A 54,473-nucleotide genomic window follows, 5' to 3' on the forward strand; every position below is an offset into this window, starting at 1 on the left:
CGCGCACCATCGACGGCGAGGCCGGGTCGATCGGTGCGGTCGACGACGTGCTCGCAGAATTAGACGCGCTCGGCGCCGACGCGGCGGTCGAGACCGACCTCCCGATCGGCGCGGGCTTCGGCGTCTCCGGCGCCGCGGCGCTGGGGGCCGCCCTCGCCGCGAACGACGCGCTCGACCGCGGCCGGTCCGAGAACGACCTCGTCCGAGTCGCCCACGCCGCGGAGGTCGGTCGCGGGACCGGGCTCGGCGACGTGGTCGCGCAGGCGCGCGGCGGGCTCCCGGTCCGGTTGGAACCGGGCGCGCCGGGGGTCGGCGAACTCGACGGCGTGCCGGCGACCGCGCGCGTCGAGTACGTCACGTTCGGCGAACTGTCGACCGAGGCGGTCCTCGGCGGCGACACCGACGCGCTCACGGCGGCCGGGGAGGACGCGCTCGACCGGCTCCGCGCCGATCCGCGCCTCCCGACGCTGATGGACGCGGCCCGCGGGTTCGCCCGCGAGGCGGACCTCCTCGTCCCCGAGGCCGCCGAGGCGATCGACGCGGTCGACGCGGCCGGCGGCGAGGCCGCGATGGCGATGCTCGGCCGCACCGCCTTCGCGCTCGGCACCGGGCTCTCCGACGCGGGCTACGACCCCGAGGCCTGCCGGATCGACGCCGCGGGCGCGCGGCTCGTCGACGACTGAGGGCGCCTCGGAACCGGTACCCCCTGAACCACTGAGTAATACTTATACTGTAATACTCACAAAGTATAACAGTAGCATGCCTCGCGTCACCACGAAGGGACAGGTCACGATCCCGAAGGAGATCCGCGACGCGCTCGGAATAGAGCCCGGGGACGAGGTCGACTTCGAGCGCGTCGGATCCGAGTATCGGCTCCAGAAGCGGGCGCCGACCACAGAAGACGGCGACGACCCCTTCGAGAAGCATCGCGGAAGCGCCGACAGCGACGAGACGATGCCGGAGCGGATGCGTCGACTCCGCGGCGAGTACCCGCGAGAGGTCGATGATTTGCCAGAAACCAACGAGGGTTCCGACGACGAGACGACGGGTGCCGACTCGTGACGACGGCGATCGACACGAACGCGTTCCTCGCGCTGCTGTACGACGACGAACACGCTGACGCAAGCGAGGCGGCGCTCAGGCGCGCGTATCGAGACGGAGCGGTCGTTGCCGCGCCCGTCGTCTACGCCGAGCTCGCGGCCGACGGTCGCTTCGAGTCGCCGGCTGACCTCGATCGGTTCCTCGCGGACTTCAGCGTCGACGTGGTCGAGCCCTCGCGCGAGGCGCGCTTCGCCGCGGGCGAGCGGTTCCGGGAATACGTGGACCGTCGCCCGGACGGAATCCAGTGTCCCGCGTGCGGCGAGAAGCGGTCGGTTGACTGCGAGGCGTGCGGCGAGTCGCTCTCGCCGCGTCAGCACGTCGCGGCCGACTTCCTCATCGGTGCGCACGCCGACCTCGACTGCGACGGGCTGGTCAGCTTCGACGAGGGGTTCTACTCGACGTACTTCTCGTCGCTGACCGTATATTCCGCGTGACCGGTTATCGGGTTCTGTCCCGCGAGAGCCCGCGTAAGTCCGGGTGATCGCGGGGATCGATCGGCGGCTCCCGGTCCTGTGCCGCGGACGAATCGGAAGCGATCCGATCACGAACCTCTTGCCACTCCTCGTGGCGGCACAGGACGTTCACCGGCATTTCGTCTATTTCGAGCACGGATGCGACTGCCGCCCGATGGAACCCCTCGCACAGCTGGACTTCCCCGTTCCACCCGATCGCGACGACCGGCTCGAGCCGGTGGACGTACGCATTCTCGAAGTCGTTCTCGGCCGATGCGGGTTCGTGCTCGGCCTCGGCGTTCGGTCGATACCCCTCCGCTTCGATCGACCGGATCAGGTCGTCCAGGTACGCGAGGCGGACCCGACGGTACTCGTCGGCGCTCTCGTATCCGCGGACGCGCTCGCCGGCCTCGAACCGCTCCTCCGCGCGGCGGTACAAGGGGGTCTCCTCCCACGGATCCCCGTCCTCGTACCGCCGTCGAATCGACCGGTAGACGGCCGTCTCGCGGAGCGACTCTCGCCCGTCGATGTCCCAGCTACCGCCCTCGACGCGGCCGATCCCTCGGTCGAGGCGAAGCCGCTGGTTGTGGTCTCGCAGGTCCGTCGGGTCGACTCGTATCACCACCCACGGGTCCGCCGGCGCCCGGTACCGTCGCTCGTTCGCGAACGCGTGCCACCGAGTGTAGTAGCGGAGTCGGTCGAGGTCCATCGGCGCGAACGATCCGTGGTCGCGGGGGGCGCCACTAAGCCGTTCGCCTCGCGACCGGCGACGTCCCCCGCCACCGCCGACGAACAAAGCTTTACCGCGTCGCCCGCCTATCTCCGGCAAATGGTACTCGACGACCTCGGCACGTCCCTGCGGAGCAGCCTCGACAAGCTCCAGGGGAAGTCCCGACTCTCCGAGAGCGACGTCGAGGAGATCGTCAAGGAGATCCAGCGCTCCCTGCTGTCCGCCGACGTCGACGTCTCTCTCGTGATGGAGCTGTCGGACTCGATCAAGTCCCGCGCGCTCGAAGAGGAGCCGCCGGGCGGCACCACGGCGAAGGACCACGTCCTCAAGATCGTCTACGAGGAGATGGTCGAGCTGGTCGGCGACTCCACCGAGCTCCCCTTAGAGAACCAGACGATCCTCCTCGCCGGCCTCCAGGGGTCGGGGAAGACCACCTCCGCGGCGAAGATGGCCTGGTGGTTCTCGAAGAAGGGCCTCCGCCCCGCGGTGATCCAGACGGACACCTTCCGGCCGGGCGCGTACGACCAGGCGAAGCAGATGTGCGAGCGCGCCGAGGTCGACTTCTACGGGAACCCCGACAACGACGACCCGGTCGACATCGCGCGGACGGGCCTCGAAGAGACCGCGGACGCCGACGTTCACATCGTCGACACGGCGGGCCGCCACGCGCTCGAAGACGACCTGATCGCGGAGATCGAAGAGATCGAGGGCGTCGTCGACCCCGACCGCTCGCTGCTCGTCTTAGACGCCGCGATCGGCCAGGGCGCGAAGGAGCAGGCCCGGCAGTTCGAGGAGTCGATCGGCATCGAGGGCGTCGTGATCACCAAGCTCGACGGGACCGCGAAGGGCGGCGGGGCGCTCACCGCGGTCAACGAGACCGACTCCTCTATCGCCTTCCTCGGCACCGGGGAGACGGTCCAGGACATCGAGCGCTTCGAGCCCTCCGGGTTCATCTCGCGGCTGCTCGGGATGGGCGACCTCAAGCAGCTCTCCGAGCGCGTCGAGCGCGCGATGCAGGAGACCCAGGAGGAGGACGAGGACTGGGACCCAGAGGACATGCTGAAGGGGGAATTCACCCTGAAAGACATGAAGCGGCAGATGGACGCGATGAACAAGATGGGGCCGCTCGACCAGGTGATGGACATGATCCCCGGGCTCGGCGGCGGGATGATGGACGAGCTGCCGGACGACGCGATGGACGTCACCCAAGACCGGATGCGCCGCTTCGAGCGCATCATGGACTCGATGACCGAGGAGGAGCTGGAGAACCCCCGCGTCGTCGGCCAGTCGCGCACGGAGCGGATCGCCCGCGGCTCCGGCACCGACGAGGAGACGGTCCGACAGCTCTTGGAACAGCACTCGATGATGGAGGAGACCATCGGCCAGTTCCAAGGGATGGGCGAGGGCGACATGCAGCGCATGATGAAGAAGATGGGCGGCGAGGGCGGCGGCCTCGGCGACATGATGGGCGGCGGCAAGGGGCCGTTCTGATCGGGTCGGCCGTCGCCACCGGTCGCGTCGCGACCGGTCCTCTGCCTCCTTCCGGCCTTTTAATTCGGTGACCGGTCAACGACGACTCGATGAACCGAGACCGGATCGGCGAGTACGACGCCCTGATCCTCGTCTCGCTCGTCTGGTTCCTCGGGAAGTTCGTCCGCTACCTCTTCCCCCCGCTGTTCGAGTCGATCCAAGGCGCCTACGGCGTGAGCAACGCCGTCGTCGGGACCGCGTTCACGGGGTTCATGATCGTGTACGCCCTCCTCCAGTTCCCGAGCGGCGCGGTCGCCGACCGGCTCGGACCGGTCCGGGTGATCGTCGCGGGCGCGCTCGTCGCCGGCGCGGGCTCCCTCGCGGTCGTCGTCGACGCCCCCTTCGCCGCGCTGGTCGCCGCGATGCTCGTCATCGGGGCGGGCACCGGCGTCCACAAGACCGTCTCGGTGCGGCTGATCGCCCGCGTCTACCCCGCGCGCACCGGGCGGATGCTCGGCGCGCACGACACGCTCGGCGCGATGGGCGGCGTCGCCGCGCCCGCCGTCGTCGTCGCCGTCCTCTCGGCGCCGCCCGCGTTGGCGGCGGTCCTCGCGCGGCTCCCCGGCGCGGACTGGCGGGCGCCGTTCCTGCTCACCGGCGTCCTCGCGGTCGGGCTCGCGGCCGCGACCGCGGTCCGGCTCTCGGGGTCGGCGGCCGCCGACGGCGCGACCGACGGCGACGACGACCCCGGCGCCGCGGCGTACCTGCGCCTGTTCCGGAACCCGCGGTTCGCGGCGTTCGTGCTGGTGACCGTCGCCTTCTCGTTCGCGTACAACGGGACGGTCGCGTTCCTCCCGCTGTACCTCTCCGAGGCGGCCGCGCTCCCCGCGACGACCGCGAGCCTGCTGTACTCCGCCCTGTTCGCGGTCACGTTCGTCCAACTCGCCTCCGGCGACCTCTCGGACCGCCTCGGACGCCTCCCGGTGATGGTCGCCGCCCTCGGGCTCGCGACGGCCGCGCTCGGCGGCCTCGTCGCGCTCGCGGGCGCCGGCGCCGTCCCGCTCGGCGCGCTCGTCGTCGCGCTGGGGCTCGGGTCCCACGGCTTCCGCCCGGTCCGCGGCGCCTACCTCGTGGAGGCGCTGCCCGACCGGCTCGCCGGCGGCGGGCTCGGCGTCGTCCGGACGCTGCTCATGGGCGGCGGCGCGCTCGCGCCGAGCGCGGTCGGCATCGTCGCCGACGCGGTCGGCTTCCGACCCGCCTTCGGACTGCTCGCCGGGTCGATGGGGCTCGCCGCGGTCGTCGCCGCCGGGCTCTGGGCGACGGAGTGACCGGTCGGCGGCCCGTCGAGCCCGCGGCGCCCGCGCTCAGTCGAGGCTCCCGGGCTCGAACGTCTCCGGGTCGAACTCGTGTTCGCGGAGGCGGTCGGCGTCGACCGCGCGCAGCACGGACTCGTTCGTGGCCTCGAGGACGACCGGCGGCGCGACCCCCGCCTCGGCCGCCTCCGTCCAGCGGCCGACGCAGAGGCACCAGCGGTCGCCCGGCTCCAGCCCGGGGAAGTCGAACTCTGGGCGCGGCGTGATCAGGTCGTTGCCGCGGTCGCGGCTGTACCGCAGGAACTCGGCCGTCACGACCGCACAGAGCGTGTGTTCCCCCACGTCGCCGTCGAGGTCGCGGCAGTACCCGTCGCGGAGGTACCCGGTCGTCGGCTCGCCGCCGCAGGGGGCCAGTTCGCCGCCGAAGACGTTGCGTTCGCCGGGCTCCCCGTCGGAGTCGTCGGTCGACATACAACGGGGTTCGGCCGCCGCCGACATAAGCGACCGGCGGGTCGCCGTCCGGCGGCCGTCGAGCGTTCGGCCGGCCGTATAAGTGCCGCGCCGTCGAACGGTCGCGTCATGAGCCGGAACGACGAGGTCGCGACCCGCCTCGAGGAGTTCGCCGACCTCCTCGAGGCGACGGGCGTCGAGTACAAGCCGACCGCCTACCGACGGGCGGCCGAGAACGTCCGCGACCACCCCGCGCCGATCGAGGGGCTCGCGGCGGAGGGCGAGGACGCGGTCGCCGAGATCGACCGGGTCGGTGACGCCATCGCCGCGAAGGTCGTCGAGTACGTCGAGACCGGCGAGATCGAGGAGCTGACGGATCTCCGCGAGGAGCTGCCGGTCGACATGGCCGGGCTGACCGCGGTCGAGGGCGTCGGCCCCAAGACGGTCGGCTCGCTGTACGACGCGCTCGGAGTCACCGACCTCGACGAGCTGGAGGCCGCGGCCGAGGCGGGCGAGATCCGGGAGGTGTCCGGGTTCGGCGCCAAGACGGAGGAGAACATCCTCGAGAACGTCCCGTTCGCCCGCGAGGCCCGCGAGCGTACCCGCCTCGGCGACGCCCGGCCGCTCGCGGACGACGCGCTCGCGTACCTCGCCGCCCTCGACGCCGTCGAGTCGGTCGAGGTGTGCGGGTCGATCCGGCGGTGGAGGTCCACCATCGGCGACGTCGACCTGCTCGTCGCCAGCGAGGCGCGCGAGCCGATAGTCGAGGCGTTCACCGACTGGGACGCCGCGGACGCGACGATCGAGGCGGGCACCGGGAAGGCGAGCGTGCGCGCCGACGGCACCCGCGTCGACCTCCGGATCGTCGACCCCGACGAGTTCGGCGCCGCGCTCCAGTACTTCACCGGGTCGCGGGCGCACAACGTCGCCGTCCGCAACCGGGCGATCGACCGCGGGCTCAAGCTGAACGAGTACGGGCTCTTCGACGTGAGCGACCTCGACGAGGAGCCCTCCGCCGACGCGGACGACGACGGCGGAGACGCCGCCGAGGCGGACTCGACGCGCGCCGGCGAGCGCGTCGCCGGCGAGAGCGAGGACGGGGTGTACCGCGCGCTCGACATGGAGCCGGTCCCGCCCGAGCTGCGCGAGGACCGCGGCGAGGTCGACGCGGCCGCCGAGAACCGGCTCCCGCCGCTCATCGGCGAGGGCGAACTCCGCGGCGACCTCCACACCCACACCGACTGGTCCGACGGCGGCTTCTCGATCGCGGAGATGGCGCGGGCGGCCGACGAGCGCGGGTACGACTACCACGTCGTCACCGACCACGCGACCGGGCCGGGGATGGTCGGCGGGGTCGGCCTCGACGAGTCCGACATCGAGGAGCAGGCGGCGGCGGTCGCCGAGGCGGCCGACGAGGTCGGGATCCCGATCTTCCACGGGATCGAGGCCAACATCGACGCCGACGGCGGGCTCTCGACGGACGACGAGACCCTCGCCGCGCTCGACCTGGTGGTCGCGTCGCCGCACGCCGCCCTCGGACAGGACCGCGAGGCGGCCACCGAGCGGCTGGTCCGGGCGGTCGAACACCCCCACGTCGACGTGCTGGGCCACCCGACCGGCCGCCTCATCAACGAGCGGCCGGGGCTCGACCCCGACGTGGAGGCGATCGCGGCGGCCGCGTCGGCGGCCGGCACCGCGATCGAGGTGAACGCGAACCCCGCTCGGCTCGACGCCGACGGGGAGTTCGTCCGGGCCGCGATCGAGGCGGGCGCGACGATCGCCGTCAACACCGACGCGCACGCCCCGCGCGAGCTCGACAACGCGCGCTACGGGGTTCACACCGCGCGGCGGGGGTGGGCGCGGGCCGCCGACGTGCTCAACGCGCGCTCGCTCAACGGGGTCCGCTCGTTCCTGCTCGAATGACGAGCGGCGACGGCGGCGACGCGCCCGACGGTCCGGGCCCCACAACCGGGGGGAACCCCCCGGTCCTGCTCGACGTCATGTGCGGGAAACTGGCGACCTACCTGCGCCTGTGCGGCTACGACGCCGCCTACGCGCTCGACCGCGGCGTCGAGGCCGACGACCGGCTCCTCGACCTCGCGGCCGACGAGGGGCGGACCCTGGTCACCCGCGACCGCGACCTCGCGGCGCGGGCCGACGCGACGGACGGCTCCCCCGAGGCCGTCCTCCTCACCGAGCGCGACGTGCTCGACCAGCTCCGCGAGTTCGACGCGACGGGGTTCACCGTCGAACTCGCCGCCGAGCCCTCCCGGTGCGGCTCGTGTAACGGTCCCGTCGAGCGCGTCGCGGTCGACGAGGCGAATCCCGCTCCGGCCGACCGCCCCGACTACGTTCCGGACGACGTGGGGACCGACCGGCCCGGATGGCGCTGTGCCGAGTGCGGGCAGTGGTTCTGGAAGGGGGGCCACTGGGACGACGTGGCGGCGCGGCTCGACGGGCTCTGACCCGCCCGGCGGCCGAGCGTAACCGGTTTGCCCGCCCGCCGCGTACCGGTCGGTAATGGAACGCGAACGGGCCGTCGACCGCCTGGAGTCGCTCGTCGACCGCGTCGAGCGCGAGCCGATGCCGGTGCCAGTCCGCGAGGTGTGGGCGTTCGGCGACGTGGCGCTCGGGCTCGATCCGGTCGACCGGCTCGACGTCTACCTCACGAAGGACGTGATCATGGGCGGCGACGGCGACGCGGCCGCCGCCTTCGAGGCCGAGTACGGCGTGAAGGGCGTCGGCACCACGGTCGACGCCGACTGGGCCGAGGCGAACCCCGACCGCGTCCGGACGAGCGACAACGGCTACGCGGCGCCCGAGAAGTGCCTCGCGGCCGAACTCGTAGAGGACGACGAGCCCATCCACCTCGAAGTGTGTAACGCGGGCTTCGAGGACAACGTCCGCCAGCGGCTGAAGGGGGCGCTCGCCCGCGACGCCTACGAGGAGGTGCTCGACCCCCGCGGGGTCTGCCTGTGGGTCGACGGCGAGCGCGACGACGAGGCGTTCGACCGCCTCCGCGAGGCCTCGCTCGCGATGCCGACGCTGCCCGCCGCGCTCGGGATGCTCGGCGCCGACGAGGACGCGGTCAACGCGGCCGCCGACGTGCTCAAACGACGGCGCGCCGAGCAGGAGGGCGCCTCCGTCCGCGGCGACATGGTCTGACCCGGCGCCCGGGGCAACGGGGGTCAGCCGCTCGACGCCACCCGTCCGACGGTCACGTCGAAGGGGACGTACTCGACGCGCTCGTACTCCTCGGCGCCGATGGCGTCGACGACCTCGCGGCCCATCTCGCGCCAGCGCCCCCGGAGGTCGTCGTAGGCCGCCTCGGAGGTCGCGGCGACCAACTCCTCGCGGTGGTCGGCTAGGCCCGCGCCGGAGGCCTTCCGGGCCGCCGACCGCAGCGCGGCCTCCGCGTACGGCGGCTCGGTCCGCTTCTCGTGGACGTAGCGTCGCGTCCGCACGTCGACCAGCCCGGCCGCGCCGAACGCCTCGCGCACCCGGTCGCCGAGCGCCACGTCGGTGTCGACGCCGGCGACGTACGCCTCGCGCGCCTCGCGCTCTAAGCGCTCCTCGGCGTCGACCGTCGAGGCCACCCGCACGTCGGCGTTGTCCGGCTCGACCGCGGCGACGAGGTCCCCGGAGACCCGGGCGAGCTCACGCACCGCCGCGGTCGGGGCCGGCAGGTTGATCAGGAGCGCCTGACAGACCGCCAGGTCGACCGCGTCGTCGGCGACCGGCAGCCGGGTCGCGTCCCCAGCCAGGTAGCCGATCCGCCCGTCGCTCTCCTCGCGGGCGACCCCGAGGAGGTCGCGGTCGGCGTCGACGCCGATCACGGTCGCGTCCGCGTCGCCCGCAGCGTCCGCCTCCGCGGCCAGCACGCGGGTCAGCTCCCCCGTGCCGCAGCCGACGTCGAGGACGCGCTCGCGGCTCGGCAGGTCCAGGTCCGCGAGCGCGTCGCGGCCGTCGTCCCACATCCCGCGGCGGGTGTGTTCGAGGTACTCGGCGGAGAAGCGTCGCACGGGCCCGCTTCGCGGCGGGCGGAAATAAACGTCAGGAGATCGGTCGCGGGCGGCTCCGCGTCCTCACTCGTCGCCGCGTTCGCCGTCCCTGCTACCGGACCCGACCCCGAGCAGGTCGGCGGCGAGGACGGCGGTCACGCCGGCGCAGTAGCCGACGAACGCGCTGGTCACCCCGACCGCGGCGAAGCTCACCGTCACGTCGCCGATCGCCGGGTTCCCCCCGTTGATCCCGGGGACGCCGACCACCGTTCCGAGGAGGACGAACCCGCCGAGGACGGCCGCCGGCACGACGCCGACGGCCAGGCACGCCGGGCCGCCGCAACGCGCGTAGGCACCGGCCGCGGCCAGCGGTCCGGGCGCGTAGAACACGAGCAGCGGCAGGAGCCGGTCGGTCAGCGCGCTCGCCGTCGGCACGCCCGCCGACTCGGCGAGGAACGCGGCGACGAGCGCGAGCGCCACGGCGCCGGCGAACCCGACCACTAACACGACCGCGCGCTCGCGACGGCGTCCGAGCAGCAGCGCCTTCGTGGTGGGCATATCCGTGGATCGCTCGCGAGGTCACTTAAAACCGCGTCGGACGGACGGCGTCCTCGGGGCCGACGGCGTTCGGCGCCGCGGAGCTCGTCTCAGTCGTGACGCAGCTCCCGCACCCGGTCGATGTTCCACGCGAAGCTCTTCCCGTCCTCGGTCGGCGTCTCCAGGGCCAGCGGCACGTCGACCAGATCGGGGTGGTTGAGGATCCGCTCCATCCCCGCCTCGCCGATGTGCCCCTCGCCGATGTGGGCGTGCTCGTCCTTGTTGGTGCCGCACTCGTGTTTCGAGTCGTTGAGGTGGATGTACTCCAGGTGTTCTAACCCGACCACGTCGTCGAACTCCGCGACCGTCTCGTCGACCGCCTCGGGCGTCGAGAGGTCGTAGCCCGCCGCGAACGCGTGGGCCGTGTCGACGCAGACGTCGATGTCAGTCTCCGTGCGGTCGACGATCCCCGCGAGGTGTTCGAACTCGCCGCCGAGCTTCGTCCCCGCGCCCGCGTCGCTCTCGATCAGGACCGTCACGCCGTCGGGCACGTCGAGGTCGTCGATCACCGACACGGCGTTGTCGAGCCCGCCCTCGACCCCGGCGCCCGTGTGCGCGCCGAGGTGGACGTTGACGTACGGGATACCCAGCTTGTCGGCGGCGTCCACCTCCTTTTGCATCGAGTCGAGCGACTTCTCCCGGAGCGCCTCCTTCGGCGTACAGAGGTTCACGAGGTAGGAGGTGTGGATCACCCACGGTCCCTCCAGGTCGCGCTCGGTCCCCTCGCGGAACCGCTCGGCCTCGTCGTCGCCGATGTCCGGGTCCTGCCACACCTGCGGCGAGTGGGTGAATATCTGCCCGCAGTTGCCGCCGACCTCGACCTGGTTCGCCACGGCGTTGTCCACGCCGCCCGCGATGGAGACGTGCGCGCCGACCTTGAGGCTCATACCGGGTACACGGAGGCGGTCGAAAAAGCCCCTTCGGAACCGGGAATCCCCGCCCCGCCCGCCGAGGCCGCTACGCCCCGCCGCTGCCGGGGCGCGTTCGGACCCACGCCTCGTCGCGGTACTTCTCCGCGACGAGCTCTTCGGCTCGTTCCAGCTCCGCCTCCGTCCACGAACCGTCCGTCTCCACGGTCGCGTCCGGCGCCGCTCCCGCCCAGTCGGCCAGCGCCGCCTCGACGGCCGCGACCGCGTCCGCCCGGTTGACGTCGACCAGCTCGTCCATCCCGACGACGCGGTCGCGGAACGCTCCGGGTGTCACCGGGGGGTCGGCGAAGACGCCCAGATCGCGGTCCGCTTCCACGGAGAACGTCAGCGACCCGTGCTGAATCACCGCCTCCCGCTTGCGGTACTGCGCGTTGCCGGCGATCTTGCGCGGTCCATTTCGGCCGTCGTCGGCAACCACGTCGTGCGCCGCGTGAAGCTCGCGGAGGTAACACGCCGGGTGGTACAGCTCCGGCAGCGGCTCCTCGACGTAGTCGGCGTCGATCCCGAGCCGGTCGAACGCGTCGAGGACGGGCTCGCAGAGCAGGTGATAGCAGTCGAGCAGCTCGCTCGGCACTTCGTCCGCGGGGACCGCGATGGAGTACGCCACGTCCCCGCGACCGTCGTGGTAGATCCCGCCCCCGCCCGTCTGCCGGCGAGTCACGTCGACCCCCTCGCGCTCGCAGAACTCCCAGTCGACCGTCTCCGGCTCCTGATGGCGCCCGAGGGTGAGACAGCTCGGCTCCCAGCGGTAAGTGCGGAGCGTGGCGGGCCCGCCCGCCGCGGCGGTCTCGGCGGCGACCTCGTCTAACGCCATCTGCATCGGGCCGGGGCGGGCCTCCTCGCGGATCAGCCGCCAGTCGACGGCGGGCGCGGTCATACCGCTCCCGTGGGGCGCCGCTCCGAAAGCGGTTGCGCTCGACGTCGCGAACGGCGAGATTCGGATTTGTTATCGCAGTATGCGATTTATCGGCCACCGATCCCGAACGCGCGTCCCTTTTACGAATCGCCGGAGTAGGGGCGCGCATGGTGCGAAACGTCGCCGGCGACATGGCGGAGCTCGACCCCGAGGACTTCTACCTCCTCTCGGGCGTCGAGCAGGGGATGCGCTTCTCGGAGTGGGTCCGCCGCGACAAGCTCCCCGACTACGCCGACCTGACGCGCGAGGAGGTCGACTACCGGATCGACCGGTGTCTCGACCGGGAGCTGATCGAGCGGAAGACGATCCAGTACGAGGGGTACCAGCTCACCTTCGAGGGGTACGACGCGCTGGCGCTCCGGACGTTCGCCGAGCGCGAGACCATCGACGGCGTGGGGTCGCCCCTGGGGCTCGGCAAGGAGGGCGACGTGTACGAGGCGCAGTCGTTCCGGCCGCTCGCCCTGAAGTACCACCGCGAGGGGTACACCAACTTCCGCGAGGTGAACCGCGAGCGCGAGTACACCGCCGACCGCGACCACGTCTCGTGGCTCTACACCGCGCGCAAGGCGGCCGAACGCGAGTACGAGGCGATGGAGGAACTGTACCCCGACGTGAGCGTCCCGCGGCCGGTCGATCACAACCGGCACGCCATCGTGATGGAGAAGTTCCCGGGCGTGGAACTGTCGCGCGCGAAGCTTGACCCGGAGCAGGCGGTCGGGGTCCTCGATCTGATCCTCCGGGAGCTGACGACCGCACACGACCTGGGCTGGATCCACGCCGACGCGTCCGAGCACAACGTCGCCGTCGCGGAGAGCGGCGTGACGGTCTTCGACTGGCCGCAGGCCGTGCCCGTCGACCACGAGAACGCGCGCGACTTCCTGAAACGCGACGTCGAGAACCTCACGCGGTACTTCGCTCGCAAGTATCCCCACGAAGTGCCCCGAGAGGCCGATATCGACGGCATCGCCGCCGCTATCGCCGACGGCTCGTTCGACAGCGTTCGAGCGTTCGACGACCGATAAACCAGATAGCGCGATATACAATTCTTATCGGGCAGTACGCTGCCCGACGCGGAACCACCGCGTTGAAACCGGTCGCTCGCGAGACTCCCGAACAGATCATGGAGGACTCGGACCCCGACCGCCTCGCCGCCCGGATTACCGAGGGAGACGCTGAGGCGGTCGTCGCGACTGTCGCGGACCTCACGGCGGTCGACGCCGACACTCGTAAGCGCGCGCTGCGCGCCGTCGGAGACGCGGTCGACGACGGGACCCGCCTCGACGGGGCGGCCGTCGGGTCGCTGACGTCGTTCCTGACCGACGACGACCGGGCGGTTCGGCTGACGGCCGCGAAACTGTTCGTCGCGCTCGCGCGGACGGCACCGGAGGCCGTGACCCCCGCCGTCGATTCGCTCGGGGAGCGGCTGGCGGACGACGCGGAGTTCTACTACGTCCGGGCCCGCTGCGCCGAGGCGCTCGGATACGTCGCCGTCGAGTCGCCCGAGGCGGTCGCGGACCCGGCGACGCTGGCCGACCTCCGCGTCGGACTGGAGTTCGACGAACCGGAGGTGAAAGAGAAGCTCGCGAAGGCGCTGGCGCACGTCGCGCTCGGCGATCCGAGCCGACTCCGCCACCACGTCGACTCGCTCGCCGAGCACCTCGACGCCGGCGACGAACTCGTGAGGTATCACCTCTGTACCGCGCTGGTCGCGATAGGCTGTGAGCACCCCGAGCGACTGACGGCCGCCGAGGCCGCCCTCGGCGAGCGCCTCCGCGACGAGAGCCCGTACGTCCGGGGACGCGCCGCCGAGGCGCTCGGCCTGCTCGCCGGAACCGAGCCGCCGAAAGAGCGCGCCGACGCGGGCGAGGCGCTTGACGAGGTCGACGCCGACGCGGCGCCGTCCTTCCTTCTCGACCGCGCGGAGTTCTGCCGGCGCCGACTGGCCGATCCCGCGTCAGATCCGGTGTCCGGCGTCGGCACCGTCGAGTCGGTCCGCGAGGGGACGGCCGACGCGGTCGCGGCGATGACGGTCCCCGACGACGGCGTCTGCCCGCACTGCGGCCTCGACTTCGCCGACGGCGGCCCCCCGATGTGTCCCCGCTGCGGGACGCCTCGCTGACAATTTTGGCCGGCCTAAAGATTCGGAACTCTTTTGAAGAGTTAGGCGAGCCTAAAACATATGGCAAACGAACGGCCCGACCGGCCGGAACCGTCTCGGCGGGACTACGTCAAGTACGGCGCCGCCGTCGGTGTCGGCGGCCCGCTCGCCGGCTGTACGTCCGACGCCGGCAGTTCGTCGAGGGCGACGGACGACGACCCGGCAGCCGAAAACGAGACGACGGATGGGGACGACGGCGGGACGACGAGCGACGAGGAGTCGACCGGGGACACCGGGTACTCGGTGACGATGTCCCCTGTCGGGACGGTCGAGTTCGACGCCGTGCCGGAGACGGCCGTGACGTTCGACGACGTGTGGATCGACCATCTCGTCTCGCTCGGGCAGGGGGACAAGCTCGTCGCCAAGGCGCGCGACGGCGAGTTCTTCGGGAAGTACTACGACCAGCTCGACGGCGTCTCCTTCGACGGGGACGAGGTGAAGGCGATCTGGGGCGGGGAGGCCATCGACAAGGAGGTCCTCTACGAGGCGGACGCCGATGTCCACCACATCGACCCCATCCGGGCGATTGAGTACCTCGGCTTCGACGACGCGGACGTCGAGGAGGTCAGGTCGAACATCTCTCCGCTCTTTGCGAACCGGTTCAGCCGGTCGCACAACGCGCCGGAGTCGGCGACCGACTATCGGTACTACACGCTCTGGGAGCTCGCCGAGAAGTTCGCGCAGCTGTACCAGGTTCCGGACCGGGTCGCGGCGTACAAGCAGGTCCGCGACGAGATGGTCGCCGACATCGAGAGCCGCCTCCCGCCCGAGGAGGAGCGTCCCACCGTCGGACTGGTCGTCTTCTGGGCGGACGACGAGAAGTGGTACCCCTACAGGATCAACAGCCCCGGCTTCGGCCGCGCGCAGTACCAGCACCTCGGCGTCAACGACGCGTTCGACGACAGCGACAAGACGTACAACGCGAACTACGAGGCCGCGTACGACCACGAGGCGATGCTGGAGATCGACCCCGACATCCTCATCCAGAACTTCGGCATCGGGTACCCCGACAGCGGCGCGGGCTCGATGCGGCAGGCGGTGTACGACCTCATCGAGGACGACCCCGTCGCACAGGAGCTGACGGCGGTGAAGAACGACCGGTTCTACCCCGGCGGGACGGCGTTCCAGGGACCGATCTTCAACCTCTTCCAGATCGAGATCGCCGCCAAGCAGATCTATCCGGGCGAGTTCGGGGAGTTCAACGGCGTCGGCGAGCCGCCCGAGGACGAGCGACTGTTCGACCGGCAACGCGTTTCCGACATCGTCAACGGCGACATCTGACCAATGAGCACCACCGACCCCGAACCGACACGCGACTGCGACCGCGACGTGGCCGTCGTCGGCGGCGGCCCGGCGGGCTGTTCCGCGGCCGTGTTCTGCGCCCGCGAGGGGCTCGACACGGTCGTCTTCGACCGCGGGCGCTCGTCGCTCAAGCGCTGCGCGCACCTTGAAAACTACCTCGGCTTCCCGGCCGGGATCGACGTCGAGACGCTGTACGGGCTGATCCACGCCCACGCCGAGACCGCCGGCGCCGCGATCGTCCCGGACCTCGTCGAGTCGGTCGACCGCGCCGACGACGGTGAGGGATTCGTCGTCACTCCGCAGGAGGGCGACCACGTTTCCGCCCGCCGCGTGATCGCGGCGACGCGCTACGACGGCTCGTACCTGCGCGGACTCGGCGACGACGCGGCGATGTTCGACACGTACGAGCACGACGGCGAGGAGCACGACTGGTTCGACCGCGAGTACGCCGCACATGACGGGACGACGCCCGTCGACGGGCTCTACGTCGCCTCGCCCTCTGACGAGGCCGACACGCAGGCGATCATGGCCGCCGGCCGCGGCGCCCGCGTCGCGCACCGCGTCATCGCCGACGCCCGGATCGACGCCGGCTGGTGGGAGGCGGTCGCGGACGGCACCGACTGGGTGCGCCGCGAGGCCGAACTCGACGCCGAGTGGAGCGACCGCGACCGGTGGACCGAGTGGTTCGACGACCACTACGGCGAGGACGCGCCCGTCGACACCGACTCCGAGCGGTACCGGCGCGTCCGCGCGGCGGCCATCGACGACTCGCTCTCGTCGTACGTCGAGCCGGACGAGATCGAGGAGCGCGCGACCGCGGGGCAGGTCGCGCTCGCGTCGCACCTCGACGCGGACCGAGTGGCGGAGGCCGCCGACGCCGAGGCGCTGGTCGACGGTCTCGACGCCGAGGCCCTGCTTGACGCCCTCGACGACGAGACGCTCCTCGATGCGGTCGACGACGACAGCGTTCGGGACCGCGCCGCCGAACTCGGCCCGACGCAGGGGGGATCCTGACCGTGGCGACCGGCACTTCCTCGGAGACGGCCGGCTGGCGCGAGCAGTGGTTCGGCTGGTTCGACGGCGCGCTGTTCTCCCTGTGCGCGGCGAGCCTCGCCGTCGTCGTCGCCGGCGGGCTCGTGCAGGTGAGCTTCGGCGCGTTCTCGATGACCATCGTCGACGCGTGGCAGGCCGTGTTCACCCCGCGGGTCATCTTCGATGCGCAGGCGTGGCGGGCGTTCCTCCTCGGAGCCGAACTCCCCGAGATGGGCAAGCAGAGCCTCATCGTCTGGAACATCCGGCTCCCGCGGGTGTTCGTCGGGATGCTCGTGGGGATGAACCTCGCCGTCTCGGGCGCCATCTTCCAGGCCGTCACGCGGAACGAACTCGCCAGCCCGTTCATCCTCGGCGTCTCCTCCGGGGCGGGGCTGATGATCCTGCTCGTCCTCGTCGCGTTCGCCGGCGCGACGCTCGCGATACCCTTCCTCGCGGTGTCGGCGGACCTGTCGCTGTCGCTGACGACGGTCGAACTCGGAATCTCGTCGCTGTTGCCCGTTCTGGCCGCCCTCGGCGGGGCCGCCGCGTTCCTGGTCGTCTACGTCATCGCGTGGAAGAACGGGACCTCTCCGGTCCGGCTCGTGCTCGCGGGGGTCATCGTGGGCACGGTGTTCAGCAGCCTCCAGACGGCGCTGTTCTTCTTCGCGGACGACATCGGCGTCGTCCAGTCGGCCATCGCGTGGACCACCGGCTCGCTGACGGGCACCGACTGGGAGCAGGTCCGGATGGCCCTGCCGTGGACCGCCGTCGCGATGCTGCTCGCCTTAGTCAGCTCCCGCCAGCTGAACGTCCTGCTGCTCGGCGAGCGGACGGCCAGCTCGCTCGGGATGAGCGTCGAGAAGGTCCGGTTCGCCCTCTCGGGCGTCGCGGTGCTCGCGGCCGCCGCGAGCATCGCCGTGGCGGGCATCGTCGGCTTCGTCGGGCTGATCGTCCCGCACATGGTGCGCAACATCGTCGGGAGCGACTACCGGAAGCTGGTGATCGGCTGCGTGTTCGCCGGCCCGGCGCTGCTGGTCGCCGCCGACGTGGGCGCGCGCCTCGGCATGGCGGTGCTCGTCGGCTCCGACGCGCAGATCCCGGTCGGGATCGTGACCGGACTGGTCGGGGGACCGTACTTCCTCTACCTGATGCGCAAGCAGGAACAGATGGGGGAGATCTGATGGCGCTCGACCAGACGAGCGACGGCGAGTCGAACCGCGACGCCCGCGCCGACGCCGGCGCGGACAGAGAGGCGGAGGCGCGCCCGAGCGCCGACGCGGACCGGCGAGACGCGGGCGACGCCGCCGACGGGCGCCTTGACGGCGAGGAGCTCGTCCTCTCGTACCCGTCGACCGACGGGCCCGTCGTCGACGGCGAGTCGATCACGGCCGAGGCGGGCGCGGTGACGGCGCTCGTCGGCCCGAACGGGTCCGGAAAGAGCACGCTGCTGAAGGGGCTCGCCGACCAGCTCGCGCCCGCCGCCGGCTCGGTGCTCGTCGACGGGCGGGCGCTCGACTCGTTCGACAAGAAGGAGCTCGCACGGACGATGGGGCTGCTCTCGCAGGAGAGCACGTCGCCGAACAGCATCACCGTCGAGGACCTGGTGTACCACGGGCGCTACCCGCACCGCGGGTTCTTCGAGACGACGACCGACGAGGACGAGGCGGCCGTCGACCGCGCCATCGAGCTGGCGGGCTGCGGTCACCTCAGGGACCGCGAGGTCGGCAGCCTCAGCGGGGGGCAGAAACAGCTCGCGTGGATCGCGATGGTGCTCGCGCAGGACACGGACGTGCTCCTCTTGGACGAGCCGACGACGTTCCTCGACCTCCACCACCAGATGGAGGTAATGGAGATCATCGAGACGCTCCGGGACGAGAGCGAGGTCACCGTGGTCGTCGTCCTCCACGACATCCAGCAGGCGGCGCGGGTCGCCGACCGCGTGGTCGCGCTCAAGGACGGCGCGATCCGCGCCCGCGGCACGCCGGAGGAGGTCGTCACCGAGGACCTGCTCGCCGAGGTGTTCGAGATCGACGCCGCGGTCGATCAGACTCCGCGCGGTCCCCGGATCGAGCCGCTTCGCGCCCGGCACGACGACGACCGCGAGCGCCCGAGCGAGCGCGTCGCGCGGGCCGACGGCGGCGACGAGTAGGGTCGCGACCGGCGCGGTCGATCCCGGGTCGTCGGCGAACGGCGCTCCGCCGGGAATCGACGGATCAGAATCCTTTTCAATTTTTAGGTCAGCCTAAAAATATGGCAGACGAACGAAGCCAACGTCGGGCGCCGACCCGGCGAGACTACGTGAAGTACGGCGGCGCGGTCGTCGGCGCGGGAGTGCTCGCCGGCTGTACGGGCGGCTCCGAGGGCCCCGGGTCGAACGCGACCGACGACGAGACGACCGGCGGGTCGAACGCGACGGACGGGTCCGACGCGACGGGAGACTCGAACGGCTCGACGGCCGACCCCGGCTACACGGCGACCATGGCGCCGGCCGGCGAAGTCGCGTTCGACGCGGTCCCGGAGGACGTCATGGTCTACAGCCTCCTGTACGCCGACCTGGCCGTCGCGCTCGGCCACGGTGACGCGGTCAACTCGCTCGGCTTCGACGCCGACGCCGGCGGGAACACGCTGGACGCCTACTACGCCGACCTCGAGGGCGTCTCCTTCGACCGCGACGGGCTCGCGCAGCTCAACACGGGCTCCGGCGGCGGCATCTCCGTCGACCGCGAGTTGCTCTACGAGCTCGACAGCGACCTCCACCTCGCGGATCCCTGCCTGTTCGTCTCCTTCGACGGGTGGACCGAGGACGACGTCGCCGAGATCCGCGACAACGTCGGGCCGTGGTTCGGGAACATCTACAGCCGGCGGCGCTCGCAGCCGCCGGAGCCGTGTCGGGACCGGTACGAGTACTACGCGCTCCCGGACGTCGGCGAGCGCGTCGCCGCCGTCTTCCGGGAGGAGGAGCGGTTCGCCGCGCTCGACGCGGTCCGCGAGGACCTGCTCGAGACGGTCCGGAGCGACCTCCCGCCGGCCGAGGACCGGCCGACGGTCGCGACGCTCATCTACATGGACGGGACCTACTACCCCTCGCGGACCGACGGCCCCGGGTTCGCGAACGCGCACGTCCGACCGCTCGGCGCCCCCGACGCCTTTGCCGGCGACGAGGTCACCTACGAGACGACGTACGACCACGAGGCGCTGCTGGAAGTTGACCCCGACGTCATCCTCCACCAGTTCGGCATCGCCTCCTACTACAACGTGGGCGCGGTCCGGGAGGAGTTGGCCGACCACCCCGTCGCGAGCGAGCTCTCCGCGGTCGCGAACGACCGGTTCTACCCCTCCGGGAACCCGGTTCAGGGCCCGATCATGAACCTGTTCCAGCTGGAGATGACCGCGAAGCAGCTGTACCCGGAGCGGTTCGGCGAGTGGCCCGGCTACGACCACGGCGACGCATACCCCGCGATCCCCGACGGCGAGCGGCTGTTCGACCGACAGCGCGTTGCGGATATCATCAACGGAGACGCCTGACATGAGCGACGACGACATCACCACGACCGGAGAATCGACCCGGCGCGACTACCTGACGTACGGCGGCGCGGTCGTCGGCGGAACCCTCCTCGCCGGCTGCGCGGGGCCCTCCGACGAGTCGGATTCCGGTGCGGACTCCGGCGAATCGGACACGGGTGCGGACTCCGGCGCCCAGGACGCGAGCTACTCGGTGAGCATGGAGCCGATGGGGACCGTCGAGTTCGAGTCCGTCCCGGAGACCATCGCGCCGTTCACCGCCGACTACATCGACATGTTGGTCGCGCTGGGCAAGGCCGACGCCGTCCGGTCCATCTGGTACCGCGGTCGGTACAAGACGAACCACTACGACGAGCTCGACGGCGTCTCCGTCGACCTCGACGGCCTCACTCAGCTGTGGAACGACGGCGTGTCCAAGGAGCTGTTCTACGAGATGGACGCGGATCTACACCTCATCGATCCGCACTCGCTGACCGACTGGCTCGCCGCCTGGGACCCATCCGACGTCGACGAGATCCGGGACAACGTGGCCCCGTTCCTCGGGAACCTCATCTTCCGCCGCACGGACGACTGGCACGACTACCGGTACTACTCGCTGTACGAGGCCTTCGAGAAGGTCGCCGCAGCCGTCCAGGAGCGAGAGCGCTTCGAGGCGATCCGATCGATACACGACGACCTCGTCGCGACGGTTCGGGAGCGACTGCCACCGCAGGCGGAACGCCCCGACGCCGCGCTCATGTTCGCGGGCAAACAGCCCGAGGAGTTCACGCCCTACCGGATCAGCGGCGAGGGCGCGAACAAGGAACACTTCCACGCGGTCGGCATCGAGGACGCCTTCGAGGGGACGGGGGTCGAGGGGTACACCGGCTCCGAATCGCTAGACTACGAGACGCTGCTGGAGATCGACCCCGACGCCTTGCTGCTCCGGTACCACGGGCGGGGGATGAGCCGTTCGGAGTTCGAGGAGACGGTCGTCGCGTACCTCGAGGACCACGACCTCGGCAGCGAACTGACGGCCGTTCAGGAGGGCCGGGTGTTCCGCGGCGGGCCGATATACGCCGGGCCGCTTCACAACCTGTTCATGATCGACCGGTACGCCACCGGCCTCTACCCGGACCGGTTCGAAGACGAACGGCTGTTCGACCGACAGCGCGTTGCGGATATCATCAACGGAGACGCCTGACATGAGCGACGACGACATCACCACGACCGGAGAATCGACACGACGCGACTACGTGAAGTTCGGCGGCGCGGTCGTCGGCGGGGGGCTGCTCGCCGGCTGTACCGGCGCGTCCGACGACGGCTCGACGCCGGCGGACAACGAGACGACCGGCGCGACGAACGGGACCGACGAATCCGACGCGGCGGCGGACTCGGACGGCGCCGACGAGTCGACCGACGCCACCGGGTACAGCGTCGAGATGGCGCCGGTCGGCGAGGTGGAGTTCGACGGCGTCCCGGAGACGTGGGAGTCGTACTTCCCGGGCTACGCGGACATGGGCGTCGCGCTCGGAAAGGCTGACGGGCTCGCCGCGGTCGGGTTCAAGTCGCGGTACCACACGTCGTACTACGACGAGCTCGACGGGGTCTCCGTCGACAAGGGGGAGATCACGCAGCTGTACGACGAGGGGATCGACAAGGAGCTCTACTACGAGCTCGACAGCGACATCCACCTCACCGACCCGCAGTGGCTGCTCAACAACTCCTTCTTCGGACTGGACGAGAGCGACGTGACGGAGCTGACGGAGAACGTCGCGCCGTTTATCGGGAACACGATCTTCCGCCGGACCGACTCCTGGCACGACTACCGGTACTACACGATGTACGAGGCCTTCGAGAAGGTCGCGGAGATATTCCAAGAGGGCGACCGCTTCCGGGCCTTCGCGTCCCTCCACGACGACCTCCTCGCGCGGGTCCAGGCGGACCTCCCGGCGGCCGACGCCCGGCCCGCGGGACTGCTGTGTTTCGCCGGGTCCGACGAGCCCGAGAAGTTCTCGCCGTACCGCCTCACCGACAAGGGGACCAACAAGAAGCACTTCCACGACCTGGGCGTCTCGGACGCGCTCTCCGGGACCGGCGTCGAGGGGCTCTCGACGGACGACCGCGGCCAGATCGACTACGAGACGATCCTGGAGGTCGACCCCGACGCGCTGTTCGTCCGCGGGCACGAGGCCAAGAGCCGCGCGGAGTTCGAGGACACCGTCCTGGCGTTCATGAAGGAACACAGCGTCGCGAGCGAACTGACGGCGGTCGAGGACGGCGCGGTGTACCGCGGGGGGCCGATCTACCAGGGACCGATCCAGAACCTGTTCCTGACGGAGCGGTTCGCGACGCTGCTGTACCCCGACACGTACAGCGGCGAACTGTTCGACCGCGACGCGGTGAGCGCCATCGTCACCGGCGACGCCTAAACCGCGGGCGGACGTTTCGGCGCCGCGGTCACGCCCGGGGGCCGGCCCGCGGGCGGGTCGCGAGCGCGGACTCCGTGTGGAGCGGACCGTGACGACGCGTCTCGTTTCGGGGGCGTGCTGACCGGTACTTTCTTGTGTTTTTAGGCTGGCCTAAAACATATGCTCGGAGGGAACCGCACCGACACCGGATCGATTCGGAGAGCCGTTCGAACCTGCGCGAGCGCGTCGCCCGGTCGGCGGACCGAGGCCGGCAGTACGGACCACACCTGAACCATGGCACCGACTGACACTGTCGGGCGGACGAGCGCGGCCACACGGATCGCGGTCGCCGTCGTCGACGGAGGGGCCCTGAGATGAGCGTCGACACGTACGTCGAACGAGCTCGGACCCGCGTTCGGACGGAGCGGGAGGCCCTCGACGCGAAACGGACGGCGTTCGAGCGGTTCGATCGCCGCGTTCGGTCGATATCGACCGACCCGACGCCGGCCGCGTCGACGAGCGCCACCGCCGTCACGGGGACGGAGCGGCGCGTGCGGTCGGCCGACGACGCGCGCTGTCGTGATGTCCGCCAGGCGTTCGAGGAGACGGTCCGGCCGCACAGCCTCGACGACGTCGAGGGCTCCGGCGACGAGTCGCTGCTGGAGACGGTCCGCTCGGAGCTCACCGAGTCGATCGCGCTGGCGCTCTCGCCGGCGACCGACGCCTCGTTCAGTCCGCAGCTGAAGCGGACGGTCGTCGCCGAGACGACCGCCCGTCGGAACGAGGTCGTCGCGCTCGAGGCGGCGCTCTCCCGGGAGGCGGCGCACCTGTCCGACGCCGCCGACGCCGTCGACGCCGTCACCGAGCGCATCGTCGACCTCGACGAGACGCCGCTGACGGCGCTCGGTTTCGAGGCGCTCGAGGCGCGACACGAGACGCTCGACGAACTCCGATCGCGGTGCGCGGACCTGGCGCGGCGCCGACAGGAGTTTCTGACCGGCACGACGAACAACGGAGTCGAGGCGGGCGTTTCCCACCGCCAGCTCCCCCCGTACCTCTACCGCGACTTCCCCGTCGATCACCCCGTCCTGTCGACGGTCGCGACGCTCGACGCGACGTGTGACGACTGCCAGCGAGCGGTGCGGAGACACCTCGTTCGGAGGGTATGACCGTGGGAAGCGGACCGCGAGGTCGGCGCGCTCGGGCGTGGGCCTGGACGTACCTCGCGATTTTCGGTCCCGGTGACGGCCGTGAGGAAGGGGACGGCGCCGACGACGCCGACGGACCGTCGTCCAGCGGGGCCGACGGCGGGACGCGAGGGGGCGAGCGATGACCGGCGCCCCGCAGTACCTCTTGGCGGTGTACATCCTCGGACATCGGGACGGGGAGCCGATCCGGACGAGCGCGGTGGCCGAGGCGCTCGACCGGTCGCCGGCCACGGTCACCGAGACGTTCCAGCGGCTCGACGATGACGGCCTCGTCGAGTACCGGCCGTACGAGGGCGCGGCGCTGACGGACGCGGGACGCGAGCGGGCCGCGGAGCTACACGAGACCTACGTGACCGTCTCGTGGTTCTTCCGGAGCGTCTTGGACCTCGACGACTCGGAGGGCCAGGCGATGCGGGTGGCGGGGCTCGTCAGTCCGATCGTCGCCGAACGCCTCGCGGAGACGCTCCCCGTCGAGACGGGCGATGGCCCGGGAACCGACTCGGACGACCCGAACTCGGCCGACGGCGAGCGGTCTTGACCCCGGCCCGAACGCGCCCTCACCCCGGCAGAATCCGGGTGGCGGGTACCGACCGCCGTCCCGTTTTAGGCGATACGAAAAATAACAGAACGTAATTACTTATCAGTGAAATCTCGGTATATATCCTATATATGGGCTCTATCGCGTGTTTTAGGGTACCCTAATACCACAGTTTTATGATACTATGCGTTGAACGTGAGAACGCAATGAGCGCAGAAGGACTCGAACGGCAGACGCGGAGTTACCTGAGCAACGAAGTCCCGCAGATCCAGCAACACGGCGGCAGCTTCGAGATCCGCGACGTCGACGAGGAGGCGGGAACGGCGACCGTCGCTATCGGCGGCGCGTGTTCGGGCTGTGGTATCGCCCCGATGACGATGAAGGCCATCGAGCGCCGCCTGCCCGAGAGCGTCGACGGCCTCGAAGACGTCGAAGTCGTGCGGTCCGGCGGCCCGCGAGCCGCGGTGATGCCGTCGAAGACCGACGAGATGGACGAGATGGACGAGTACGAGGACTACAGCCCGCCGTTCTGACCGGGGAACCGGACGAGTCCGTCCCCGTCTTCGGGGAGAGCGCTCGAACCACGGACCCCGACCGGTCCCCGTAACCGCGCTCGACCACCGCCTCGACCGGCCGGTTCGGGCGCGGTTTCCCCCGACTCGCCGAACTCTTTAGGCTCGCCTAAGATTCGAAACCGATTTATTTCTTTAGGGTGGCCTAAAACGCATGGACTCAGACGCAGAGCGGTCCGGGGCGACCCGCCGCGACGCGATCAGGTACTGCGGCGTCGCCGGCGTGGGAGCGCTCGCAGGCTGCGCCGGGAGCGAGTCGCCGGACGACCCGAACTCGACCGACGGCGGCGGGTCACAGACCTCGACGACGGACGACGGATCGTCGGCCGACGGCGACGGAGACGGCTCCGACGGCGGCGCCTCGGGCGACGGGACGGCACCGTCCGAGGCCTGTATCGAACCCGTCGGCTGTCTCACCTTCGAGTCGGTCCCCGAGACGTACGCCGTGTACAACGGGGGCTGGGCGGACATGGCGTTCGCCCTCGGCCAACAGGACGGGTTCCTCACAGCGGGGAACATGATCCCGTCGTTCTTCTTCGAGCCGTTCGACCTCGACGTGCCCCCGCAGGACGAGCTACCGTCCATGTGGGCCGACGGCGGCTGGGACAAGGAGAGCTTCTACGAGCTCGACCCCGACGTGTTCCTCATCGACCCGAACTACCTCCACGGGACCGGCTGGGACGGCTCGTGGAGCGAAGCGGACACCGCCGAGATCCGCGAGAACGTCGCCCCGTTCTTCGGCAACAACATGCGTCGTCGCCGCGGATTCCACGACTACGAGCTGTACGGGCTCTACGAGGGGTTCGAGCGGCTCGCCGACCTGTTCCAGGAGCGCGAGCGCTACGAGGCGCTCGCGGCGGTCCACGAGGAGCTCCAGACCGAGATCGCCTCTCGGCTGCCGCCCGAGGAGGAGCGGCCGGAGGTCGGACTCATAAACGGCGGATCCAACCCGGCGAACGGTGAGATATATCCGCTGTACACCCGCGGCGAGGGGTACGAGATGAAGCCGTACCACGATCTCGAAGTGAAGAGCGCCTTCTCGGAGGAGCTGGCCGAGAGCGGCGCGATCGGCTACGAGCGACTGCTGGAGGTCGACCCGGAGATCATCGTCGTCCACTGGGGGATCGGCACGACGGGCGACACCGACTCCTTCTCCGCCTCTGCGTTCCGCGAGCAGTACGTGACGCCGATAGAGGAGGACGAGGTCGGAAGCGAGCTCACGGCCGTCAGCGAGGGCCGCGTGTATCCGGGCGCGTACGGTGAACAGGGACCGATCGTCAACCTGCTCCAAACCGAAATGAAAGCCCAGCAGCTGTACCCCGAGGAGTTCGGCGAGTTCGATCCCGAGGCTTTTCCCGAGGTCCCGGAAGAGAACCGACTGTTCGATCGCGACCGTGTCAACGACATCATCGCGGGTGACCTCTGATGCGCGCGCGAGAGTGGACCGTCGCGGCGACGTACGGCGATCCGTCGGAGTACGGCGTCCCCGCCCTCCCGCAGTGGCGCGTGGCGCGTGGCCCCGACGGCGCGGTCGCGTTCGCGGCGGCGGACGCCGACGAGCCGTTCATCACAGCCGACAGACCGGTCGAGGTGCGCCGATGACGACCCGTCCCGACACTACGCCAGCCGCGGACCCGGACTCGCGGACCGACGCCGACGTGGCCGTCGTCGGGGGCGGCGCCGCGGGGCTGTCCGCGGCGACCTTCGTCGCCAGGTACGGCCTGGAGACGACCGTCCTCGACGGCGGCAAGGCGGCGATCACGCAGTGCGCTCACGTCGAGAACTACCTCGGGTTCCCCGCGGGGATCGATCCCAACAGACTCCTCGAACTGGGTCGAACGCAGGTCGAGACCGAGGGCGGTCAGGTGGTCGACGAGCGCGTCACCGCGGTCCGGCCGGCGGACTCCGACGGCAGCGAGTCCGACGCGTTCGCCGTGGAGACCGGGTCCGGAGAACTGATCGCGGACCGCGTCGTCGTCGCCGCCGCGTACGACGGCGAGGTGCTGGACCCCCTTGCCGACGCGGTCGCGGACACACACGCAGGCACGGAGGGGGCCGACGACGCCGACGGGTCGCCGCCGGACCCGTTCGTCCCCACAGACGGGGGACGCACCGAAGTACCGGGACTGTACGTCGCCGGCTGGATGAGCGACGAGACCGTCCACCAGGTCGGCGTCAACGTCGGCCACGGCGCTCGCGTCGGCCTGGCGCTCGCCCGCGACGACATGAGCGACCGGTACTGGCCGGCGGTCGGCGAGCGCTACGTCGACTGGGTCGTCCACGACGGGCGCTACGGCGGCGACGGCTGGGACGACCACGTGGACGAGTGGTTCGAACGGGAGATGCTGCCGGCGGACGACGGGGTCGACCGGTCCGTCGTCGACGCCGCCCGCGAGGATCTCAAGGCTGAGTTCCTGGATCGGTGCGTCACCGCCGAGGAGCGCGAGCGGCGGGACCGCCGCGGGCAGCTCCGGCTGCTCGATGCCCTCGATGACGACGTGGTCCGCGAGTACGCCGCCGAGACGTTCGACACCGACCCGGCTGCGATCGGACTGCCCGATGAGGCGGCGGACGGCCCCGCTGAGGGCCGGGAGGTCGGGGACCGATGACTGACTCCGGCGCGGACGGCCCCGACGGCGGGTCGACCGACGCGAGCAGGGACGTGGTGGTCGTCGGCGGCGGCGTCGCCGGGCTCACGGCGGCCGTCTTCACCGCACGGCAGGGGCTCGACACCCTCGTCGTCGACCCCGGCGAGTCGATCCTCCGGCGCAACGCGCACCTCGAGAACTTCCCCGGGTTCCCGCTCGGGATCAACCCCCGACAGCTCCTCGACCGCCTCGACGAGCAGGCCGCCGGCGCCGGCGCGGACCGGTTCGACGGGCGGGTCACCCGGGTCGCGACGGTCGGCGCGGTCGACGACGCCGCGGCGGACGACCCCGCGGCGAACGCGCGACCCGACGCCGCCGCGGACGGCGCGCGGTTCGTCGTCGAGACGGACGGCGCCGACCCGGTGCGAACGCGGTACGTCGTCGCGGCGACGAAGAACGAGGTCGGCTACCTGGAGGGGATCGACGGCGTCGGGATCGTCGACCGCGGGAAGGCGTACGTCGACGTCGACGAGCGCGGTCGGACCGGCGTCGACGGGCTGTACGCGGCGGGGCGGCTCGCCGAGAAGCCCCATCAGGCCGCGGTCTGCGCAGGCCACGGCGCGGAGGTCGCGGTGACGCTCTTGGAGGACGACGACGCGCCCTTCTACCACGACTGGGTCGCGCCGGAGGGGTACTTCACCGACCGCGGCCGCGACGTGCCGCCCGGCTGCGAGGAGATCGACGCCGACGAACGCCGGGCACGCGAGGCCGCCGCGCTCGACGCGGCGCGCGAGCGGTCCGCCGAGCCGCACCCCGACCCCCAGGAGACGCACCCGAGCCTCGAGGACTGAACGCACGCGACCGGACCCACTCAACCGTGATCGGAACCACCCTACTCGACATCGCGGACCACATCGAATCGCTCGCGGCCGACGACGGCGAGTTCTCGCTCGTCTGCGCGCGGTACGGCGACCGGCCCGTGCCTGCCGCGGGGCTGCGCTTCGAGAGCCGCGAGACGGCCCGCGCGGCGGCCCGCGCGACGGAGCAGTACCGCGACACCCTCCGCCGGTACGACCCCGAACTCCCCTTCTACGACGTGGTCGTCAGACAGGAGTTCGCGGAGCCGCCGTCGGGGTCGACGGAGCGGGACGACGGCGGCCCGACGTTCGCCCCCGGGGAGGGCGGGTCGCCGCCCGCGGAGCTGGCGGACCGGATCGTTGACGGTACCGCCCGCCGGGCACCCGGCGGGGACGACGCGCCGACGGACCGCCGCCGCGCGGACGAGGCAGGGAGGCGCGGCCGGGCCCGCGACCGCGTCGAGTTCTGCCACGCGGCGGCCGCGGCGACGTTCGAGGCGCTCTCGGCCGGCGGCCACGACCGCGCCGAGTCGGCCGCGATGAACGCGTACTTCTCGCTCGCCGAGCGCGTCGCCGACCCCGACGACCTCTGTCTCTGCCTGCTCGAAGCGATGGCGACGGCGCTCGACCGGCACCTCGACCCGGACGCGCAGGCGTCGGTGCTGGCCGAAGCCGCCGAGCGCCTCCCCGAGCCGTCGGAGCCGGCCGCCGCCGACCCGGTCGACGCGGCGTTCGACCGCCTCGCGGCCGTCGGTCTCGTCGAGGGGTACGAGCGCGCCGACGAGGCGGGGTTGGCTGCGCGACCCGGGGTTCCGGCCGACGACGCGACGGTCCGAGTCTCCGGGTACGCGCTGTCGCCCGCCGACGGACGGGTCGCGACGCTCCCGGCCGCGCTGGAGCTGTGCCGTCGGGACTCGCGCGGCCGGATCGCCGGCATCTCCCTCCTCGGCGCGGCCGGCGATGCGACCGGCTCCGACTGGTGGGTCCGGGTCGACCCGGACGCGCCAGCCCTCGACGGCGGCCCGTCGACCGCGTCGGTCCCGTCGGCGAACTGACGCTCCCGCCCTACTCCCCGTCCGGTTCGATCCGCACCAGGTCCGCCTCGACGTCCTCGACGAACGCGCCCTGTCCCCCGACGGTGACCTCGCCGTCGTTGGTCGCGACGACGAGCGAGTGCTCGACGGGGAACTCGTTGTTCGTCGGCTCCACCATCCCCTGTTTCGTCTCGACGACGCGCCCGACGACCTCGGCGGGCTCGTCGTCGTCGGTCCACCGCCCGCCGACGGTCACCCGCGGCGGGTCGCCGGCGCGGAGCCGGAGTGTCGCCTGGAGGATGGTGTGCCGGAAGTCGGTGTACTCCGCGGGGAGCGGCGCCGGGTCGGCGACGGCCAGCTCGGTCGCGGCGGGCCAGTAGTTCCCGAGGAAGGAGCCGGCGATCACCGGCGCGAGCTGCTCCTGCGCGAAGGCGATGGCCTGCCGGTCGGTGGTCGAGCGCCGGAGCAGCTCCGGCGGGGAGACGACCCCGGCCGCGGAGTCGACGGTGAGCAGGGTCGGCATCGCCTCGCCCCAGGTCCGGACGACGTTCGCGACGCCCGCCAGCCCGGGGTCGTCGGCGTCGAGGTCGGCGGCCGCGTCGGAGACGACGAGCAAGACGAGCACGCCGCGGTCCACCGCGTCGACGAGCACCTCCTTCACCTCCGGGAGCTGCTTTGCGGTGATCGACAGCGCCACCTCGCTCTCGGCGTCGGCCAGCAGCGACCGGATCCGCTTGATCACCGTGGCCCGCGACTTGATCACTTCGAACTGCTCGGCCTGGCGCTCGACGCGGGAGTACCGCTCCGCCAGCCCGGGCCGCATCGCGTCCACGTCGGACCGGAGCCGGTCGATAACTTCGTCCGGCGGGTTCGCGCGGATCGTCGTCGGCACGACGTGGTCGTTCACCTCGACGAAGCCGCGCTCCGCCAGCGACTCGCTCACGCTGTAGACGTACCGCTTCGAGACGCCCGCCGCGTCGGCGACGGTGCTCGCCTTCGCCTCGCCGTGTTCCAGCAGACTGAGATAGGTGTCGACCTCCTTGTCGGAGAGCCCGAAGCGACGGAGGAGGTCGGTCAGCGTCCGGTCGTCCATACGAACGCCTCTTCCGAGCGACACTTATATGGGTCGGTCCCGGGCGACCTCGCCGCGCCGCCGGCCGGCGACGCCCGGTCCGTCACCGGAGCGCGGCGACGGCGTCGACCGCTATCGGAGCGCGGCGACGGCGTCGACCGCTATCGGAGCACGGCGATGGCGTCGACCGCGACCCGGACCTCGCCGTCGCCGTCACCTGCGACCGCGCTCCCGTCGCCGAACAGGTCCGCCTCGACCGGTCCGGGGACGGCGACGGTCGCCGGCTCCGCGGCGAAGTTGACGACGACGAGCAGGGGGTCGGCGTTGTCGATCGTTCCGGCGTCACCGGCTCCCGCGCCCGCCGGCGGCGTCCGCTCGTAGGCGACCACGCGCTCGGCGTCGCCGTCGACGACGCGGGCGTCGGCCGCGCGACCGTCGAACGCCACACCGCCGCGGCGCAGGAGCGGTTCGGCGTCGCGCAGCGCGGCCAGTTCGCGGTGGAAGTCGGTGAGGTCGTTGTCGCCGTCGTGCCACCGGATCGGGCCGCGGTACGTCTCGTTGCCCCGCTCTTGGCCCGCGTAGATCATCGGCGCGCCGGGCAGCGTGAACGTCACGGCCGCGGCCGCGCGGAGCGCCTCGCGGCCGTGCTCCGCGAGGTACCGGTCCTCGTCGTGGTTCTCGACGTAGCGCATCTGCGCGGCGGGATCGTCGAAGCCGAGCCACTCGACGCGGGCGAGGGCGGTCTCGACCGCGTCGGCCGGCTGCTCGCCCGCGCCGATCGCGCGGAGCGTCTCGTACAGCGAGGTGTCGTAGTGGCGGTGGAACTCCCCCTCGCCGTAGAACGGGTCGTGGGGGAGCGTCTCGTCGAGCAGGAGGGTGTCGTCGGGGACGCGGTCGGCGACTTCCTTCCAGAAGCCGTGCGGGACGCCCCACGCCACGTCGGCGCGGAACCCGTCGACGACGCCGGCCCACTCGTCGACCACGTCGAGCAGCCACTCGCGGACCGCCGGGCTGTCGTAGTTGAGGTTCGGGATGCGGCCCCACTCGAAGTAGTAGTCCGGGGCGTCCCCGTCGCCGACTTCGGCCCAGTCGATCCCCGTCACGTCGGCGGCCGCGTCGGTCCGCCGGTAGTGGTCGGCGTACGTGTCGACGCCCGCCGAGTGAAGCTGGAACGCGGGGTGGTCGCGGGAGGTGTGGTTGATCACGAGGTCGAAGACCACGCGTATCCCGGCGTCGTGGCAGGCGTCGACGAGCGACGCGAACGCCTCGCGGGAGCCGAGGTCCGCGGCGGTGTCGTAGTAGTCGGTGACGTGGTAGCCGTGCTCGGTCGGCGACGCGAGGACGGGGGTGAGCCACAGCGCGTCGACGCCGAGGTGGTCGAGGTACTCGACCCGGCGCTCGATCTCCGCGAACGTCGTCGGGAGCGTGTCGCCCGCGAACGAGCGGACGAAGACCTCGTAGATCGTCGGCGACTCCGCCCACCCCGGCGTCGGGTTCGGGTCGCGCACCGCGACCGCACCGTCGCCGCCGGCCGCGGCGCCCTCCCGCTCGATCCGGACCGTCTCCGCGGCCCCGTACCGCTCGCCGTGCGGGACCGCGTGGATCCGGACATCGTCCGGGAGGTCGTCGAGGGGGACCGAGAGCGTCCGCCCGTCCGCCCGCGACTCGATCGCCGCGACCGTCTCGGGGTCGGCGTCGCGGTCGTCGACGAGGAACGTCGCGTCGAGCGCGTCCGGGTCACCGCCGCGCTCGACGTCGTCGACCGCGGGCGCGGGCTCGACCGCGGCGGTCAGGCGGAGCCGGTCGCTCGCCGCCGGGTCGTCGGCCTCGACGACCGACGCGTCGAGCGAGAGCCGCGGCCGACCGGGACCGGGCACCTCGCAGACGCCGTGGAACGCGGCCGAGCGATCGCCGTCGGGGACGAAGCCGAAGCCGTGGCCGCCCGGCGGGACGCGGACCGAGGCGACCCACTCGCCGCCGTCGCGCTCGGCGCGGTCGAGCGCGAGCCGGTTCTCGTTGTGGGGCCACAGCAGGGAGACGCGGTCGACTTCGCCGTCCTCGACGCCCAGGTCGTCGGCCGGGACGCGGATCTCCGCCCGGCGGCGCTCGTCGGGGAAGGCGCGGACGCGCTGCCGGTGGGTCCCGTCCGGCGCGTCGACCGCGAGGACGTAGGTGCCGGGGGCGTCGGGCGCGAGGTGGACCACCGGGTCGTCGTCCCGACCCGTCTCGCCGGCCCGCAGCACCGCCGCCGGACCGTCGGACCCGGCCGCGTCCGCTGCCGCCGAGCCGTCGGGGTCGACCGTCGTCGCCGAACTCGGCGGGCCGGTCGCGGTCGGGTCGGGGCCGTCGCCGGGGGAGAGGTCGCTGTCGGCGGGCGCGTCGCGGACGGTCCAGCGGTAGGTCCCGTCGGGGTCGGGACACCGCGGCGCCAGCTCGACGGGCTCGCCGACGCTCGTCGTTCGCGGGGGGCCGGGTTCGTGCACGCTCCGCCTCTCGTCGCGCCGCGGTTTGAGGGTTTCCGTTCTCGGAACGAATGAACAATAATTACACCAAAGATTCATATCGACCGGTGGCGTGTATTCGCGTAATGCAGCTCCGCGACGCCCTCGACGATTACAAGCGCCACGCCGGCGACGGGACGCGCTTCCCCGGCGAGCGGCGCACCGTCTCCGGCCGGTTCTCGGGCGGAAACGGCCGGCTCGTCCACGTCGGCGACGACGGCGAACTCCGCGACTTCGGCTACCCGCTCACCGGCCGGACCGGGCTCGTCCGGTCCCGGATCGGGCTCGCCGTCGGCGACGAGGTGGCCTGGCTCGACGAGGCCGAGACGAGCCAGCGGTACGTCGGCGACACCGCGCTGGTCGAGACGGTCCACGAGACGCCGCGCGCGACGGTGACCCGCCACGACCTCACGCTCGGCGACGCGCACCTCACCCGGGCGTCGGTCGAGTTCGCGGACGGCGACGTCGACCCGGCGGACGCCTCGCTCGTCGTCTACGCCCGCTTCGCGCCCGACGGCCGCGACGACCGCGTGGGACAGCTCCGCTACGACGACGCCGTCGAGGTGTACCACGCCGACGAGCGCGACTTCCTCGCGAGCGCGACCGGCTTCGCCGACCTCCGGGGCCAGCTCCCGGCGACGTTCCCCGAACTGCTCGACGACGACCCCACCGAGCTCCCGCGCGACCGCGACGGCGACCGCTACGAGGAGGAGCGCCTCTCCGGCGAGGTCATCGCCGACGTGCCGTTCGACGACGGGGTCGCGACCGTCGCCACGCTCCTGACGGACCGCGCCGAGACCGACCGCGAGGCGGCCCGCGAGCGCCTCGCCGACCTCTTCGCCGACCTCGACGACGTCGACGCGCTCGCCGAGGCGGCGGCCGACGCGCTCCCGTCGGTGCCGGAGTCGGCGCCCGCTCGCGAGTCGGTCGTCGCGGACCTGCGCGTCCTCTCGCTGCTCTCCGCGCCGTCCGGGCTCCGGATCGCGGGGCCGGACTTCGACCCCTACTACGAGCACTCCGGCGGCTACGGCTACACGTGGTTCCGCGACGACGCGGAGATATCCGGGTTCCTGCTCGGCGCCGCCGACGCCGTCGACCTCGACCTCGACGACTGGCACGCCCGCTCCGCCCGCATGTACGTCGACACGCAGCGCCCGGACGGCTCCTGGCCCCACCGGGTGTGGCCGCGGAACGGCGCGCTCGCCCCCGGGTGGGCGAACGCCCGCATCGAGGACGGCCCCGACGTGGACTACCAGGCCGACCAGACCGGCAGCGTCGTCGCGTACCTCGCCCGGGCGCGGGCGACGGGCGTGGACGTTGCCGGCCTCGACGCGACCCTCGTCGCCGCGCTCGCGGGGCTCGACCGGACGCTCGAACCCGACGGCCGCCCCGTCGTCTGTCAGAACGCGTGGGAGGACTCGGCGGGCCGGTTCGCGCACACCGCCGCGACGTTCCTGGAGGCGTACAGCGAGCTCGCGCGGCACGGCGAGGGGCTCAGCGTGGACGCGCTCGACGACCCCGACGCCGTGCCCGGCGCCGCGTCGCTGCCGGACGACCTCGCCGCGCACGCCCGTGACCGGGCCCGCGAGGTGTACGACGCGCTCGACGACCTGTGGGTGCCCGAGCGCGGCTGTTACGCCGTCCGCGAGACGCTCGACGGCGGCATCGACGACCGGCTCGACTCCGCGACGCTGGCGCTGGCGGCCGCGCACCGCTCGTTCGACGCGCTCGGCGCGGCGGACGGCGAGGGCGGCGCGGTCGACGACGAGCGCCTCGACCGGCTGGTCTCGCACGTGGAGACGGTCGTCGACGGCCTCTCCCACGAGACCGACGACATCGCCGGCCTGATCCGCTACGAGGGCGACGGCTGGCGCCGGGCGGACCAGCTCTCGGAGAAGGTGTGGACCGTCTCGACCGCGTGGGGCGCGAACGCCTGCGCGGAGCTCGCGGCCCTGCTCGCGGCGCACGACGACCCGCGCGCCGCGGAGATGACGGCCCGGGCCCGCGACCTGCTCGCGCACGTCTCGCCCGGCGGCTCCCTGTGCGAGCCGACGACGTACCTCCCCGAGCAGTTCTTCGACGACGGGACGCCCGACAGCGCGACCCCACTCGGCTGGCCGCACGCGATCCGACTGGCGACGGTCGCGCTGCTCGACGACGAACTGCCGCAGTTCGCCGACCGCGCCGCCGCGGACGACGACTGACCGACACGCGGCGACTATTTCTCGATGAATCCTGAGCGGCGGCGCGTGCCTGCGAGCGGCCGGAGCGGCGGCCGCGAGGAGCACGCGCGAGGTCGCCGGCGCGTAGCGCCGCCGGCGAGACCGCAGGGAGCGTCGCGACCGAGGACCGCAGCGAGCTGAGGGAGTCGAGCGCGGCTGGGGCTTTGGCGGTGTTCGCCGCTCCACTCACGACGAGTTATAAATAAACGGCTCTGTTGAAATCCTATTCTTCAGACACATTACCGACTGAAACAGCCGGCCGATTAGAGCCTCGAATACGACATGGAACGCCTGTATTGGGAGTGGCCAGACCTCGACTGACCAGTTCAGTCTCCTCGTGAAGTCTCAGTCTGACCCAAACACCGCCCGGGTCAATGCACCACCGTAGGCAAGTCGTGAGCCGATCCACAGTGCACCGAGCGTGACGCCTATTGCCAAGAGGTCGGGAATCGGCTCTGGGAGGCGGCCGCTTGCTGTGCGAGCGAGTCGGCCCGCTAGAGAGAAACTGCCGAACCAAACTATTAAAAAAGCAACGTGCTGATGGAGAGACTTCTGTCGGCGTGCATGGCGGTAACCGACGACAAGAAAGCCCACGAGCAGCAGGACGGCTAGGATTAGGAAGGCGAGAGAGCGGAGTTGTCCATCGAGCGCAAACGCCGAGGGGATGCCGATCACCACGGCGAGAACGAAGATCGTCTGGGCGATAAGTCCGATATCTATCTCAGTATTGGAGGGCTGTTCGGACACAAATCGTGGTCACAAACGATGAAATATAAATATACTCCACATGACTAAAGTTTGTTCATCCGAATTGGTTGTATTCTACGACACCGACTAGTCCGTCTCTCTTGACGGCCACCGTTATCTAAGATACTTCGCTGAAATCACGCTCTGTACTGAGCGATTGGGGTGAAAACTATCAGCTGCGGAGGATTTCAACAGAGCCAAATAAACCCCAAAACCACGACAAAACCGCTCCTATTGCCACTCGTCGCGGGGCACGCAGTCGGACTCGCGGACCGTGATCCACCGCGTGGTCCGCTCGTCCGGGTCGACGTCCCGCTCGAAGAACGTCACCTCGCCGCCGTCGTCGCCGTCCGTCCGTTTACAGACGAGTTCGGGCGACCCGTCGCGAACACGCGCGGATGACGTGGACGTGGACATACGTCACGATTCGCGCTCGGTCGGATAATAACTGTTGGTTTCAGTCGCGCAAAAATAGAAACTACGAACGTAGTTACTCCCGCGCCGGGCCGCGCTCAGCGCCGCACCGGGACGCCGCGTTCGTCGAGGTACGCCTTCGTCTCCTCGATGGAGTAGTCGCCGAAGTGGAAGATGGAGGCCGCGAGCCCGGCGTCGGCGTTCGCCTCGGTGAACACCTCGTACATGTCCTCGGGGCTGCCGCACCCCGACGACGCGATGAGCGGCGTCGACACGGCCTCGCCCACGGCCTTCATCAGCGGAACGTCGTAGCCGTCCTTCGTTCCGTCCTTGTCGATGGAGTTGACGAACAGCTCGCCCGCGCCGCGCTCCTCGGCCTCCTTCGCCCACGAGACGGCGTCGATGCCGGTGCCCTCGCGGCCGCCCTTCTTCGTGCACTCGAACCACACCGTCTCGCCGCCCTCGTCCTCGTAGAAGTGGTCGCCCTCGTCGTCGTACCGGCGGCGGGCGTCGACGGAGATGACGATGCACTGGCTGCCGAACGCGGCCGCGCCCTCCTCGATGAGCTCGGGGCGCTCTAAGGCGCCGGTCGTGATAGACACCTTGTCCGCGCCGGCGCGGAGCGTCTCCTTGATGTCGGCCTTGGTGCGGATGCCGCCGCCGACCGTCAGGGGGATGAAACACTCGTCGGCGACCGCGTTCACCACGTCCAGCATCGTCTCCCGCCCCTCGGCGCTGGCGGTGATGTCGAGGAAGACGAACTCGTCGGCGCCCGCCTCGTTGTACTTCTTCGCCAGTTCGACGGGGTCGCCCGTGTACTCCAAGTTCTCGAAGTTGACGCCGGTGTACACCGCGGCGTCGCCGTCGTCGTCGAGGTCGACGTCGATACAGGGGATGATACGCTTCGTGAGTCCCATTCGTTGGCGAAGCGTAGACCGCGCCGTCGGTTAAAAGGCGCGGGGCTCACTCGGCGCCGGTCGCGTCGGCCGCCTCGCCGGCCGGCGCCCCCTCGCCGCGGCCCCCCGCGTCTCGTCGGTCGTACTTCGCGACGGCGCGGTCCGCGCGCGTCGAGACCCCGTTCGGGTTCTTGGCGGGGCTCCGGTCCCGCCGCCGCGCGACGATCCCGTCGGAGGCGCCGCCGGTGAGCCCGACGATCACGTCGCGACCCGTCGCGGCCCAGCGCGAGGGGGTCGACTCGCCGCGGACGACGTCCCGCGCCGCGGAGAGGGCGTCGCCGGCCGCGTGGGATCCCGCCCGGAGGAGGACGGTCGGCCGCACGCCGTAGTTCTTCAGGAGGCGATAGGCGAGCCCGCGGTACTTCCAGCCCCACTCGTGGGCGCTGCGTCCGCCGTCCGCGGCGGTCGGAGTCGGCAGTTCCTTCCGCGCGGCCATCTCCGGCCGCCACGCCACTTCGCGGTCCATACGCGCCAGTCGGTGGGCCGCGTCGCGCGCGCCGCCGACCCGGAGGTACTCGTCGAAGCCGTCGAGGTCGCGGAGGGCCTCGGGCCGGAACGCGACGTTCCCTCCCTCGAAGTAGGTGACGTCCCGGCCGGCGATCCGGTTGCGCTCCGGTTCGCTCGGGTCGTCGACCTCGTCGACCGCGCGGTCCGCGTCCGTCTCGCTGGGCGGGATCGGGGCCACCGGGCCCGAGACCACGGGGGCCGTGTCGAGGCCGTCCGCGACCGCGTCGCGCCACCCCGGCTCGATGCGATTGTCGTAGTCGACCAGCGCGACCGCGTCGCCCGTCGCCACCTCGACGCCGGCGTTGCGGGCGACGTTCACCGTCCGGTCGGAGATCTCGACCAGCACGTCGACGTCGTCGCGGTCGCGAACCATGCCGGTCGTGCCGTCGGCCGAGGGGCCGTTGACCACGATAACCTCGGCGTCGGGGGCGCTAGCCGCCAGCGCGTCGAGGCAGGCGGCCAACCGGTCCCGACCGTTGAGCGTCGGGACGACGACCGAGAGGTCCATACGACCCGTTATCGGGGCGAGGAGGTAAAAAGGGCAACGTGTGCGTTCGATCGGTCCGACCCGACGCCGCGCCGCCGCGGCCGGCGATAACGGTCCGAGGACCGCTCAGATCGTCAGGTAGTACACCTGCTTGCGCGCGTCCTTGAAGCTGTACCGCGAGTCGACGAGGCCTTCCTCCTCGAGGCGGTTGAGCGCGTAGCGGACGGTGCGGTCGGGCAGCAGCGACTCCTCGGCGAGGCCGCCCTGCGAGAGGGGCGCGTCCCCCTCCAGTACCTTCGCGACGAGCTTCGCGCTCGGGGGAAGCTCGCGCAGGCGGTCGCGATACTCGCTCTCCGACAGGCGGTCCTGGTCAGCGGTCTCCGCGGGACTGGTACTCATGTCTCACACGAATTCCGTGGGTAGTGGTAAAGGTTGGCTACATATAGGGGAATCCGCCTGTGATAATATAATGTGTTAATATCACTCCTCGGCTCGCTCTCATACACGATCGATCAGGCGTGTTTTCCGGCGGCGGCCCGTACGCCGGCTCGTGATCCCCGAGTCCCACGTCGACATCCTCGAAGCCGAGTCGTACGCCCACTTCGCGACCGTCGGGCCCGACGGCCTCCCCCACGTCACGCCGGTCTGGGTCGACCACGAGGACCGCGAGTACGTCCTCGTGAACACCGCCCGCGGGCGACGCAAGGAGGGGAACGTCCGCGACAACCCGAAGGTCGGCGTCAGCGTGCTCGACCCCGACGACCCGTACCGCTACGTCTCCGTCCGCGGCGAGGCCGAACTGACGGAGGAGGGCGCGCGCGCCCACATCGACGCGCTCGCCCGCCGGTACTTCGACGTCGACGAGTACCCGCACCACGACGAGGAGGAGGGCGCCCGCGTGATCGTGAAGATCCCCGCCGAGAACGTCGCCACGAGCGGGTGACCGGCGACCGCCGTCGGAGCGGTCCGGACCGCCCGCACCGAGGCCCGCGCCGGACCGCTTCCAGTACGGTTTTGTCGGTCCGGCGTCCACCACGGACAACGTGAAGGGACAGGACTGGTACCAGGCCGACGAGGTCGCCGAGGAGTACGACGACGTCCGCTTCTCCGGCGGCGGACAGCTCATCGACCGCCGGGAGAAGGAGGCCGTCCTCGCCGCGTTGGGACCCATCGATCCAGGTCACCGCGTGCTGGAGGTCGCCTGCGGCACCGGGCGGTTCACGACGATGCTCGCCGACCAGGGCGCGGACGTCGTCGGGCTCGACGTCTCCCGCGAGATGCTCGAACAGGCCCGCGAGAAGGTCGCCGCCGCCGGGCACGCCGACGCCGTCGAGTTCCTCCGCGGCGACGCCTCGCGGCTCCCGTTCCCGGACGACCACTTCGACACGGTCGTCGCGATGCGCTTCTTCCACCTGATGGACGACCCGGTCCCGTTCGCGAAGGAGCTCCGCCGGGTCAGCCGCGATCAGGTGTTCTTCGACACGTTCAACAGCCGTAGCCTGCGGACGCTGTACACTTGGCTGCTCCCGATGGGCTCCCGGCTCTACTCGGAGCGACAGGTCGCCGCCATGCTCGGCGACGCGGGCCTCACGCTCGCGAACGAGGAGCACGACTTCGTGCTGCCGTACGGCTTCTACCGCGAGCTGCCGGGCGCGGTCGCGCGGCCGTTCCGGGCGCTCGACGAGCTCGCGGGCGACACGGTCCCCGGCGACTACGTCGCCTCGGTGTCCTACTGGGACGCCAGGGTGCCGGACGAGGAGTGAGCGGCGCGCCGCCGCTCGTCGCCTGTCCCGTCGTCAGAAACCGCCGCCGCCTCGCTTCGCCGCCGCTTCAGCCCGCTTCCTCGACCACTTCGCCGACGGCGAAGTTCGACTTCACTTCGGTCACTTCGATCTTCACGCGCTCGCCGACCTCGGTGTCGGGGACGATGATCACGTAGCCGCGCTCGACGCGGGCGATCCCGTCGCCCTGCTTGCCGAGGTCCTCGATCTCGACGTACCGCATCTCGCCGGGCTCGACCGGCGGCTGCGGTCCGTCGTCGTTCCGGGAGGGGGCGGCGTCGGCGTCGTCCGTCGACGCCGCGGTTCCGTCGCGGGCGACGAGCGCGACGCGGTACGTCTCGCCCGGCTCCAGCGACCCGGTCTCGATCTCTCGGTTGGGCACGTCGACGACGTACTCGCCGTCGTCGGCCTCGCGAACTTCCGCGCTGAACAGACAGAGGAGCTTCTCGGAGATTTCCATAGTAGACTCCATCGGAATCTGGGAGCGGGTCAGTATAGTTGTACCGCCGACACTGTTAGGCGACGGGAGCGGGGCAGGCACCAACGCCTTTGTCGGCACCGGTCGAAGGGCCGTCCATGCCACTCTTCGATCTGCCGCACGCAGCTGTCTCGCCGCCGATAGTGACGCCGTTCGTCCCCGACGGCGACGCCCCCGGCGGCGAGGTCGACGCCGACGCCCTCGCGAGCCACGTCGACGCGCTCGTCGAGGCCGGGATCGACGGGGTGGTCCCCTGCGGGACGACCGGCGAGTTCGCGAGCCTCGACGACGGCGAGCGGCGGACCGTGATCGAGACCGTCGTCGACGCGGCCGACGGGCGAGTCCCGGTCATCGCCGGCGCGGCCGACACCGCCGTCTCGCGGGTCAGAGACCACCTGTCGGCCGCCGCGGCGGCCGGGGCCGACGCGGGGCTCGTCACGCTCCCGTACTACCACACGTCGACGGACCCGGACGGGCAGCGCGCGTTCCTGGAGGCCGTCGCCGACGACGCCCCGCTCCCGATCCTCCTGTACGACATCCCGGCGACGGTCGGCGAGGGCATCGACCTCGACGCGCTCGCCGACGCGGCGAGCCGCGAGTCGGTGATCGGGATGAAGGACACGACCGGCGACCTCACCGGCCTGGAGGCGAAGGTCGGCGGGACGCCCGACTCCTTCGCCGTCTTCCAGGGCGTCGACGCCCAGCTGTACCCGAGCGCGAGCCTCGGCGTCGACGGCGGGATACACGCGCTCTCGCAGGCGATCCCGGAGGTGTTCGACGCGCTCGGCGAGGCGATCCGCGCCGGCGACGACGAGCGGGCACTGGCGCTCCACCGCCGCGCGGTCGCGCCGCTTTTCGCCCGCTGCGCCGACCACGGCTTCGCGCCGGCGACGAAGGTGGCGGCGGCGCACCGCGGCTTCATCCCCGACCCGGCGGTGCGCCCGCCGCTCACGCTCCCGGACGAGACCGCCCGCGAGGCGATCCGCGACGACGTGGACGCGGCGCTGGACGTGGTCTGATCCGCGAGAAGCCGGACCGCGGACCCGCAGCCGGCCGCTACTCCCCGCCGATCGGCGTCCCGTCGGCCTCTTTCGGTCCCTCCGAGTCGAAGACGACGACGTCCCCGTCGGCCCGCTCGCGCGCTCCGGGCTCGTAACTGTCCCGGACTCCGATCGCCTCCTCTAACTCGCGCACCGCGCGCTCCTTCAGCGCGGCCGCGAGCTCCTCGGCGTCCTCTCGGGAGATGTCGCGACCGAGCCCCTCGCACTCGTGGGCGCGGACGACGCCCGCCTCGTCGACCGCCTCGCCCATCGGCTGGCTCGTCCCCTCCAGGGCGACGCTGAACGGGTACGTCCGGCAGATGAGGGGCCGCGCGTCGTGGACGGTACAGGCGCCCTCCCCGCCCGACTCCTCGTAGAAGGTACAGTCGCCGCAGCCGTCGGTCGCGAGCGCCCACTCGAACGTCTCGCCGGTCGGCTCGCCGTCACCGTCGGCGTCGAGGCCGAACGGCATCGGCCGCGCCACGTCGCGCCAGTCGTACGCCTCGCCGAACTCATCCTCGGCGGCCTCGGCGACGCGCTGGACCTCGTCCGGGAAGACGGTCGCGGTGTGCGGCTCGCGGCCGGCGGCGCCGTCGCCGTGGCAGTCGGGGGTATCGCCGTCGCCGTCTGAGCCCCCCTCGTCTGCCCCCTCTCCCGCGGGCGCGCCCCCCGGCTCGTCGGGGGCGTAGCCGGCACAGCAGCCGCCGCAGCGCGTACACTCGAACCCGATGGACTCGATGGCGTCCGCCAGGTCCGCGACCGCGAGGTCGCGGGCGGCGTTGAGTTCGGCTTCGAGCGACTTCATGTGTTACCCCTTCGTGACGCGCGCGAAAAACCCCGACGGTCCCGAGCGAACCGGAGCGATATATATCCCTCTTAGCAAGCCCCATGACCGGGCGGGAGACGAGTCAACACGTATGGCCGCGAAGCCGCACGCGCGACTGCCACCGGCGTACGACTCCCTCCGGGTCGGTATCGCGCTGTTCGACGTCGCCGACGGTACCGTAGAGAGCGCGAACGACCGCTTGGAGTCGCTCGTCGGGTACTCGACCGCGGAGCTCCGCGGGCTGTCAGTCGGTCGATACACCGCCAACACGTACCGCTTCTCCGAGTCGGAGTTCGCCGACCGCCTCCGCGAGGCCGCCGCCGGCGGCTCGCCCGAGTTCACGTGGCGGATCAAGCGGCGTGACGGGGAGTTGGTCTGGGTCCGCGTCTCGCTCTCCCCGTGGTCCGGCGACCGGGGGCTGGAGAACGACGCCGACCGACGAACAGACGGCGACGGAGAGCGCGAGACGGGCGCGAGACGGGTCCTCGCCGAGGTGCGCGACATCAGCGAGCACTACGCTGCGAGCCGGCGCGAGGCACTGTTCTGGCGCGTGCTCCGACATAACCTCCGGAACGAGGCGAACAAGATCATCGGGTACACCGGCGAGATCCTTCGGACGACCGACGACGACGGCGTTCGCGAGGCTGCCGCGGATGCGCGCGAGGCCGCGGTGGGGCTCGGCGGCGTCGCGACCTCGGTCAAGGAGATCCAGCAGGCCGTCAGTCGGTCGGAGCCGCCGCGTTCGCACCGACGGGCCGCCGCCGCCGCGCGCGACGTCGTCGCCGCGCTCGAACCGTCGTACCCCGACGCCGAGTTCGTCGTCGACGAGCGCAGACCCATGTGGATCCACGTCGACGCCGCGTTCGACCACGCGCTTCGCCACGCGGTCGAGAACGCGGTCCGGCACGCTGACGAGCCGGACCCGACCGTCGAGGTGACCGTCCGCCCGTCGCCGAACACGGGGCGCGTGGAGATCCGCGTCGTCGACGCCAACCCGCACATCCCGGAGGCCGAGGTCGACGCCCTCGACGCGTTCGGCGAGGTGACGAACACCCGCCACGGGACGGGCGTCGGCCTCTTCGTGATGAAGTGGTGTATCGAGTCGCTCGGAGGAGAACTCGAGTTCGAGCGCCGAGACCCCCGCGGCAACGTCGTCCGGCTCTACCTCCCGGCGAGGGAGCGGCCGGCGCCGTCAGCCTGACGGCGCCCGGCGAAGGAGCGAAGTGCGCCCGCGACCTACCGATCGGCCGTGAAGGAGTTCGAGCGAAAACAGCTCCTGGAACGGGTCGAACGGGAATCGTCGACGATCGGCGTCGACATCCCGGAGTCGATCGAGATCCAGGGGGAGGCGATCGACCTCCGGTCGTTCGTCTTCGAGATCAAGCGGCGCGACTCGGTCCCGCCCGGCGAGCGCGACCGCGTCGAGCGCGCCAAGCGGAACCTCCGCCGCGAGCGGCTCGACCGCCTGGCGCCGATCGAGGACAACGAGGTGAGCTACGAGGAGGGCGAGCGGCTGGCGGCGTCGGTCATCGGCATCGACCGCGCGCTGGAGGCGTTGGAGGGGCTCGACGCGCCCGACCCGGAGACCGAGGCCAAGCGCCAGGAGGCCGCCGACCAGAAGCGCTGGATGAACTTCCTGAAGAAGGCGCTCGGGCGCGAGGACGCCGGCGGCGGGAGCGGTCGCACGCGGTTCTGACCGCCGGCGAGGGGGCGGTCGCGGCCCCCCGGCCGCGCTCAGTTCCCGGTGAAGTCGATCCGCGAGCCGCTGCCGTCGCCCTTCCCCGCGGAGGGGCCGAGCCGGACGAACTCGTAGGCGTCGTCGTCGAGGTACACCGCGCCGTCCGCGACCGTCACGCCGACCGATTCGAGGACGGCGCCCTCGCAGGGCCCGAAGTTACAGTTGCCGCCGTCGGCCTCGAACGTGGCGCCGTGCGTCTGACAGAACACCTCGCCGTTGCGCACGAACGCCCCGTCGTCCTTGTCGAGGCGCACGTCGGTCCAGTGCTGGCAGTAGTTCCGGAACGCGCTCACCTCCCCGGCGGCCCGCGTGAGGATCGCCTCGACCTCCGGGGCGTCGCCCTCGCCCTCGCCGAGGTCGCCCTCGCCCTCGTCGACCGTCTCGGGGTCGACCGGGCGCAGGGTCGCGAGCAGCGTGCTCTCCTCCGGGACCTCCTCGACGCCGGCGATCCGACGGGTCTCGTCCATGTCGTCCGGTGGGATGGGGCCGATTTGAACGCTGTGGTCCCCCGCCGACCTCAGAGCCGCTCGCCGTCGTAGTGGGTCTCCTCGATCCGCCGGTCGAACAGCCGCGAGAGGAGGGTCGTGAGCGGGCCGGCGACCCCCTCGCCGTCGCCGTCGACCGCGATGCCGTCGACGGTCGCGACGGGCCGGACCTCCCAGGTGGTGTTCGTGAGGAACACCTCGTCGGCCTCGCGCACCGCGTCGGGTGCGTACGTCCCCTCCTCGACCGGGATCCCCTCCGACTCCGCCAGCTCGATCACGGTCGATCTGGTGACCCCGGGGAGGATCGGGCCGTCGAGCGACGGCGTCTTGAGGGCCGTCCCGTCGGCGAAGAAGAGGTTCGCGGTCGCGCCCTCCGCGACGTTGCCGTCCGGGTCGAGCATGAGCGCCTCGTCGGCGCCCGTGACCCGGAGTTCGAGTCGAGCCAAGATTCCGTTGAGGTAGTTGTGGGTCTTGGCCGCGGCCGGGATCGCGCGGTCGGCGGGCTTGCGCGTCTTCGTCGTCTGGAGCGCGGCCGGGCCGTCGTGGACCGGGTCGCTCCCGACGCCGCCGCGCGCGAGCGGCTTCGCGATCACGACGACCGTCGGGTCGCTCGCCGGCTTCGGGTCGAGCGTCCCCGGCTGGACCCCGCGAGTGATCGAGAGCTTCACGTACGCGTCCGCGAGGTCGTTCGCGGCGAGCGTCTCGTCGACCCGGCGTTTCAGGTCCGCGTCGGCGAGCCCGTGGTCGATCCCGAGCGTCTCGCAGGCGTCCCGGAGCCGGTCCGCGTGCGCGTCCCACCGGAAGACGGCGCCGCCGTACGCGCGCATCGTCTCGAAGGCGGCGTCGCCGTAGGCGAACCCGCGGTCCTCCACCGAGACGGTCGCCTCCGAGGCGGGGACGAGGTCGCCGTCGACGTGGTACAGGCGGTCCGAACCCTCGTCTCCCTCACGCATCCTCACACACCTCCACGAAGTTCCGGACCATGCGCTTCCCGCGGGGCGTCAGGATGCTCTCCGGGTGGAACTGGACGCCGACGTGCGGCTTCTCGCGGTGGCGCACGCCCATCACGACCTCGCGCTCCTCGTCGGTGCGGGCGGTCTCGACCAGCTCGGCGGGGAGGTCCTCGCGCTCGACGCACAGCGAGTGGTACCGTCCGACCCGCAGGCGGTCGGGGAGCCCGGCGAAGACGCCCTCGCCGTCGTGGGTGATCGTCGACGGCTTCCCGTGGACGACCTCCGGCGCGTGACCGACGCGGCTCCCGCCGCTCGCGCACAGCGCCTGGTGGCCGAGACAGACGCCGAACACGGGTCGGTCGAGCTCGAAGGCGTCCGTCGAGACCCCGGCCTCAGCGGGCGTCCCCGGGCCGGGGGAGACGACGACGCCGTCCGGGTCGAGCGCGCGGATCCCGGCGAGGTCGACCGCGTCGTTCCGCCGGACCGTCACCGCGCCGGCGACCTCGCCGACGTACTGGACGAGGTTGTACGCGAACGAGTCGTAGTTGTCGACCACGAGGACCCGGGCGTCGGCGTCGCCCGCGCCGGGGCGCCACCCGCCCGCCGCGTCGGCGTCGTCCGCCGCGGTCGCCGCGTCGGCTGCGTCGCCCGTCATCGCTCGGCCGCCTCCTCCGCCGCGGACCCGTCCTCGGCCTCGACCGCCATTCCGCCGGCGGCGAGCGCCTCGTCGACCGCGCTCACGAGGGCGCGCGCCTTCGCGAGCGTCTCCTCGTACTCCGCGTCCGGGTCGGAGTCGTGGACGATCCCCGCCCCGACCCGGAGGTGGTACTCGGCGGCGTGGCGGACGAGCGTCCGGATGACGATGTTCAGCGTCGCGCGCCCGTCGAACCCGGCCGCGAACATCGACCCGGTGTAGGGTCCGCGGCGGGTCGGCTCCAGCTCGTCGATGATCTCCATCGTCCGCGGCTTCGGCGCGCCCGTGATGGTCCCGCCGGGGAAGCAGGCCGCGACCGCGTCCGCGAGCCCCACGTCCGGGCGGGCCTCGCCCTCGATCAGGCTCACGAGGTGCATCACCTCGCTGTAGCGGTCCACCCGGCGGTACTCGCTCACCTCGACCGTGCCGAACCGCGACACCTTGCCCAGGTCGTTGCGTTCGAGGTCGACCAACATCGCGTGCTCGGCGCGCTCCTTCTCGTCGCCGGTCAGCTCGGCCTCCAGCGCCGCGTCACCGCTCGCCGTGTCCCCCCGCGGCCGCGTCCCCGCTATCGGCTCCGTGACGAGCCGCGCGCCGCGGTCGGGATCGTCGGTCGGCTCGCGCGCTAGGAGGAGTTCCGGGCTCGCGCTCACGAGGTCGACGCCGCTCGGCCGGTCGGCCCCGGTCTCACCGGAGCCGCCGAACTCGATCAGGCCGGAGTACGGCGCCGGGTTCACCTCGCGGAGCGCGTCGTACGCGTCGACCGGGTGGACCGCGGCCGGCGCGGTCAACCGCTGGGAGACGTTCGCCTGGAAGGTGTCGCCCTCGCGGACGTGCTCTTTGACCCGCCGGACCGCGTCGGCGTACCCCTCGCGGCCCACGTCGCTCTCGAAGGTCGCGCTCTCCGCGGTCGGGTCGGGCGGCGCCTCCGAGGCCGCGTCCCCGGTCTCGATCCGGGCTACCAGGTCCCCGGCCCGCGCCCGACCCTCGTCGAACAGCGCGTCGAGCGCGTCGCGGTCGCCCTCGGGATCGTCGAGGCCCGCCGGCACGCGGGGACAGGCGGTCACGCGGAGCGTAACGGTCCCGTCGCCGTCGCCGTCGTCGCCGTCCTCGGCGTCCACCGGACACTCCCAGGCCGCGATCCGGTCGAAGAGCGCGGCCTGGAGCCGCGGGAGCCCGCGGTCGTCGACCGCGCCGGGGCCCGCGGGCGGCGCCGGCGGGAACGCCTCCAGTCCGCGCGCCACGTCGTAGGAGAGCCAGCCGAACGCGCCGCACGGGTACGGCACCTCGCAGTCGCCGCGCGCCAGCGCCTCGCCGTCGAGAACGCCCTCCAGGGCGGACAGCGAGGCCGACGGGCGTCGGTAGTCGCCCGCTCTGTCCCCCCCTTCGACGCGCTCCGATCCGTCCGCGTCGCCCGCGCCGGCGACGACCGCCTCGGCGGCGACGGTCAGTCGCTCGACCGGGTCGACGCCGAAGTACCCCCACCCGGACTGGCCGCCGCTCGTCTCGTAGAAGACGCCGCCGGGGCCGCCCCGCGCCCGGCGGTAGGCGTCGAAGGGGTCGTCGACGGCGACCCGGAGCTCGACCGGGACCCGCGCGCCGTCCGGCGCCGCGGCCGCGACCGCGCGGAACCGCTCCCGGTCGGTGTGTACCGTTCGCCTCATGGGACTCCGTTCGGCGGGCGCGACGAAACAGTTGCGGTCGCCCGACCCGCCCGTCAGAACTCGCCCGCGCGGTCGATCCACGTCGCGGCGCGCTTCTCGCCGACGCTCGTGCCCTCCGCCACCTCGGCGGCGTCCGCGTCCGCGAGGTCGGCCACCGTCTCGATCCCGATCTCGGCGAGCCGCTCGGCGTACGCCGGGCCGATTCCCTTGATCTCCTCGACGCTCGGGCCGCGGTCGTCGTCGTCGACCGCGACGTCGTCCGCCTCGCCCGCCGCGGCCTCCGCCTGCTCGGCCGCCTCGTCCGCCCCCGCGCCCTCGTCGTCGACGAGCGACTCCGTCGAGGCGGCCGCCTCCGTCTCCGCGGCGACCGCCGCCTCGTCGCCGTCGTCCGCCTCGCTCTCCGCCGGCTCCGCGTCGCTCGACTCGACCGAATCACCGGCCGCTGGCGGCTCGGCCGCCGGCTCCGGTTCGTGCTCGACCGTCACTTCCGTCTCGCCGGACTCGCGCTCGCCCGAACCGCTCCCGAATCCGAGCTTCTCTTTGAGCTTCTGGAGTAGCGCCATTGCCGGCGGCTACACGTGCGAGATATTTAAAAACCCTCTCCGCCGCAATAGACCGCCGGCCCCGTCCCGCCTGTTTATAAGTGACGCCGGGCCGTCGCGGTCGTATGGACGTGATCAATCCGGTCATGTGGTCGGTCCACGTCGGCTTCGCCGTCCTCTGGGTCGGCAGCGTGCTGTTCGTCACCCTCGCGGTCCTCCCGCCCGCGCTCCGCGGCGAGATCGGGACGACCGCGCTCGGCTCGGTCGTCGGTCGCCTGCGCTGGATCACCCGGATCAGCGCGGTCGCGTTCGTCCTCTCCGGCGGCCACATGGCCGGGACGCTGTACACCTTCGAGGCGCTGACGGGCACGCCCCGCGGGCACCTCGTGTTGACGATGCTCGGGCTGTGGTTCGTCGGCACCGGACTCGTCGAGGTCGCCGGCTCGAAGCTGGCCGACGGGCTCGACGCCGACAAGCTCCGCGAGCCCGCCCGCGAGGCCAAGCCGTTCCTCTACGGCGCGTCCGCCGTCTCCCTCGGCCTGATCGTCACCGCCGGGCTGCTCGCGAGCCCGTCGCTCCTCTGAGCGGCCGCCGGGCCCTCCGTCCGTTCACTCCAACTCCGCCCGCAGCGCCGCGTTCATCGCGTCGACGGGCGCGTCCTCGCCGGTCCAGATCTCGAACGCCTCCACCCCCTGGTACAGCAGCATCCACGCGCCGTCGACCGTCGTCGCGCCCGCGGCCGCGGCCTCCCGCAGGAGCCGGGTCTCGATCGGCGCGTACACCGCGTCGAGGACGGCGAGGTCGCCGTGGAGGTGTTCGTCGGGCACCGGGGTCTCGTCGGGCGCCTCCATCCCCACGCTCGTCGCGTTGACGAGCAGGTCGGCGGCCGCGACGCGCTCGCCGAGGCCGTCGAGGCCGCCGCCGGTCGCGCCCGGCACGTCCCCCGCGAGCTCGACCGCGCGCTCCGCGGTGCGGTTCGCGACGTGGACCGCCGCGCCGGCGTCCGCCAGCGCGAACGCGGCCGCCCGCCCCGCGCCGCCCGCGCCCACCACGAGCGCGTCGCGGCCGTCGACGGTCACGTCGTGGTGTTCGAGCGCCCGCGTCACCCCCGCGGCGTCGGTGTTGTGGCCGCGCGGCCGGTCGGCCTCGCCCGCCCGGACCGGGCCGTAGTCGACCGTGTTGACCGCGCCGATGCGCTCCGCGAGCGGGGCGACGTCGACCGCGTCGAGAACGTCCCGCTTGAACGGGACCGTCACGTTGAGCCCCGCGACGCCGAGGTCGGCCGCGCCCGATATCGCCGCGGCCGCGGCGTCGGCGTCCGGCTCGAACGCGACGTAGCGCGCGTCGAGGCCGAGCGCCTCGTAACCCGCCTCGTGCATCGGCGGCGACAGCGAGTGGCCGACCGGGTTCCCGATCAGTCCGTACACGTCCATGCCCGCTCACGCGGCCGCGACCGACAAAAACGGGTCGGTCGGCGGGTCGCTCTCGCCGGCCCTCGCCCCGTCTCACTCCCGCCGGCCGTCGGCGTCCCGCTCCGCGTCGATGACGTCTTCGAGGGTCTCGGTGCCGACGTCGCTGGCGATCTTGACGCCGACGAGCGACACCACGATGCCGCCGACGATGAACGCCGCGAGCTGTTGAACTGGGGTCATCGTCATGCCGTACGCCGACAGCGGCTCGTGGATCGCCTCCTGCGCGAGGAAGTACCCGGCGAACCCGCGGACGACGAGGGCGACCGCGGCGATGACGAACGGGAGGTTGAGGTACGGGGTCCGGATCCCCTCGTCGCGGATCAGCTCGTCGAGCAGCCGCCCCACGGCCGCGGTCACGCCCGCGACCGCGAACCACGGGACGGCGGCGTAGGTGAACTCCACGACCTCGACGAGCCGCGCCGATCCGGGGGTGAGGTTCGAGGCGGCGAGGAAGCCGAAGAACCCCCCGACGAGGGCGAGCCCGCCGGCGACGACGTACGTCACGACGGACACCTGGCCGGCGTACAGCGCCTCGCGGACGCGCTCCGGCAGCCCGGCCACGAGCCGGTCGACCGCGAGCCCCTTGTACAGCAGCGCGGCGCCGAGCAGCCCGGCGACGCCGGCGACCGCCTCGCCGGCGGAGAACCAGTAGAACAGCGCGGGGACTAAGAGCAGCGCGACGCCGAACGGCACGAGGACCGTCGAGCGAAGCTGCTCGTCCGCGAGGAACTGCTTGAGCAGGTAGTAGGTGGACTCGATGTCCCGGGCCTGCCGGACGACGACGCGGTCGACGGAGTCGACGGGGACCCGCGACTCGACGACCGGGAGGACGCGCTCGTCCTCCGCGGAGTCGACGACGACGATCGCGGCCCGCGGGTCGTACCGCTCCACGAGGTCGTCGAGCTGGGCGGCGATGGAGCGGTCGGCGCCGACCGGGGAGTCGCTCTCGGCGGAGACGACCGCAACCACCGACTCCTCGCGTTCGTCTCTGAGGTCGCGCGCGACGCGCAGCGACTCCAGCAGGCAGTTCACGCTGGCGTCCTCGGGGTCGTCCAGCCCGGCGTCCGTGACCAGCGACCGGACGGCCTCCCAGCCGGCGACCGGCATCGGGACGTTGGTGGCGCGACCGATCGCCCCCGAGCGGTCGACGCAGATGACCAGCGTCGTCACGTGTCGTCTCACACCGCGGCCGGACAAAAATCCTCCCCGTCGGTCGCCGCGCGCCGTTCGGCCCTCGCGGCCGCGCTTTCGTCGGCCTCCGCCGCCCCCACGGCCGATCCGTCGCTACCGGAACTCCACGTCGATGTCGCCGCCGTCGTCGGCGAACACGCCCGCCACGCCGCTCCCGGCCGCGAACGCGACGCGCTCGGCGCCGATGCCGAGCCGCTCCGCGAGCCCGCGCTCCGGGGTGAACTCGCGGACCTCGGGCTCGGCCCCGATCAGGTCGGCGAGCCGGTCCTCGACGTCGTCCTCTGTGCCCAGCTCGTCGACCAGGCCGAGCTCGGCGGCGTCGTCCCCGAGGTACACCCGCGCCTCGGTCTCCCGGATCGCTTCGGGGTCCATGTCGCGGCCCTCGCTCACGGTCTCGACGAACTGCTCGTAGTAGCCGTCGATGATCCCCTGGAGGTACTCCCGTTCGTCCTCCTCGATCTCCTTCAGCGGGACGCCGGCGTCCTTGTACTCGCCGGCGGTGAACTGCTCGTAGGAGATGCCGAGCTTGTCGGCGAGCCCCTTCGCGTTCGGGCGGGAGCCGACGACGCCGATGGAGCCGACGAGGCTCGCCTCGCGCGCCCACAGCTCGTCGCAGCCGCTCGCGATCCAGTACCCGCCGGAGGCGCAGGTGTCGGTCGCGTACGCCACCGTCGGCCCGTCGAAGTCGGCGGCCGCCCGCCGGATGTCGTCGCTCGGCACGACCTCGCCGCCGGGCGTGTTGAGCTCGACGAGCAGCGCCTCGGCGTCGTCGTCCTCGTCGGCCGCCTCGATCTGCTCGACCACGTCGTCCGCGGTCGCACCGCCCGGGCCCGAAAGCGGCGACGGCCGCCCCTGGTTCCGGCGGATCGGCCCCGAGACCGTCACCTTCGCGACGTTGTACTCGTCCGCGTCACCGAATCGCCCGCCCGTGAGCCGCGCGAGGACCGCGCGGCCCGCGATCGTCGTCGCCGCGCCGACCGCGGCGGCCGCGAGCAACCCCTTCCGTCCGTTCGCCGGCGCGTCGTCCATACCGACGGTTGGCGGCGCTCCCGTTTATATGCTGTCGTGGGCGACGCCAGTCGCCGGGACCGGCCGCCCGCGCCCGCCGGGCGCGTCGCTGTCGACCGTGGAAAACCGCAGAAAACCGCGTCGGACCGCGTCTCGGCCGGCTTACAGGAGGCCGGTCTTCTGGAGCTTCATCAGGTCCTCGGTGTCGAGCGTCTCGCCCTCCTTGAACTTCTGATAGATCTCCTCGGCCTCTTCCTTCTCCTCCTCGCGCTTCTCGGCGCGCTCGTCCTGCCGCTCTTCCTCCTCCTTCTTGTCGAGCTCGCGCAGGCGCTTCTGGACGCGGACGAAGTCCTCGTGGTGGCGGTCGGCCGCCTCCTGGGCCTCGACGAACAGCTCGTGCATCTCGTCGGCCTCGTCGCGGATGTCGTCGGCCTCGCGGTAGGCCTCGATCATCTGGTTGTGGTGCTCTTGGGCCTTGTCGGCGAGCTCCGTCACCTTCTGGTGGTGCTGGGACGCCTCGGAGCGGACCTCCTCGGCCTCCTCGACGAGCTCGTCGAGCTCGCTCGTGTCGTCGACCTTCTCCTTCTTTTCGGCGAGCTTCTCGCGTTTGTCGTCGATCTTCTCGATGAGCTCGCGCTCGTCCTCCGCGTCGAGCACCTCCGTCTGCTGGCGGAACTCGAGGTCCTCGATCTCCTCTTCGAGCTCCTCGATGGACTTGCCGGAGCCGAGTTCGAGGTCCTGTTTGAGCTCCTCGACCTCGTCGAACAGCTCGTTGGCCTCGGCGTTGAGCTCGTTGCGCTTGTCCTTGTGCTCTTGGACCTGCTCGTTGAGCTCGTCGCGCTTCTCGCGGTGCTCCTGGGCCTCGTCGACCTTCTCGCGCGTCTTCGCGTTGAGGTCGTCGCGCTTGGAGGCGCGCTCGGACGCCATCTGGTTCAGCTCGTTGCGTCGGTCTCGCAGCTGGCCGGCGCGTTTGATGAGCTGACCCTTGGAGCCGTTCTCCAGGTCGTCCTCAGAAAGGTCCACGTTGTCCGCCTCGTCCATCGCTTCCACGTCGTACTGCTCGATGACTTCTTCTTTCGTTACCATTTGTTATCTCTCCATCACCGCTCCGGCGATAGCGGACGCTCGCTGTGGTGCGTCGGGCCGTCTACAAGAACTCCCGTTCATTTCAGCGTGCGATTCCACCAGCGCCAGAGGCGTTCTGGTACCCGCAACTACCCCCGGGCGATACATAAATACTTCGGTGGTTTTCGTGCGTACCGGTGCCACGACGCGTGTACCCCCCGATTTCCGTGGTTACCGTTCACACGACTCGCCGTCCCCTCCCACCGCGTACGAGAGGACGACCCCGTCGTCGAACCGCTCCGTGCCCGTCAGCGTCAGGTCGGGGAACCCCTCGGTGAAGCCCGCGCCGTCCGCGAGGGTGGGCGCGTCGCGGCCGCCGATGACGAGCGAGCCGACGTAGACGTGGAGCTCGTCGACGACGCCGGCCTCGAAACACGAGAAGATCACCTCGCCGCCGCCCTCCACCATCAGGCGGTCGACCCCGCGCTCGGCGAGCCGATCGACCCCCTCGGCGACGTCGACGCGCTCCTCGCCGGCCACGATCACCTCGGCGTCCGCGTCGGCGAGCGCCTCGCGGCGTTCCCGGTCGGTCGCGGCCGAGACGAGCAGGTACGTCGCGGCCGCGTCGTCTAAGATCCGGGCGTCGGTCGGCGTCCGCCCCGTCGAGTCGATCACGACGCGGGCGGGGTCGCCGGGCCGCCCGTTCCGCAGGCGCTCGACGCGGCGGTCTTCCTCGTCGAGCGTGAGGTGCGGGTCGTCCGCGAGGACGGTCCCGACCCCCACGAGCACCGCGTCCGCGGCCGCCCTGACGCGGTCGACCCGGTCGAAGTCCTCGGGGCCGGAGATGCGGAGCTGCTCCCGGCGGCGGGTGGCGAGCTTCCCGTCGACGCTCTGGGCTGCGTTGACGACCACGTGCATACGCGACGGTCGGCCGGACGCGGAATGGTCGTTTCGGTCGGGGCGGCCGCGGCGACCGTCGACCGCGGCGGTCGCTCCGACCCAAAGCGTATCCGGCGCCGGACCGAAGGAGCGCGTCATGAGAACCTCGACGATCGTGGTCCTGATCGGCGTCGCCCTGTTCCTCCTCCCGATCCCGGGCACGTTCATCCTCGGCGCGCTGGTCGTGCTCGCCGGGCTCGCCGCCCGCCTGTTCGGGTTCTGACCCGATACGATTTCCCCGGCGGGGACCGTCCGACCGGCCGTGTCCGACCCGACCGCGCACCACGTCGGCGTCACCGTCGCCGACCTCGACCGTGCCGTCGAGTTCTACGCCGAGACGTTCGACCTCGACGTCGTCGCCGAGTTCGCCGTCGGCGGCGACGCCTTCGCCGAGGCGGTCGCCGTCGAGGGCGCCGCCGCCGCGTTCGCGCACCTCGACGCCGGGGACGCGATCGTCGAACTCGTCGAATACGACCCGGCCGAGGAGTCGGGTCTGGGGAACGCCCCCGACCTGAATCGCCCCGGAGCGAC

At 71.6% G+C, this 54,473-nt stretch carries 59 protein-coding genes (2 of these 59 running past the window's edge); 34 read left to right on the top strand and 25 right to left on the bottom strand.

Annotated features, from left to right (window positions below; all coding sequences use genetic code 11):
• From EXE50_RS07300 to EXE50_RS07310, 3 genes are all read left to right on the top strand, one after another.
• Positions 1 to 683 carry the 3' portion of a pantoate kinase gene (locus EXE50_RS07300; protein WP_137704737.1) on the top strand. The gene continues 241 nt to the left of window position 1, outside the view, so 683 of the gene's 924 nt are visible here — the last part of the coding sequence; its start codon lies off the left edge, out of view; it ends in the stop codon at positions 681 to 683.
• Between the two features lie 76 nt (positions 684 to 759).
• Positions 760 to 1,062, top strand: a complete 303-nt coding sequence (locus EXE50_RS07305; protein WP_137704738.1) for an AbrB/MazE/SpoVT family DNA-binding domain-containing protein — start codon at positions 760 to 762, stop codon at positions 1,060 to 1,062.
• Positions 1,059 to 1,535 (top strand): PIN domain-containing protein, encoded by a 477-nt coding sequence (locus EXE50_RS07310; protein WP_199236330.1) that lies wholly within the window; start codon positions 1,059 to 1,061, stop codon positions 1,533 to 1,535. The genes EXE50_RS07305 and EXE50_RS07310 overlap by 4 nt, the downstream gene beginning before the upstream one ends.
• A 4-nt stretch (positions 1,536 to 1,539) precedes the next feature.
• On the opposite strand, the gene EXE50_RS07315 is transcribed toward EXE50_RS07310, so the two are convergent.
• Positions 1,540 to 2,262, bottom strand: a complete 723-nt coding sequence (locus tag EXE50_RS07315; RefSeq protein ID WP_137704739.1) for a hypothetical protein — start codon at positions 2,260 to 2,262, stop codon at positions 1,540 to 1,542.
• A gap of 120 nt (positions 2,263 to 2,382) precedes the next feature.
• Between EXE50_RS07315 and EXE50_RS07320 the strand changes: the two genes are divergently transcribed.
• The gene (locus EXE50_RS07320) at positions 2,383 to 3,774 is read left to right on the top strand and encodes a signal recognition particle protein Srp54 (protein ID WP_053771762.1); all 1,392 of its coding nucleotides are present in this window, start codon (positions 2,383 to 2,385) and stop codon (positions 3,772 to 3,774) included.
• An 89-nt stretch (positions 3,775 to 3,863) separates the two neighbouring features.
• The gene (locus EXE50_RS07325) at positions 3,864 to 5,081 is read left to right on the top strand and encodes an MFS transporter (protein ID WP_137704740.1); all 1,218 of its coding nucleotides are present in this window, start codon (positions 3,864 to 3,866) and stop codon (positions 5,079 to 5,081) included.
• A gap of 36 nt (positions 5,082 to 5,117) precedes the next feature.
• On the opposite strand, the gene EXE50_RS07330 is transcribed toward EXE50_RS07325, so the two are convergent.
• Positions 5,118 to 5,537, bottom strand: a complete 420-nt coding sequence (locus tag EXE50_RS07330; RefSeq protein ID WP_121599274.1) for a DUF2237 family protein — start codon at positions 5,535 to 5,537, stop codon at positions 5,118 to 5,120.
• A gap of 108 nt (positions 5,538 to 5,645) precedes the next feature.
• Between EXE50_RS07330 and EXE50_RS07335 the strand changes: the two genes are divergently transcribed.
• The 3 genes from EXE50_RS07335 to EXE50_RS07345 are packed head-to-tail and all read left to right on the top strand — an operon-like array spanning position 5,646 to position 8,681.
• Entirely contained in the window at positions 5,646 to 7,439 is a 1,794-nt protein-coding gene (locus EXE50_RS07335; protein ID WP_137704741.1) for a helix-hairpin-helix domain-containing protein, read from the top strand.
• Positions 7,436 to 7,981, top strand: coding sequence for a Mut7-C RNAse domain-containing protein (locus EXE50_RS07340; protein ID WP_137704742.1), 546 nt, complete (start codon positions 7,436 to 7,438; stop codon positions 7,979 to 7,981). Before EXE50_RS07335 ends, EXE50_RS07340 begins: the two co-directional genes overlap by 4 nt.
• A 55-nt stretch (positions 7,982 to 8,036) precedes the next feature.
• Complete coding sequence (locus tag EXE50_RS07345; protein ID WP_137704743.1) at positions 8,037 to 8,681, top strand: hypothetical protein; 645 nt, start codon at positions 8,037 to 8,039, stop codon at positions 8,679 to 8,681.
• 23 nt (positions 8,682 to 8,704) lie between these two features.
• Here EXE50_RS07345 and EXE50_RS07350 read toward each other — a convergent pair whose 3' ends face one another.
• From EXE50_RS07350 to EXE50_RS07365, 4 genes are all read right to left on the bottom strand, one after another.
• Positions 8,705 to 9,538: a class I SAM-dependent methyltransferase gene (locus tag EXE50_RS07350; RefSeq protein WP_137704744.1), complete on the bottom strand. Its 834-nt coding sequence runs from the start codon at positions 9,536 to 9,538 to the stop codon at positions 8,705 to 8,707.
• 63 nt (positions 9,539 to 9,601) lie between these two features.
• Positions 9,602 to 10,075 (bottom strand): hypothetical protein, encoded by a 474-nt coding sequence (locus tag EXE50_RS07355; RefSeq protein ID WP_137704745.1) that lies wholly within the window; start codon positions 10,073 to 10,075, stop codon positions 9,602 to 9,604.
• Between the two features lie 89 nt (positions 10,076 to 10,164).
• Positions 10,165 to 11,001, bottom strand: coding sequence for a deoxyribonuclease IV (locus EXE50_RS07360; protein ID WP_137704746.1), 837 nt, complete (start codon positions 10,999 to 11,001; stop codon positions 10,165 to 10,167).
• A gap of 70 nt (positions 11,002 to 11,071) precedes the next feature.
• On the bottom strand, positions 11,072 to 11,920 hold the full coding sequence (locus tag EXE50_RS07365) for a lipoate--protein ligase family protein (protein WP_053771753.1): 849 nt from the start codon (positions 11,918 to 11,920) through the stop codon (positions 11,072 to 11,074).
• Between the two features lie 146 nt (positions 11,921 to 12,066).
• Between EXE50_RS07365 and EXE50_RS07370 the strand changes: the two genes are divergently transcribed.
• The 17 genes from EXE50_RS07370 (at position 12,067) to EXE50_RS07445 (ending at position 29,181) form a co-directional block, all read left to right on the top strand.
• Positions 12,067 to 12,981 carry a serine/threonine-protein kinase RIO2 gene (locus EXE50_RS07370; protein ID WP_053771752.1) on the top strand — a complete coding sequence of 305 codons (915 nt, stop codon included), beginning with the start codon at positions 12,067 to 12,069 and terminating at the stop codon, positions 12,979 to 12,981.
• 98 nt (positions 12,982 to 13,079) lie between these two features.
• Positions 13,080 to 14,078: a HEAT repeat domain-containing protein gene (locus EXE50_RS07375; RefSeq protein WP_137704747.1), complete on the top strand. Its 999-nt coding sequence runs from the start codon at positions 13,080 to 13,082 to the stop codon at positions 14,076 to 14,078.
• Positions 14,079 to 14,138: 60 nt separating this feature from the next.
• A complete protein-coding gene (locus tag EXE50_RS07380) occupies positions 14,139 to 15,398 on the top strand; it encodes an ABC transporter substrate-binding protein (RefSeq protein WP_053771750.1) in 1,260 nt (419 codons plus the stop codon).
• Between the two features lie 3 nt (positions 15,399 to 15,401).
• Positions 15,402 to 16,433, top strand: a complete 1,032-nt coding sequence (locus EXE50_RS07385; protein WP_053771749.1) for an NAD(P)/FAD-dependent oxidoreductase — start codon at positions 15,402 to 15,404, stop codon at positions 16,431 to 16,433.
• A complete protein-coding gene (locus EXE50_RS07390) occupies positions 16,430 to 17,632 on the top strand; it encodes a FecCD family ABC transporter permease (protein ID WP_394324737.1) in 1,203 nt (400 codons plus the stop codon). The genes EXE50_RS07385 and EXE50_RS07390 overlap by 4 nt, the downstream gene beginning before the upstream one ends.
• On the top strand, positions 17,632 to 18,600 hold the full coding sequence (locus EXE50_RS07395) for an ABC transporter ATP-binding protein (RefSeq protein ID WP_053771747.1): 969 nt from the start codon (positions 17,632 to 17,634) through the stop codon (positions 18,598 to 18,600). Before EXE50_RS07390 ends, EXE50_RS07395 begins: the two co-directional genes overlap by 1 nt.
• Positions 18,601 to 18,701: 101 nt before the next feature.
• On the top strand, positions 18,702 to 19,976 hold the full coding sequence (locus tag EXE50_RS07400; RefSeq protein WP_137704748.1) for an ABC transporter substrate-binding protein: 1,275 nt from the start codon (positions 18,702 to 18,704) through the stop codon (positions 19,974 to 19,976).
• Position 19,977: 1 nt separating this feature from the next.
• Positions 19,978 to 21,156, top strand: coding sequence for an ABC transporter substrate-binding protein (locus EXE50_RS07405; protein WP_053771745.1), 1,179 nt, complete (start codon positions 19,978 to 19,980; stop codon positions 21,154 to 21,156).
• Between the two features lies 1 nt (position 21,157).
• A complete protein-coding gene (locus EXE50_RS07410) occupies positions 21,158 to 22,384 on the top strand; it encodes an ABC transporter substrate-binding protein (RefSeq protein ID WP_053771744.1) in 1,227 nt (408 codons plus the stop codon).
• Positions 22,385 to 22,737: 353 nt separating this feature from the next.
• Positions 22,738 to 23,532, top strand: a complete 795-nt coding sequence (locus EXE50_RS07415; protein WP_053771743.1) for a hypothetical protein — start codon at positions 22,738 to 22,740, stop codon at positions 23,530 to 23,532.
• 160 nt (positions 23,533 to 23,692) lie between these two features.
• The gene (locus EXE50_RS07420) at positions 23,693 to 24,109 is read left to right on the top strand and encodes a metal-dependent transcriptional regulator (protein ID WP_053771742.1); all 417 of its coding nucleotides are present in this window, start codon (positions 23,693 to 23,695) and stop codon (positions 24,107 to 24,109) included.
• A 206-nt stretch (positions 24,110 to 24,315) separates the two neighbouring features.
• Entirely contained in the window at positions 24,316 to 24,642 is a 327-nt protein-coding gene (locus tag EXE50_RS07425) for a NifU family protein (RefSeq protein WP_053771741.1), read from the top strand.
• A gap of 193 nt (positions 24,643 to 24,835) precedes the next feature.
• Positions 24,836 to 26,107, top strand: a complete 1,272-nt coding sequence (locus EXE50_RS07430; RefSeq protein ID WP_053771740.1) for an ABC transporter substrate-binding protein — start codon at positions 24,836 to 24,838, stop codon at positions 26,105 to 26,107.
• Complete coding sequence (locus EXE50_RS17395) at positions 26,107 to 26,283, top strand: hypothetical protein (protein WP_167551901.1); 177 nt, start codon at positions 26,107 to 26,109, stop codon at positions 26,281 to 26,283. The genes EXE50_RS07430 and EXE50_RS17395 overlap by 1 nt, the downstream gene beginning before the upstream one ends.
• Complete coding sequence (locus EXE50_RS07435) at positions 26,280 to 27,290, top strand: FAD-dependent oxidoreductase (RefSeq protein ID WP_137704749.1); 1,011 nt, start codon at positions 26,280 to 26,282, stop codon at positions 27,288 to 27,290. The genes EXE50_RS17395 and EXE50_RS07435 overlap by 4 nt, the downstream gene beginning before the upstream one ends.
• A complete protein-coding gene (locus EXE50_RS07440) occupies positions 27,287 to 28,120 on the top strand; it encodes an FAD-binding protein (RefSeq protein WP_053771738.1) in 834 nt (277 codons plus the stop codon). The genes EXE50_RS07435 and EXE50_RS07440 overlap by 4 nt, the downstream gene beginning before the upstream one ends.
• Positions 28,121 to 28,146: 26 nt before the next feature.
• A complete protein-coding gene (locus EXE50_RS07445) occupies positions 28,147 to 29,181 on the top strand; it encodes a hypothetical protein (RefSeq protein WP_137704750.1) in 1,035 nt (344 codons plus the stop codon).
• Positions 29,182 to 29,191: 10 nt separating this feature from the next.
• Here EXE50_RS07445 and EXE50_RS07450 read toward each other — a convergent pair whose 3' ends face one another.
• Together EXE50_RS07450 and EXE50_RS07455 are read right to left on the bottom strand one after the other, a co-directional pair.
• The gene (locus EXE50_RS07450; RefSeq protein ID WP_137704751.1) at positions 29,192 to 30,253 is read right to left on the bottom strand and encodes a TrmB family transcriptional regulator sugar-binding domain-containing protein; all 1,062 of its coding nucleotides are present in this window, start codon (positions 30,251 to 30,253) and stop codon (positions 29,192 to 29,194) included.
• Between the two features lie 140 nt (positions 30,254 to 30,393).
• Positions 30,394 to 32,715, bottom strand: a complete 2,322-nt coding sequence (locus EXE50_RS07455; RefSeq protein WP_137704752.1) for an alpha-amylase family glycosyl hydrolase — start codon at positions 32,713 to 32,715, stop codon at positions 30,394 to 30,396.
• A 104-nt stretch (positions 32,716 to 32,819) separates the two neighbouring features.
• On the opposite strand from EXE50_RS07455, the gene EXE50_RS07460 reads away from it, so the two are divergent.
• Positions 32,820 to 34,937, top strand: coding sequence for a glucan 1,4-alpha-glucosidase (locus EXE50_RS07460; protein ID WP_137704753.1), 2,118 nt, complete (start codon positions 32,820 to 32,822; stop codon positions 34,935 to 34,937).
• Positions 34,938 to 35,300: 363 nt separating this feature from the next.
• Here EXE50_RS07460 and EXE50_RS07465 read toward each other — a convergent pair whose 3' ends face one another.
• The 5 genes from EXE50_RS07465 to EXE50_RS07485 form a co-directional block, all read right to left on the bottom strand.
• A complete protein-coding gene (locus EXE50_RS07465) occupies positions 35,301 to 35,702 on the bottom strand; it encodes a hypothetical protein (RefSeq protein WP_053771733.1) in 402 nt (133 codons plus the stop codon).
• A gap of 231 nt (positions 35,703 to 35,933) precedes the next feature.
• Positions 35,934 to 36,119: a hypothetical protein gene (locus EXE50_RS07470; protein WP_053771732.1), complete on the bottom strand. Its 186-nt coding sequence runs from the start codon at positions 36,117 to 36,119 to the stop codon at positions 35,934 to 35,936.
• Positions 36,120 to 36,214: 95 nt separating this feature from the next.
• Positions 36,215 to 37,033 carry an imidazole glycerol phosphate synthase subunit HisF gene (hisF, locus tag EXE50_RS07475; protein ID WP_053771731.1) on the bottom strand — a complete coding sequence of 273 codons (819 nt, stop codon included), beginning with the start codon at positions 37,031 to 37,033 and terminating at the stop codon, positions 36,215 to 36,217.
• A 46-nt stretch (positions 37,034 to 37,079) separates the two neighbouring features.
• A complete protein-coding gene (locus EXE50_RS07480; RefSeq protein WP_053771730.1) occupies positions 37,080 to 38,087 on the bottom strand; it encodes a glycosyltransferase in 1,008 nt (335 codons plus the stop codon).
• Positions 38,088 to 38,192: 105 nt separating this feature from the next.
• Positions 38,193 to 38,465, bottom strand: coding sequence for a helix-turn-helix domain-containing protein (locus EXE50_RS07485; protein ID WP_053771729.1), 273 nt, complete (start codon positions 38,463 to 38,465; stop codon positions 38,193 to 38,195).
• 151 nt (positions 38,466 to 38,616) lie between these two features.
• Between EXE50_RS07485 and EXE50_RS07490 the strand changes: the two genes are divergently transcribed.
• On the top strand, positions 38,617 to 39,009 hold the full coding sequence (locus EXE50_RS07490) for a PPOX class F420-dependent oxidoreductase (protein ID WP_053771728.1): 393 nt from the start codon (positions 38,617 to 38,619) through the stop codon (positions 39,007 to 39,009).
• Between the two features lie 100 nt (positions 39,010 to 39,109).
• Positions 39,110 to 39,829, top strand: coding sequence for a class I SAM-dependent methyltransferase (locus EXE50_RS07495; protein WP_053771727.1), 720 nt, complete (start codon positions 39,110 to 39,112; stop codon positions 39,827 to 39,829).
• Positions 39,830 to 39,896: 67 nt separating this feature from the next.
• Here the strand turns inward: EXE50_RS07495 and EXE50_RS07500 are convergent, their stop codons facing one another.
• Positions 39,897 to 40,307 carry a TRAM domain-containing protein gene (locus EXE50_RS07500; RefSeq protein WP_053771726.1) on the bottom strand — a complete coding sequence of 137 codons (411 nt, stop codon included), beginning with the start codon at positions 40,305 to 40,307 and terminating at the stop codon, positions 39,897 to 39,899.
• Positions 40,308 to 40,423: 116 nt separating this feature from the next.
• Here EXE50_RS07500 and EXE50_RS07505 point away from each other — a divergent pair, with 116 nt between their 5' ends.
• The gene (locus EXE50_RS07505; RefSeq protein ID WP_053771725.1) at positions 40,424 to 41,344 is read left to right on the top strand and encodes a dihydrodipicolinate synthase family protein; all 921 of its coding nucleotides are present in this window, start codon (positions 40,424 to 40,426) and stop codon (positions 41,342 to 41,344) included.
• 37 nt (positions 41,345 to 41,381) lie between these two features.
• Here EXE50_RS07505 and EXE50_RS07510 read toward each other — a convergent pair whose 3' ends face one another.
• Positions 41,382 to 42,170, bottom strand: a complete 789-nt coding sequence (locus EXE50_RS07510; RefSeq protein WP_137704754.1) for a YkgJ family cysteine cluster protein — start codon at positions 42,168 to 42,170, stop codon at positions 41,382 to 41,384.
• A 112-nt stretch (positions 42,171 to 42,282) separates the two neighbouring features.
• Here EXE50_RS07510 and EXE50_RS07515 point away from each other — a divergent pair, with 112 nt between their 5' ends.
• Both EXE50_RS07515 and EXE50_RS07520 read left to right on the top strand, forming a co-directional pair.
• A complete protein-coding gene (locus EXE50_RS07515; protein ID WP_137704755.1) occupies positions 42,283 to 43,392 on the top strand; it encodes an ATP-binding protein in 1,110 nt (369 codons plus the stop codon).
• Positions 43,393 to 43,440: 48 nt separating this feature from the next.
• On the top strand, positions 43,441 to 43,887 hold the full coding sequence (locus tag EXE50_RS07520) for a DUF5788 family protein (RefSeq protein ID WP_053771722.1): 447 nt from the start codon (positions 43,441 to 43,443) through the stop codon (positions 43,885 to 43,887).
• Positions 43,888 to 43,925: 38 nt separating this feature from the next.
• On the opposite strand, the gene EXE50_RS07525 is transcribed toward EXE50_RS07520, so the two are convergent.
• From EXE50_RS07525 to EXE50_RS07545, 5 genes are read right to left on the bottom strand one after another with little or no spacing between them, the layout of a single operon-like run.
• Entirely contained in the window at positions 43,926 to 44,396 is a 471-nt protein-coding gene (locus tag EXE50_RS07525) for a Rieske 2Fe-2S domain-containing protein (protein WP_053771721.1), read from the bottom strand.
• 50 nt (positions 44,397 to 44,446) lie between these two features.
• On the bottom strand, positions 44,447 to 45,367 hold the full coding sequence (locus tag EXE50_RS07530) for an aminotransferase class IV (RefSeq protein WP_137704756.1): 921 nt from the start codon (positions 45,365 to 45,367) through the stop codon (positions 44,447 to 44,449).
• A complete protein-coding gene (locus EXE50_RS07535; protein WP_137704757.1) occupies positions 45,360 to 46,022 on the bottom strand; it encodes an aminodeoxychorismate/anthranilate synthase component II in 663 nt (220 codons plus the stop codon). The genes EXE50_RS07530 and EXE50_RS07535 overlap by 8 nt, the downstream gene beginning before the upstream one ends.
• A complete protein-coding gene (locus EXE50_RS07540; RefSeq protein ID WP_137704758.1) occupies positions 46,019 to 47,725 on the bottom strand; it encodes an anthranilate synthase component I family protein in 1,707 nt (568 codons plus the stop codon). Before EXE50_RS07540 ends, EXE50_RS07535 begins: the two co-directional genes overlap by 4 nt.
• Positions 47,726 to 47,778: 53 nt before the next feature.
• Positions 47,779 to 48,288 carry a helix-hairpin-helix domain-containing protein gene (locus EXE50_RS07545; protein WP_053771717.1) on the bottom strand — a complete coding sequence of 170 codons (510 nt, stop codon included), beginning with the start codon at positions 48,286 to 48,288 and terminating at the stop codon, positions 47,779 to 47,781.
• Between the two features lie 104 nt (positions 48,289 to 48,392).
• On the opposite strand from EXE50_RS07545, the gene EXE50_RS07550 reads away from it, so the two are divergent.
• Positions 48,393 to 48,851, top strand: a complete 459-nt coding sequence (locus EXE50_RS07550) for a transporter (RefSeq protein ID WP_137704759.1) — start codon at positions 48,393 to 48,395, stop codon at positions 48,849 to 48,851.
• Between the two features lie 24 nt (positions 48,852 to 48,875).
• Here the strand turns inward: EXE50_RS07550 and EXE50_RS07555 are convergent, their stop codons facing one another.
• The 5 genes from EXE50_RS07555 to EXE50_RS07575 form a co-directional block, all read right to left on the bottom strand.
• Positions 48,876 to 49,700 (bottom strand): shikimate dehydrogenase, encoded by an 825-nt coding sequence (locus EXE50_RS07555; protein ID WP_053771715.1) that lies wholly within the window; start codon positions 49,698 to 49,700, stop codon positions 48,876 to 48,878.
• A 72-nt stretch (positions 49,701 to 49,772) separates the two neighbouring features.
• On the bottom strand, positions 49,773 to 50,909 hold the full coding sequence (locus tag EXE50_RS07560; RefSeq protein ID WP_053771714.1) for a DUF373 family protein: 1,137 nt from the start codon (positions 50,907 to 50,909) through the stop codon (positions 49,773 to 49,775).
• A 114-nt stretch (positions 50,910 to 51,023) separates the two neighbouring features.
• Positions 51,024 to 51,959, bottom strand: a complete 936-nt coding sequence (gene sppA / locus EXE50_RS07565; RefSeq protein WP_053771713.1) for a signal peptide peptidase SppA — start codon at positions 51,957 to 51,959, stop codon at positions 51,024 to 51,026.
• A 141-nt stretch (positions 51,960 to 52,100) separates the two neighbouring features.
• Positions 52,101 to 53,024 carry a coiled-coil protein gene (locus EXE50_RS07570; protein WP_053771712.1) on the bottom strand — a complete coding sequence of 308 codons (924 nt, stop codon included), beginning with the start codon at positions 53,022 to 53,024 and terminating at the stop codon, positions 52,101 to 52,103.
• Positions 53,025 to 53,234: 210 nt separating this feature from the next.
• The gene (locus tag EXE50_RS07575) at positions 53,235 to 53,921 is read right to left on the bottom strand and encodes a 2,5-diamino-6-(ribosylamino)-4(3H)-pyrimidinone 5'-phosphate reductase (protein ID WP_137704760.1); all 687 of its coding nucleotides are present in this window, start codon (positions 53,919 to 53,921) and stop codon (positions 53,235 to 53,237) included.
• A gap of 118 nt (positions 53,922 to 54,039) precedes the next feature.
• On the opposite strand from EXE50_RS07575, the gene EXE50_RS17400 reads away from it, so the two are divergent.
• Entirely contained in the window at positions 54,040 to 54,165 is a 126-nt protein-coding gene (locus EXE50_RS17400; RefSeq protein ID WP_199241334.1) for a transporter, read from the top strand.
• Positions 54,166 to 54,204: 39 nt separating this feature from the next.
• Positions 54,205 to 54,473 carry the 5' portion of a VOC family protein gene (locus tag EXE50_RS07580; protein ID WP_053771711.1) on the top strand. 157 nt of this gene lie beyond the right edge of the window, so only the first 269 of its 426 coding nucleotides appear in the window; the start codon lies at positions 54,205 to 54,207; the stop codon falls past the right edge of the window.

Source organism: Halorubrum sp. ARQ200 (genome assembly GCF_005435115.1).
Classification (GTDB): Archaea; Halobacteriota; Halobacteria; order Halobacteriales; family Haloferacaceae; genus Halorubrum; species Halorubrum tropicale.

What these genes read in the sequence shown, in the direction of transcription:
- EXE50_RS07355 (WP_137704745.1), bottom strand. Translation starts at nt 10,075, where the DNA reads ATGCCCACCACGAAGGCGCTGCTGCTCGGACGCCGTCGCGAGCGCGCG.
- EXE50_RS07430 (WP_053771740.1), top strand. Translation starts at nt 24,836, where the DNA reads ATGGACTCAGACGCAGAGCGGTCCGGGGCGACCCGCCGCGACGCGATC.
- EXE50_RS07540 (WP_137704758.1), bottom strand. Translation starts at nt 47,725, where the DNA reads ATGAGGCGAACGGTACACACCGACCGGGAGCGGTTCCGCGCGGTCGCG.
- EXE50_RS07480 (WP_053771730.1), bottom strand. Translation starts at nt 38,087, where the DNA reads ATGGACCTCTCGGTCGTCGTCCCGACGCTCAACGGTCGGGACCGGTTG.
- EXE50_RS07315 (WP_137704739.1), bottom strand. Translation starts at nt 2,262, where the DNA reads ATGGACCTCGACCGACTCCGCTACTACACTCGGTGGCACGCGTTCGCG.
- EXE50_RS07335 (WP_137704741.1), top strand. Translation starts at nt 5,646, where the DNA reads ATGAGCCGGAACGACGAGGTCGCGACCCGCCTCGAGGAGTTCGCCGAC.
- EXE50_RS07395 (WP_053771747.1), top strand. Translation starts at nt 17,632, where the DNA reads ATGGCGCTCGACCAGACGAGCGACGGCGAGTCGAACCGCGACGCCCGC.
- EXE50_RS17400 (WP_199241334.1), top strand. Translation starts at nt 54,040, where the DNA reads ATGAGAACCTCGACGATCGTGGTCCTGATCGGCGTCGCCCTGTTCCTC.
- EXE50_RS07510 (WP_137704754.1), bottom strand. Translation starts at nt 42,170, where the DNA reads ATGAAGTCGCTCGAAGCCGAACTCAACGCCGCCCGCGACCTCGCGGTC.
- EXE50_RS07530 (WP_137704756.1), bottom strand. Translation starts at nt 45,367, where the DNA reads ATGCGTGAGGGAGACGAGGGTTCGGACCGCCTGTACCACGTCGACGGC.
- EXE50_RS17395 (WP_167551901.1), top strand. Translation starts at nt 26,107, where the DNA reads ATGCGCGCGCGAGAGTGGACCGTCGCGGCGACGTACGGCGATCCGTCG.
- EXE50_RS07505 (WP_053771725.1), top strand. Translation starts at nt 40,424, where the DNA reads ATGCCACTCTTCGATCTGCCGCACGCAGCTGTCTCGCCGCCGATAGTG.
- EXE50_RS07460 (WP_137704753.1), top strand. Translation starts at nt 32,820, where the DNA reads ATGCAGCTCCGCGACGCCCTCGACGATTACAAGCGCCACGCCGGCGAC.
- EXE50_RS07375 (WP_137704747.1), top strand. Translation starts at nt 13,080, where the DNA reads ATGGAGGACTCGGACCCCGACCGCCTCGCCGCCCGGATTACCGAGGGA.
- EXE50_RS07385 (WP_053771749.1), top strand. Translation starts at nt 15,402, where the DNA reads ATGAGCACCACCGACCCCGAACCGACACGCGACTGCGACCGCGACGTG.
- EXE50_RS07570 (WP_053771712.1), bottom strand. Translation starts at nt 53,024, where the DNA reads ATGGTAACGAAAGAAGAAGTCATCGAGCAGTACGACGTGGAAGCGATG.
- EXE50_RS07440 (WP_053771738.1), top strand. Translation starts at nt 27,287, where the DNA reads ATGACTGACTCCGGCGCGGACGGCCCCGACGGCGGGTCGACCGACGCG.
- EXE50_RS07525 (WP_053771721.1), bottom strand. Translation starts at nt 44,396, where the DNA reads ATGGACGAGACCCGTCGGATCGCCGGCGTCGAGGAGGTCCCGGAGGAG.
- EXE50_RS07450 (WP_137704751.1), bottom strand. Translation starts at nt 30,253, where the DNA reads ATGGACGACCGGACGCTGACCGACCTCCTCCGTCGCTTCGGGCTCTCC.
- EXE50_RS07535 (WP_137704757.1), bottom strand. Translation starts at nt 46,022, where the DNA reads ATGACGGGCGACGCAGCCGACGCGGCGACCGCGGCGGACGACGCCGAC.
- EXE50_RS07305 (WP_137704738.1), top strand. Translation starts at nt 760, where the DNA reads ATGCCTCGCGTCACCACGAAGGGACAGGTCACGATCCCGAAGGAGATC.
- EXE50_RS07370 (WP_053771752.1), top strand. Translation starts at nt 12,067, where the DNA reads ATGGTGCGAAACGTCGCCGGCGACATGGCGGAGCTCGACCCCGAGGAC.
- EXE50_RS07410 (WP_053771744.1), top strand. Translation starts at nt 21,158, where the DNA reads ATGAGCGACGACGACATCACCACGACCGGAGAATCGACACGACGCGAC.
- EXE50_RS07435 (WP_137704749.1), top strand. Translation starts at nt 26,280, where the DNA reads ATGACGACCCGTCCCGACACTACGCCAGCCGCGGACCCGGACTCGCGG.
- EXE50_RS07405 (WP_053771745.1), top strand. Translation starts at nt 19,978, where the DNA reads ATGAGCGACGACGACATCACCACGACCGGAGAATCGACCCGGCGCGAC.
- EXE50_RS07425 (WP_053771741.1), top strand. Translation starts at nt 24,316, where the DNA reads ATGAGCGCAGAAGGACTCGAACGGCAGACGCGGAGTTACCTGAGCAAC.
- EXE50_RS07575 (WP_137704760.1), bottom strand. Translation starts at nt 53,921, where the DNA reads ATGCACGTGGTCGTCAACGCAGCCCAGAGCGTCGACGGGAAGCTCGCC.
- EXE50_RS07415 (WP_053771743.1), top strand. Translation starts at nt 22,738, where the DNA reads ATGAGCGTCGACACGTACGTCGAACGAGCTCGGACCCGCGTTCGGACG.
- hisF (WP_053771731.1), bottom strand. Translation starts at nt 37,033, where the DNA reads ATGGGACTCACGAAGCGTATCATCCCCTGTATCGACGTCGACCTCGAC.
- EXE50_RS07555 (WP_053771715.1), bottom strand. Translation starts at nt 49,700, where the DNA reads ATGGACGTGTACGGACTGATCGGGAACCCGGTCGGCCACTCGCTGTCG.
- EXE50_RS07345 (WP_137704743.1), top strand. Translation starts at nt 8,037, where the DNA reads ATGGAACGCGAACGGGCCGTCGACCGCCTGGAGTCGCTCGTCGACCGC.
- EXE50_RS07545 (WP_053771717.1), bottom strand. Translation starts at nt 48,288, where the DNA reads ATGGCGCTACTCCAGAAGCTCAAAGAGAAGCTCGGATTCGGGAGCGGT.
- EXE50_RS07420 (WP_053771742.1), top strand. Translation starts at nt 23,693, where the DNA reads ATGACCGGCGCCCCGCAGTACCTCTTGGCGGTGTACATCCTCGGACAT.
- EXE50_RS07360 (WP_137704746.1), bottom strand. Translation starts at nt 11,001, where the DNA reads ATGAGCCTCAAGGTCGGCGCGCACGTCTCCATCGCGGGCGGCGTGGAC.
- EXE50_RS07320 (WP_053771762.1), top strand. Translation starts at nt 2,383, where the DNA reads ATGGTACTCGACGACCTCGGCACGTCCCTGCGGAGCAGCCTCGACAAG.
- EXE50_RS07340 (WP_137704742.1), top strand. Translation starts at nt 7,436, where the DNA reads ATGACGAGCGGCGACGGCGGCGACGCGCCCGACGGTCCGGGCCCCACA.
- EXE50_RS07330 (WP_121599274.1), bottom strand. Translation starts at nt 5,537, where the DNA reads ATGTCGACCGACGACTCCGACGGGGAGCCCGGCGAACGCAACGTCTTC.
- EXE50_RS07470 (WP_053771732.1), bottom strand. Translation starts at nt 36,119, where the DNA reads ATGTCCACGTCCACGTCATCCGCGCGTGTTCGCGACGGGTCGCCCGAA.
- EXE50_RS07500 (WP_053771726.1), bottom strand. Translation starts at nt 40,307, where the DNA reads ATGGAAATCTCCGAGAAGCTCCTCTGTCTGTTCAGCGCGGAAGTTCGC.
- EXE50_RS07515 (WP_137704755.1), top strand. Translation starts at nt 42,283, where the DNA reads ATGGCCGCGAAGCCGCACGCGCGACTGCCACCGGCGTACGACTCCCTC.
- EXE50_RS07550 (WP_137704759.1), top strand. Translation starts at nt 48,393, where the DNA reads ATGGACGTGATCAATCCGGTCATGTGGTCGGTCCACGTCGGCTTCGCC.
- EXE50_RS07485 (WP_053771729.1), bottom strand. Translation starts at nt 38,465, where the DNA reads ATGAGTACCAGTCCCGCGGAGACCGCTGACCAGGACCGCCTGTCGGAG.
- EXE50_RS07365 (WP_053771753.1), bottom strand. Translation starts at nt 11,920, where the DNA reads ATGACCGCGCCCGCCGTCGACTGGCGGCTGATCCGCGAGGAGGCCCGC.
- sppA (WP_053771713.1), bottom strand. Translation starts at nt 51,959, where the DNA reads ATGGACGACGCGCCGGCGAACGGACGGAAGGGGTTGCTCGCGGCCGCC.
- EXE50_RS07325 (WP_137704740.1), top strand. Translation starts at nt 3,864, where the DNA reads ATGAACCGAGACCGGATCGGCGAGTACGACGCCCTGATCCTCGTCTCG.
- EXE50_RS07380 (WP_053771750.1), top strand. Translation starts at nt 14,139, where the DNA reads ATGGCAAACGAACGGCCCGACCGGCCGGAACCGTCTCGGCGGGACTAC.
- EXE50_RS07400 (WP_137704748.1), top strand. Translation starts at nt 18,702, where the DNA reads ATGGCAGACGAACGAAGCCAACGTCGGGCGCCGACCCGGCGAGACTAC.